The following is a 57,671-nucleotide window of genomic DNA, read 5'->3' on the forward strand; positions in this document are numbered from 1 at the left end:
CCCCCGCCGCCGTGGGGCCATGCGCAGGCGGGTGTCCCCTCCTGGCCGTGGCCCGGGGAGCGCCCGCCGCCGCTGCCTCCGCCGGAGGCCCGGACCGACGTGCTCGTCAGCGTCGCGCCGGTCGCCGAGCTCGGGTACCCGCTCGTCGAGTGGCTTCGCCTCAAGGCGACGCTGGGCGTGGATTTCCTCCTGAACCGGCCTGACGCCTCCGTGCACCCGGGCCTCGCGCTCGATCCCCACCGGGTGCGGATCCTCGCCGGCCTCGGGCTGGAGCTCGGCGTCGCCTTCGCAGGCTCGCCGGCCCCGCCGGCCCCGCCGGCCCCGCCGGCCCCGCCGGCCCCGCAGGCCGTCGTGGGCGTGGCCAGGGGAGGAGCGCCGGCGCCGCATGAGCCGACACCGAAAGAAAATTGACCCGGTGCGGGCCGCGCGCCGCACCAGGTCGCGGCAATGGACGCCGCGCATGCACGGGCTCTCCGCACGGGCCTCGGAGCCCTGCCCGAGCCGCGCCTGGCCAGCGCCATGACGCGCCCCGCCCCCGCCCCCGCCCCGTCCGCGGCTGCGGCCGCAGCCGCGCCGCTCGATCTCGAGCGGATGCGCCGCGCCGGCGCGGGGGACCCGGAGGCCCAGGCGTGGCTCATGACGCACGTCATGGCGCGGGTCCGCCGGATCGCGCGGGCGTTCCTCCGCAGCTCGGCCGACGCGGACGACGCCGCGCAGGTCGCCCTGCTCGCGATCCTCGAGAGCGCCTCGACCTACCGCGGCGAGGCCGCCGTCGAGGCCTGGGCCAGGCGCATCGCGGTCCGGACGATCCTCCGCTACGTCAAGCAGCAGCGCCGGGACGGCGCGCCGGTCGCCCCGGAGAGCGCGATCGACGAGGAGGTCGCCCAGGCGCCGCACCAACCCCCCTTCGAGGCCCTCCCGCGCGAGGCGCGCGTGTACCTCGACGCGCTACCGGAGGCGCAGCGCAACGCGATCCTCCTGCACCACGCGCTCGATTACTCCATCGAGGAGATCGCGGCGATGACGGAGGTCAGCCCGGACACGGTGAAGAGCCGGCTGCGCCTCGGGATCGGCGCGCTCCGCAAGCAGGTGCGCCAGGACATCGCCGTCGGCCGGAAGAGGGCATCATGACAGGCACGCCGAAGCTCGAGATCGATCTGGACCGCCTGCCAGCCCTCCTCGCCGCGGAGGCGCGCGGCGAGCCGCTCTGCCCGGAGGACGAGGTGCTCCTCCGCCGCGCCGAGCACGAGGATCCCGAGCTCCGCGGCGAGGCGCCGTTCTGGGCGGCGCTCGGCCGGCTCGGCGACGCGCGCGGCGACGGCCGCGAGCTCAGCGACGCGGCCATGCTGGAGCGGGTGCTCGCGCGCGCCCGCGGCGAGCCCGCGCCCGCGCCCGCGAGCGCGGCGAGGCCGTGCGCGACGCCGCGGCCGACGGTGCGGCGCGGGGTCGCGGGCGCGATCGCCGGCGCGGCCGCCGCGGCGACCCTGCTGGTCGCGCTCGCGGCGGAGCTGGTCGACGGACCTGCGCCGGCGCCCGCGCCGGCCGGGGGCGAGGCGGTTGATCCGAGCGGCGCGCCGCGGGCAGCCCCGGGCCTCGCCGCGCCGGCGCCGGCGGACGAGCCCCCGCCCGGCGCAGACGCAGGCGCGGCAGAGCCCCCGCCCGACGCAGGCGCAGGCGCGGCAGAACCTCCGCCCGGCGCCGCCGCCCCCGCGGCAGAGCCCCCGCCCGGCGCCGCCGCCCCCGCGGCAGAGCCCCCGCCCGGCGCCGCCGCCCCCGCCGCAGAGCCCCCTCCCGGCGCCGCCGCCCCCGCCGCAGAGCCCCCTCCCGGCGCCGCCGCCCCCGCGAGCGAGCCTGCGGCCACCGGCGCGGTCGACGCCCGGGATCGCGCCCCGCAGCCGCCCAGGCCGCGCCCGGAGGAGCCCGCGGCGACCGCCGAAGCGCTGCTCCTGCGCGCGCAGGCCCGGCTCGCGCAGGGCAAGGGCTCCGAGGCGAGCGCCGCGTACCGCGCCCTGATCGCGCAACACCCGTCCAGCCCCGAGGCGCGGGCGGCGCTGGTGTCGCTCGGGCAGATCGCGCTCCACCAGGGCAAACCGGCGGAAGCGCTCGGCTATTTCGAGCGCTACCTCGCCGGCGCCGGCGGCCCCCTCGGCGCCGAGGCCCGCGTCGGGCGCGTGCAGTGCCTGCGCCGGCTCGGGCGAACGGCCGACGAGCGCGCGGCCATCGCCGATTTCCTCGCGCGCCACCGCGAGAGCGTCCACGCGCCGCGGCTGCGCGCCCGCCTGTCCGAGCTCGACGGCAGGTGAGCGGCGCCGGCAAAAAAAATTGACCCACCATCTCGCCAGACCGCTACCTGGTCACCGAGATGTCTCAAAAACTTCACAATGATGTAAAATTCCTTCCCCGGCGCGGATTGCGCGCCAGCATCCTTTGCGGGGCCCTGAGCCTCCTGTCGCTCCACTGCTCGAGCTCGCCGACGGACGGCAACGACCCGCCGGACACCGGAGGTGCCGGCGGCTCCGGCGGTTCCAATGGAGCGACCGGCGACCCTTCGCGCCTCGTCGGCGCCTTCCAGGTGCGCTCGCTGCCCGCGGCAGACGGCGCCGAGGCGGCCGGCAGCACGTCGGTGCTCGGGAAGATCTATGACGGGCCCACGCCCGCCGCGATCGTCTGGGAGGTGCAGGCCGAGGAGGGGAGCTGTCAACTCCTCACGCCGCGTGTCCCCTTCTGCAACGAGCCCTGCGGGGGCAGCGCCGTCTGCGTGGAGGACGACACCTGCCAGGCTTACCCGACCGCGCACAGCGCCGGCTCGGTGACCGTGACGGGCCTGAACCTCGAGTCGGGCGAGGCGTCCGTCGTGATGACGCCCACGGCCAACAACTACCAGCCGCCCGCCGGCGTGAAGCTCCTCTACCCGCCCGCCGACGAGGGAGCGGTCGTGCGCTTCGAAGCGAGCGGCGATTACTTCGGCGCCTTCACGCTGGAGGCCAAGGGCGTGAGCCCTCTCGAGCTCCTGAACGACACGATCCCCCTCGACTCCGGCAAGCCCTTGCAGCTCGATTGGACCCCGCCGGGGCAGGCCGGCATCTCCACGGTCCACGTGAAGCTCGATATCAGCCACCACGGGGGCACGAAGGGGATGATCGAGTGCGCCGCCGACGACACCGGCTCGCTCGAAGTGCCGGCGTCGCTCGTCACGGAGCTCCTCAACCTCGGCGTCGCTGGCTTCCCGACGGTCATCGTCACGCGGAAATCCGTGGGCTCCACGACGATCGCGCCCGGCCGGGTCGAGGTGGTCGTCTCTTCCCAGGTCGAGCGATCGGTGGAGATCGCGGGCCTCACCTCGTGCAACGACACCTCCCAGTGCCCCGAGGGCCAGACCTGCCAGAGCGACCTCACGTGCAAGTGAGCCTCGCCGAGCCGGCGCAGTGAACAACCCAGCGTAGCTTAACAAGAAAAGGAAACGGAGATTATGACACGCACGCATCGCTCCTTGCTTCTCTCTCTGCCCCTCGCGCTGTCCTCGCTCGTGGTCGGCTGCTCCGGCTCGGATTCGAGCTCGGAAGCCCCGGAAGACGGGACGACCGGCGCGTCGTCGAGCTCGGGCGGCGGCACGACGACCTCGAGCGGCGGCACCACGGGCTCCAGCGGCCCCGCGACCTCGGGCGGCGGGACCACGACCTCCGGCGGCGGGACCACGACCTCCGGCGGCGCCACCACGACCGAGAAATTCAGCTTCTTCGTGACCAGCCTGGTCGCCATGCAGGAACTATCGGGCTCCCAAGATGGCTTCGGAGGCGACCTCCGCTTCGGCGAGACGGGCCCGGGCGCCGGGCTCCGCGGCGCGGACAAGATCTGCGCGGCGATCGCCGAAAAGAGCATGCCTGGCGCGGGGAGCAAGGGGTGGCGCGCCTTCCTGAGCGCCGTGGCAGGCGAGGATGGCAATCAGGTCAACGCGATCGACCGGATCGGCGAGGGGCCCTGGTACGACCGGCTCGGCCGGCTGGTCGCCAACAACAAGGGCGAGCTGCTCAACGACCGTCCCACCGCGGCCGATCCGGCGATCATCGATGATCTGCCGAACGAGGACGGCGTCCCCAACCACCAGCCCGACCCGAGCCAGGCCGAGGTGGACAACCACGACATCCTGACGGGGACCAACGAGGAAGGGAAGCTCTACAGCGCCACGGCGACGTGCAAGGACTGGACGAGCGCGCTGGGCGATAGGAACGCTGAGGGGAGGCCGCGCGTCGGGCACTCGTGGCCGAGGAACTTCGGGCCGGGCGGCGGCGGGCAGGGATGGCCCGGCGGCGAGGGAGGGCCCGGCGGCCCGGGCGGGCCCGGCGGCGACATCAACATGGCCAACTGGATGTCGTCCCTCGATGAGTCGGGGTGCGCGCCGGGCGTCAACCTGATCGAGATGGGCCCGCCACAGGAAAACGTGCCCACCGTCGGATCCGGCGGCGGTTACGGCGGGATCTATTGCTTCGCCCTGACGCCCTGACGCCCCGGCGCCGGCCCACCGGCGCACCCCGCCCCCCGATCAGCTCAATTGTCTCAGGAGGATTCATGCACCAACGCAATCGCATCACGTCGATCCTCGCGATCGCCCTGGCCTCGGCGGCGCTGCCGGCCGCGTGCGGCGGCGCGGGCGGCACCGGCCCGGCCGCAGAGGTCTGCGAGCGCAAGGGCGACGAAGCGTCGACGGAGTTCCTGGAGCGCGTGGGGTGCGCCGCGGACTTCGAGGCGCTCGCGTCGGCCCCGCTCGACGCCAACCTGCCCGGCGCGCGGTCGGTCAAGGTCGTCCTGGATCAGGCCGACCAGAACGCCCTGTATTTCCAGAACAGCGAGCTCTACCCGATCCACTACGACTTCGTCTCGACGCACCTCTCCGGCGACGGGCTGCCCTACGTCCCTCCCCTCGCCGATTTCAACGCGACCGAGTACTTCACGCCGGATCGTCGCTTCGTCCTCGGCGCGGTGACCCATTACGAGGGCCCGGGCACGTGGGCGGTCGAGATCTCCCCCTACGACACCGCGTCGGCCGACATGATCGCCGCCCTGTTCAAGGCGGTCCAGGGCGCCGCCTTCTTCGGGCCGGAGCTCGCCTTCCACCCCACGTCGGAGGCCGTCGCGGTAGAGGCCGAAAAGCTCCCCGCCGACATCCCCGTCGTCAGCACCGGCGATCTCTACGCCGAGATCGATTACCAGCCGCTCTCGCTGGGCACGGCGGTGGGGCGGCTCCGCTTCGTGAAGGCGGCGGATCTCGACGGGGAGTACCTGTCGCACCAGGACATCGTCGTGCTCGACGAGGCGCCGAACGATATCTCGGTCGTCCAGGGGATCATCACGGAGGAGTTCCAGACGCCGCTCTCGCACGTCAACGTGCTCTCCCAGAACCGGCGCACGCCCAACATGGGGTTGCGCGGCGCGATGAGCCACCCCGAGCTGCTCGCGCTGAAGGACAAGCTGGTCGAGCTCACCGCGGGCGCGTCGTCCTGGAGCGTGCGCGAGGTGAACGAGGCGGAGGCCGAGGCGTTCTGGGAGGCCCACAAACCCACGCCCGTCACGCTCCCCGAGCTGGATCTGACGGTCACCGAGCTGACCGACATCGAGGAGGTGACCCCCGAGCCGCCGAGCGGCGAGGCGCTCCGGGACGCGATCAAGAAGGCGGTCCTCGCCTTCGGCGGCAAGGCGGCCCACTACTCGGTCCTGGCCAGGACCCCTGATGTCCCGCTCCAGAAGGCGTTCGCGATCCCGGTCTATTACTACGACCTGTTCATGAAGCAGAACGGGTTCTACGACCAGATCGAGGCGCTGCTCGCCGACCCGAAGTTCACCACCGATCCGGCGGTCCGCGACGAGCAGCTGAAGGCGCTCCGCGACGCCATGAAGGCCGCGCCCGTCGACGCCGATTTCCAGGCGCTCCTCCAGGCGAAGATCGAGGCGGAGTACCCCGGGCACCCGATGCGCTTCCGCACCAGCACGAACAGCGAGGATCTCGAGGGGTTCCCGTGCGCCGGCTGCTACGACTCCAACACCGGCGATCCGACCGACTGGGAGGACGTGCTCGACGCGATCCGCAAGACGTACGCGAGCGCCTGGAAGCTCCGCACGTTCGACGAGCGCACCTATTACGGCATCGACCACCGGTCCATCGGGATGGCCTTGCTCGTCCACCACAACTTCCCGGACGAGGAGGCGAACGGCGTGGCCGTGACCAACAACCCGTTCGACCCGACCGGGGTCCAGCCTGCCTTCTACGTCAACGTGCAGACGGGCGGCGACGTGGAGGTCGTGGCGCCGCCCGCCGGCGTGACGAACGACGAGTTCCTCTACTTCTTCAGCCAGCCGAACCAGCCCGTCACCTACCTGACCCACTCGAGCCTCATGCCGGAGGGCCAGACGGTGCTCTCGGCCGCGCAGGTCCATCAGCTCGGCGTGGCGCTCGACGCCATCCACGCCCGGTTCTCCGCCGCTTACGGCCCCGCCGCGGGCAACAACGGCTGGTACGCGATGGACGTGGAGTTCAAGTTCGACGACGACGCGAGCCCGGGCGAGCCGCCGACGCTCTACATCAAGCAAGCGCGCCCCTACCCCGGCCGCGGAGCCGCCGCCCAGGCGCCGTGACGCGCCGCGCGGTGCCCGGGCGGACCGCCCCGCGCGGCCGCCTCGGGGCGGCACGCCGTGGTCGCGCTATCGCATCAGCATAATTTTCCAGCCTGCGCCCGTTCGTGAGCGCTCGATGATCGTCTTGATGAACAAGGCTGATCAATCCGCGCAGGAGCGGGAATAAGCCAAAAGGCAAAAGCCAAAAGCCAAGAATCCGACACGCTGACATACCACACACCGTCGACGCTTCAGCGCGACCAGCGCCCGCTGCGGCCGGACGTTGGAAACCTGCGCGCGCTGGGACTACCCACAAAGGGGCACATGTCAACCCGAGTGAGCAGGCGCGTCGCGTTGTATTCGCAGGCCCCTCCAGAGAAGAGTGTTGCCACAGGAGGGCCCGGCAGGATACGCTGTATGTTTATCATGAGCCGTCGGCGTGGCAGTGATCTGGATCATCAGTCCGACATGCGGCCGGGGCCCATGCGCCATGAGAGCGCGATCGTCGAGCGCCGCGACTCGGCCTCCCCGTCGCGGACCGTGCCGCCGCCAGCGCCTTCGCGTCCCGCCTCGCCCAGCGATGGCGTGCCTCAATCGCGGCCGCCCGCGTCGCGCAAGGTGCGGACGATCGACGTCCTCATCCAGGGAGCGACCGTGGAGCTCTTCCACTTCTACGGCGTCGCGATCGCGCCGGTCGACGCCGGAGAGGTCCGCGAGGAGGCGCGGGTCCACAGCGCGCCCACGAGCACGGTGAACTTCCACGCGCCGGGCTTCGCCGGCGTGCTGGCGCTGTCCGCGAACCCGGGCGTGTACCGCGCCATGGCGGACCTGCCGCCCACGCTCGATGGCATCGACGACTGGATGCGCGAGGTCGCCAACCAGCTCATGGGAAAGGTGAAGAGCCGCATCGCCCGGTTCCAGATATCGCTCCACACCGAGCTGCCGCAGCTCCGCCAGCCGGGCGACGTGGAGCGCCGGACCCGGAGCTGTAAGCAGCAGTTCGCCTATTCGTTCCGGACCTTGAAGGGCGAGGTGCTCGTCACGCTGAGCGGCGACTTCGATGAGGGCTCGCTCGTGTTCTCGAACGCATCCCCGCTCCCCCTCGACGGCAAAGTAATCCTGTTCTGAGCGGCGGTGGCCCGCTTCGGATACGGGCCCATCTCGGCGTTTTCGGTGCTCAGCGCACAGGAGTGCGCTTCCGCGCCGAAAACGCCGATCTGGGCCCGTCTCCTGTGCGGGCGACCGCCGCTCTGGGACGCATGAGGAAAACCGATTTAGGAGGCGCCGGAGCCGCCGCCGCCCGCGCCGCCTGCACCGGCGGCGCCAATGTCGCCGCCTGCACCGCCGGTGCCGGCTGCGCTGCCTGCGCCGCCTGCGCCGCCTGCGCCGCCTGCGCCGCCGGTGCCGCCGGTGCCGCCGGTGCCGGTGCCGAACCCGGTGCCGGTGGAGCCGGTCGGCGGGGGCAAAGGATACATGCACGAGTTCGCGAAGACTATCTGGCCCGGATCACAGGGGTCCGAATCCCAGCATCCCACGAGCATCGCGGCGCAGGCGGCGCCAAACGCGACGAACAGGGCCCTCGAGCGGGCGAGCGGCATGATGCGAGACGGGCGGGTGTCCATCGTTCGTTCCTCTCTCCAGGGGCTCACGGCGGCACGACCTGGCCGTCGCGGATGCGCGCGATCACCTTGACGGAAGGGTTGACGTCGCTGGCGGCGACGTACCCGATGCCGCCAGCCTCCTCGCCCACGATGCGGAGGACGGCGCTCGCACTCGATACCTTGCGCGGCGGGCGCTCGCCGCCGCGGATCTTGCGGTCGATCCAGTAACGGGCGACGCCCTCGGGCTCGAGGCCCAGCACCGCCATGTCGAAGCGCTGCCGCAGCGGGGAATCCTCGGGGAGGTTCAGCGGCACCGCCGACCTGCCGTACCACTCGGTCCGCGTCGTCTGGAAGATCGGGCGGAGCGTGTCGCGCCCCGCCGACCGGACAGGGTTGGCCTGGTTGACGACGACGACGATCTCTTCCTCCACCGCGAAGGACGAGGCGGACGGGGTCATGCCGAGCAGGGCCAGGAGGAGCAGAAGGGATAAACGCTTCATGGTTGCGTCGAACCTCTCTCAGAAGGCCAGGATCAGGCGAGCCAGCGCGCTCGTCGTGTGGAAGTCCGGAAAGGTGCTCTCTTCGCGCAGCGCGGTCGTGATCGTACGCAGCACCTGGGTCCGGAGCGTGACGTCCGGGGTGACGTAGAAGTTCAGACCGCCGCCGAGCTGGAACATCGTGTCGTGCGCGAAGAACGGCGCGTGCAGGACGGCGCCGATGACGAACGGCTCCATGTTCAGGAAGTCCATCCGGTGCGCCGCCACGGCGTACGTGGAGGTCTTCCAGGCGTCCGGCGCGTAGGTCCCGAACCCCTCGCGTTTCCCTTCGTCGTAGATCACGCGGACGACCGCCGCCTCCGCGCGCAGGCGCGTCGCCCCGACGTCAAGCGAGGCGTCCCCGGCCCAGGTGTACTCCCGGAACGACCACGTCGAATGGATGTCCGTGCTGCCCTCGAGGAACTTGTAATCCACGACCCAGTCGCGGGCCCTGCTCGCAATGAACGACGCCCCGAGCTTCAACGTCATCTTGCCGGGGTCCTCGTAACTGGCGTGCAGGCGGCCGCCGAAGCCGCGGTTGTCGTCGAAGGCGAACGGCGCGTTCTCGTTGCGCCCGTTGCTCACATAGGCGTTGTACCCGAGCTCCCACGCGCCCGTGAACGCGCTGCCATAGACCATGAGCCCGGTCTGCCGCGTGGGGAACAGGCGCGAGCTGATGAAATAGGGAATGGCGGCGGTGATGAGCACCGGGCTCCCATGGTCGACGTTGTAGATGCCGATCGGGGTGAAGAACTGCCCGACGCGCACCTTGAAGAGGTTGAAGCGCGTCCAGTCGACGTGGGCGCGCTCGATCGACACCAGCCCGCCATAGACGGTCGACGAGCCGAGCGCGGTCGCGGCCGAGTCGAAGCTCCCGTACGGCTCCGTGGTCACCCGGCCATCGACGCCGGGCGGCGGCGGCGTCACCGGGACCGGGGCGCCGCCGGGCGCGGTCGTGAACCGCAGCTCGCCGAGGAAGCGGAAGTGGTCGCTCGGCTGCGCGTCGAGGTAGAGGTTGAGATTCCCCACGACGAAGTTCAGGGCGTTCGCTTGCGGGAGGGCGGCCGCGAGGCCCGAGTTCTCCGGGACCCACATGCGCTGGACGCCGACGTCGATGAAGCCGTAGAGCCGGAGCAGCTCTCTGCCGTCGTCCTCCTGCGGCGCCACCTGCGCGTCCTCGAGCGCCGTGAGGCGCTTCTCGAGGTCCGCCGCGCGCTTCTCCGCCGCGGCGAGCCGCGCCTCCATGGCGGCCTCTCCGGTCGCGGCGGGCGCGGCGGCGGCCGCTCCGGTCGCAGCGCTCTCGGCAGGCGCGACGCCGGCAGGCGCGGCGGCGGCCGCTCCGGTCCCGGCGGGCGCGGCGCTCACGGCAGGCGCGGCGGGCGCCTCCGGGGCGGGGCCGGCGCCAGGGCTCTGCGCGTACGCGAGCGTCGCCGTGACGAACACTCCTCCGAACGCGGCGCTCGAAGCGCATCCGAGGCGCCATGCCGGCGCCCCCCGCCGTCCACTCCGAACCATCATCATCGCTTGCTCCCTGCTCGCAGAGCCTCGTTGCGCCGCTCGTTCGCCTCGCGCGCGCTCTTGCAGGCTCGCGAACTTCACGCGTAGCGTACACAGGAACGCGAGAACGTGGAGCCACGACGTGCTCCGCTACATCTCCGGTGCTCGCGGAAAGCGAAACGTCGCGACAGGGAAGAGCCTTGTTCAGAAGAACGCACATGGTACGCGATCAATGTCCGATGACGGCGCTTGAGAGAGGCGCCGTCGTGGTACCGTGCGGCGCTCCCTCGCCCCGTGATCGACGTGAGAGCGCGGCGCGGGTGCTCTAGCGTTCGCGGAGCCCGTCCTTGTGAAGCACACGAGAGACGAGCGACCTTCGGGCCGCAGCGGCCAACCCGAGGGGACGGGTGTGCATGCCGAGATTGCGTAAAGCCTCGATTCGGTTGAAGCTGTGGGCGCTCGCAGGGGTGCCTGTGGCGGGCGCGCTGCTCCTGGCGGCGATGATCGTCGGCGACGCGCGGCGCCAGGCGGCGAGGGCGGCGGCGATCGGCTCGCTCGAGGATCTCGCGCAGCTCTCGTCGATCATGGCGCAGCCGCTGCACGCGCTGCAGAAGGAGCGGGCGTGGACCGCGCTCGTCGAGGGGCTGGAGGTCCGGCCTCCGGACGCGCGGGACGCTGACGGCGCGCAGGGCGCGCAGGGCGCGATGCGGCGGTTCGAGCGCGCCGCGGCGCTCGCGCGCGCGAGCGGCCAGCTCAGGGACGCGCGGGCGGCGACCGACGAGAGCCTCGCCCGCCTCGACGCGTTCCTGGCCGAGCGCGACCTCGCCAGGCTGCCGCACCGGGTCGCCCGCGACCACGCCGAGGCGCACGCCCGGGTCGGCGAGCTCGGCGCCTTCCGGGACCGCGCCGACGCGAAGACGGTGCCGCTCGAGGACGTGCTGAAGGTCTACGGCGGCATCAACGCGAGCCTGATCCGGGCGAACGCCGGGCTCTCCGAGCTCACCGACGAGGGAGAGCTCCTGCGGAGCATCCAGTCGCTCGTCGCGGTGCAGGAGTTCGCCGAGCGCGCGAGCCGCCAGCACGCGCTGCTCGCGCACGCCTTCGCGTCCACGCAGTTCGAGCCCGGCGCCTTCAAGACGCTGGTCACGCTGATGACGGAGGAGCAGCTCTATCACGAGGAGTTCCTCGCCAACGCGTCGGAGTCGGCGCGGGCGCTCTACGAGGCCTCCCGCTCGGACGCGCGCGTGCGGCGCGCCGACGACCTGCGCGACGCCGCGATCGCGTCGACGGACGAGGCGCTGTCCACCGATCACGACGCGTGGCTCGAGGCGCAGCAGGCGCGCGTCGACCGGCTCGCCGCGATCGAGCACGAGGCGCTCTCCGGCATGCGGGGCGCGGCGGCGACCAAGGCCGCGGACACGCGGCGGACGATGCGCAACGGCGTCCTGGTCTCGACGTTCGTGCTCCTCATGTCGGTCGCGCTCGCGTTCGTGCTCGTGCGCGGGATCTCCCGGTCGCTCGAGGTCCTCGGCGAGGCCGCGGCCCGCGTCCGGCGGACGCGCGACTACACGACGCGCGCCCGCAAGACCGCCGACGACGAGTTCGGGGCGCTCACGGACGCCTTCAACGAGATGCTGGCGGGCATCCAGGCGCGCGACGAGGCCCTCGAGAGCCACCGGCAGAACCTCGAGGCCACCGTGGCCGAGCGGACCTGCGAGCTCGAGAAGCGCAACCAGGAGATGCGCCTCGTGCTCGACAACGTCGATCAGGCGCTCGTGACCATCCACCGGGACGGCACGATGGAGCCCGTGCACTCCGCCGCCTTCGCGCGCCTCTTCGGGGCGCCGACGCTCGAGGAGCACTTCGCCGACCGCATCGCCGACCACGATCCCCGGGCGCGCGCGTTCCTCAAGATGGGGTGGGAGGCCGCGATCGAGGACTTCCTCCCGCTCGAGGTCGTGCTCGACCAGCTCCCGAAGGCCCTCTACCGCGACGGCCGCCACCTCGCGCTCGGCTTCAAGCCGATCCTGTCCGGAGAGGGCGAGTTCGGCGGCGCGCTGATGGTGATCACCGACGTCACCGCCACGATGGACTCGCTGCGGGAGTACGAGCAGCAGCGCGAGTACATCCAGGTGTTCGAGCGCGCCGTGAAGGATCGGTCCGGCCTGCTCGGGTTCGTGAACGACACAAGCACGCTCGTCGACGCGGTGAGCGCGCGGACCATCTCCGAGGTGGACCACGTGATGCGCCTCGTGCACACGATCAAGGGGAACGCCGGGCTCTGGGGCGTGACGAGCGTGGCGAAGGTGGCGCACGAGATCGAGAGCTTCGTCGTCGAGGAGCGCTCGCTGCCGTCCGACGAGCAGATCGGGGCGCTCCGGGACGCGTGGAGCGCGTTCGTGTCGCGCGTGAGCGGGCTGCTCGCCGGGGCGGCGCACGCGTCGCGCGCCGACGTCGGCCACGAGGAGATCGAGGCCTTGCTCGAGCTCGTGCGCCAGCGCCGAGAGTACGCCGAGCTGGAGCGGGCCGTCGGCGCGCTCCGCGACGAGCGGACCGAGGTGCGGTTCAACCGGATGAAGGACCAGGCCGAGACGCTGGCGCGGAAGCTCGGCAAGCCGCGGCCCGAGGTGCGCATCGACGCCGGGGGCGTCCGGCTCCCCGTGGCGCGCTTCGCCGCGATGTGGCAGGCGCTGGGCCACGTCGTGCGCAACGTGATGGACCACGGGATCGAGCGGCCCGAGGTGCGCGAGGCGGCCGGCAAGCCGCCGAGGGGCACGCTCACGCTCCGCTCGCGCGCGACGGCGGACGAGATCGTGATCGAGATCGGCGACGACGGCGCGGGCGTCGACTGGGAGCGCGTGCGCGAGAAGGCCGAGGCGATCGGGCTGCCGAGCGCCACGCGGCGGGATCTCGAGGCCGCGCTGTTCTCGCCCGGCTTCAGCACCGCCGAGCAGGTCACGGACGTCTCCGGCCGCGGCGTCGGCCTCGGCGTCGCGCTCCACGAGTGCCGGCGGCTCGCCGGCCGGGTGGAGACTGACACGGAGCTCGGCAAGGGGACGACCTTCCGCTTCCGGTTCCCCCGGGAGCTTCAGGAGCCCGCCGGCCCGCCCGCGGGCGGGGCGCCCTCCAGCCCGCCGCCGTCGAGCGCGCGGGGCGCGCTCCTCTCCACCTCGCCGCGCGGCGGATCGAGCCCGAGCCTCTCGCCGGGCGGCGCCGGCGGGGCGCCGGTCGCGAGCCAGCCAGGTCGGGTGACGCAGTGAGCGCATCGGCGATTCAGAGCGAGATTCCGAGGAGATCGAGATGAATTCGGAGAGCTGGCACCGCATCCATGACGAGCTTGCGGCGTCGTGCGTCCACCTGTTCGGCGACAACGGCGTCGAGATCCGGCTGCTGGAGAGCGCGGAGCCGGAGGCCACGCCGGGCAACGCGGTGGTCTCCTTCATCGGCTTCACCGGGGATCACCTCCGCGGGAGCCTGACGATCGTCGCCCCGGTGGCGCTCATCACGCGCAGCCACCCGCTGCGAGAGCAGCGCGCGCTCGACGAGGACATGGTGTGCGACTGGGCGAGCGAGCTCGCGAACCAGCTCCTCGGGCGGGTGAAGAACCGCCTGCGCCACCTCGGGCTGATCATCGTGCTCTCGACGCCGAGCGCGGCGATCGGCGATCACCTGCGCGCGAGGGAGGAGCAGAGCGAGGGCTTCCGGCGGCTCCTGTTCGACGCGGGTACCGACCGGCTCACCGTGCTCTTCGACGCGATCGCCCCGGACACGGCGCTCGAGCTCGAGGAAGTGGACATGCCCGATCCGCAGCGCGAGGGCGAGGTGCTGCTGTTCTGAGCCGCGGGGCCGCACGCGCCCAAGGAGATACGACAGATGCCCAAGAAGATTCTTCTCGTCGAGGATTCGAGCACGGTCCGCCAGCAGGTCGGCATCCTGCTGTCGGAGGCGGGCTACAGCACCGTGGAGGCGGACAACGGCCGGGACGCGGTCGCGGCGGTGACCGCCCACGCGGGGGATCTGGCCATGATCATCGCGGACGTGAACATGCCGGTGATGAACGGCATCGAGATGCTCCACAGCCTGCGGGAGAAGAACCTCGCGCCCGGCGTGCCGATCCTCATGCTCACCACCGAGGGGCAGCCCGAGCTCATCGAGAAGGCCCGGAAGGCCGGCGCGAAGGGCTGGATCATCAAGCCGTTCAAGCCCGACCTCCTGCTCGCCGCGGTGAAGAAGCTCGCCGGCGAGCCCTGAGCCTCCGGCGCGGGCGCGGCGGGCGCCGCGCTGGGCGAGATCGTCGAGCACTGGGATTCGCGGCGCGTGGTGCTCGCCTCGACGCAGAGCGGGCTCGAGATCTTCTAGTTCCGCAGACGTCTTGGCAGGGATCACGGCGAGAGAAGAGAGATTTCAACGCAAAGGCGCAAAGGCGCAAAGACGCAAAGACGCAAGGACGCAAAAATACAAAGAAAATTCTGGTTTGCGCCTTTGCGCCTTTGCGCCTTTGCGTTAAAAATCTCTCGGGCTTCCTGGCCAGACTTGTGACGCTCGGAATTAGGCGCGGACCGGACCGCAGCCTGTGAACCGGCTCGACGCCGCGCGCTCGCGTGAAAGGGCCTGCTGATCCGCTCGCCGCCGCGGGGTTTCACCTCGGGCAGCCGGATGTGGCAGCATGCGGGCCGGAGGAAACCTGACCGTGCGTCTCGGAATCGACTTTGGAACCACGCGGACCGTGGTCGCGTGCTGCGACCGCGGGAACTACCCCGTCATCAGCTTCCAGGACGCGGCGGGGGACACCGTGGACTTCTACCCCTCGGTCGCCGCCGAGCGGGGCGGCGAGCTCAGGTTCGGCTTCGACGCCCTCGCGGTCGCCTCGGACCCGGAGTGGACCGTGCTCCGGTCGTTCAAGCGCGTGCTCTCGGGCCCGCGCGCGTCGCCGGACTTCGAGGTCGAGATCGGCAGCACCAAGCTCCGCGTCCTCGACCTCCTGACGCTGTTCCTGAGGTCGCTCCGCGACGCCGTGCTCCACCGGTCGAACCGGCCGAAGAAGAAGCACGACGACGGGCGCCTCATCTCGGTCGTCGCCACCCCGGCGAACGCCCACGGGACGCAGCGCTTCGTGACGCTCGACGCCTTCCGCCGCGCCGGCTTCGAGGTCATCGCGCTCCTGAACGAGCCCTCGGCCGCGGGCTTCGAGTACACGCACCGGCACCGGAGCACGATCACCTCGAAGCGCGAGCACATCATCGTCTACGACCTCGGGGGCGGGACGTTCGACGCGTCGCTCGTGCACATGACCGGGCGCAGCCACGACGCCGTGGCCACCGCGGGGCTCAACCACCTCGGCGGCGACGACTTCGACGCGGCGCTGGCCTCGATGGCGCTCGAGGCGGCAAAGGTCGCGCCCGAGGCGCTGCCGGCGCGCGCGCTCGCGGCGCTCGCGGACCAGTGCCGCGAGGCGAAGGAGCGCCTCAACCCGAACTCCCGGCGCATCGTGATCGACCTCGAGAGCTGCCTCGGCGACCTCGCGCCCGCGAGCGAGGTCACGATCGCCGCCTCCGACTTCTACGACCGCTGCGCGCCGCTCGTGGAGGCGACGATCACCGCGATGCAGCCGGTGATGGCGCGCCTCGACGCCGGCGCGGGCGACGCGCTCGCCGAGATCGCGGGGATCTACGTGGTCGGCGGGGCGAGCTCGCTGCCGATCGTCGCCCGGGCGCTGCGCGACCGCTTCGGGCGGCGCGTCCACCGGTCCCCCTATCCCTCGGCGGCGATCGCGATGGGCCTCGCGATCGCCGTCGACGAGGACGCTGGCTTCGAGCTCTCCGACCGGCTCTCGCGCCACTTCGGGGTGTTCCGTGAGAGCTGCGGCGGGGACGAGGTGGTCTTCGATCCGATCTTCGACCGGGAGGCGCGCATCCCCTCGAGCCACGAGGCGCCGGTCGTCTCGCGGCGCGTCTACCGCGCGGCCCACAACGTCGGTCGCTACCGCTTCGTCGAGTGCGCCGCGCTCGACCGGCTCGGCGTGCCCCACGGCGACATCACGGCGTTCAACGAGGTGGTGTTCCCCTTCGACCGCGGGCTGCGCGACCGCGCCGGCGAGCTCGCCGCCGAGCCCGTCCAGCGCCTGAGCGGCGAGGGCCCGCTGATCGAGGAGCAGTACGCGATCACGCCGCACGGGATCGTCGAGGTCACCATCACGGACGTGGAGGCGGGGTACCGGCGCATCTACCAGGTCGGGGCCTGACGGCGCGGGCCGCCGGCGAGGTCACCCGAGCAGCCGGCGCACCACCTCGAGCACGACGGGCAGGCTGAGCACCGCCCCGAGCGTCGTCACGACCGCCGTCCCGGCGGCGAGCTGCCCGTCGCAGCCGTACCGGGCGGCGACGATCACCGAGACCATCGACGTCGGCATGGCGGACTGGAGGACCGCCACCTCGGCGTTGGTCCTCTCCAGGCCGAGCGCGAGCGCCGCCCCGAGCGCGACCGCGGGCGACACGAGCAGCTTCACGGCGGCGAAGGCCGCGAGCGGCCGCACCCGGCCGTGGAGCGAGCGCAGATCGAGGCTGAGGCCGAGCGCCAGGAACACGAGGGTCGGGGTCGCGCTCCCGAGCGCGTCGAGCGCCCGCTCCAGCCAGACCGGCAGCGGGATGGGCAGCGCGTGCAGCGCGAGGCCGATCGGGATCGAGGCCACGGCGGGCTGCCGGAGCAGCTGGAGCAGGCTGCGCGCGTCCACGGCGCCGCCCGAGCCCATCCGGGCGGCGAGCGCGACGCCGAAGGTCCAGAGCAGCACCATCGTGACGATGGTGTCGATGAGGATCGCCGTCCCTGCCGCGCCGCCCGCGCCGCCGTAGAGGGCCAGCACGACGGGCACGCCGAGGAAGCCGGTGTTGGAGAAGCTGCCGACGAGGCCGGCCGCGCCCTGCGCGGCGCGCGGCAGCCCGAGCGCCCGCGCGACCGCGACGCCCGAGACGGCGCACGCGAAGAGCGCGACCGCCGAGGCGGCGACCGCGCCCCAGGCGCCGGCGCCGATGCCCGCGCGGCGCAGCACGGTGATGACCAGCGCGGGCGTGGTGACGTCGATGACCAGCCGGTGAAGCACGGCCGCGTCCGTCTGGCCGGCCCGGCCCGCGGCGCGCAGGAGCACGCCGACGCCGAGCACCGCGAACAGCGCCAGGAGCTGCGAGATCAGATCGCCCGTCGGCACGCGCGGCCTTGTAGCTCCGCCAGGGGCGACGTCCAGCGCTCTCGTCGCTGACGAGGTCCGCTGGCGCGCGGGTCACCGCACGCGTCTCGCCGGCGAGTCGGCCGGCGGCCGCGTCGCTGCGCCGCTTTCGGCGGCGGCAGGGCAGCTCTCCGCGGTCTCGCCGGTGCAGCACTCGGCCTGGTTGGCGCCGAACAGCGGGCAACGGCCGTTCACGCAGGCGGCGTGACCGTGGACGTAGGCGAGCGGGCACGTGCAAAGCGGGCAACGCATGGGGACACCGGGTGGGGGCGCGATCTTCCTGCTCCTGAGTACATCGATCCGCCGCCTGCGCGCTCGTCTTTCGTCGCCCGCCGGACCGTGGCTCGGCGGAGCGAGCCACCCGGGGACCGCCCTCCGGCCCCGATGAGCCCACGGACGGACCCGAGCTCAGGCTCGGTATTGCGCCCGCCACATAGCGATTCCAAATCGCTCTTACTCTGACATGTCGTGTCGGTTGCGCGCAGCGGCCCCAGCTGGTAGATTGGAATCGAGCATAACGCATACTATCTTGGCGAGCGACCAGAACGAAGATCGCTGTCCGGTAGATGGCATGCGGGCTGGATTCCCGGCGCCATGAGAGGTGCACCTCCCGCCGAGGAGTGACCGGCGGCCGACGGCGCACGCCCCGTACGTCCACGCTCGCCTGCGTGCAGTTGCCGGCGTCGAGCGGGTCGATCGGATAGACACGAAGCTCGAGCTCGCCGTGATTGGTTGATCCACGCCTCTCGATCCTCCCGTGGCCCTACGTCCCGATGACCATCAGGACGGCGTTGTCTGCGATGGTCATCCTCGAGGACTCGATTCAAAGGAGCCTGACATTGAGCTGTTCAGCCGCGAGATGGGTGCCCGTCTCTTTCGTCGTCGCAGCCACCTGCCTGCTCGGAAGTCGAGCGTACGCGCACGCGCCGGAGCGGCGGGGAGACCCGCCGCACAGAGACGCGGTCCTCTACTGGAACGCCGTCGCCCTCGACGCGGTCGCAGAAGACTACAGCGACCCCACCGCGCCGCCGGAACAGCGCGGGCCGACGCGCGTATCACGGGCCCTCGCGATCGTTCACGCGGCGATCTTCGACGCCGTGAACTCGATCGTCCACAAGTATGAGCCGTACTCCGTCGACCTCGACGCGCCGGGCGCGTCCATCGACGCGGCCGTGGCCACCGCAGCCCACGGCACGCTGACGGCGCTTTACCCGCGTCAGACGGACGCGCTCGACGCAACGCTGCTGGTGTACCTGGCGGAGATCCCCGCGAGCTCTGCCAAGGAAGACGGCGTCGCGCTGGGCATCGTCGTCGCCGACGAAACCCTCGCGGAGCGGGCGGACGACGGGTCAGACGCCCCGATGCCTTACGTCCCGCGTTATGCGCCCGGCCAGCACCGCGAAGATCCTCTCTACCCCGATCAGGGGTTCTTGACCCCCGGCTGGGGGAACGTGCGGCCGTTCGCCATCGACAGCGGCGACGAGTTCCAGCAGCCGCCGCCGCCGCCGCTCTCGAGCGCCGAGTATACTGTCAGCTTCTACGAGGTCTTCGCGCTGGGCGGCGACGGCGCGATCACCCCGACGCTGCGCACGCCCGAGCAGACCGTCATCGGGATCTTCTGGTCGTATGACGGCGAACCGCGCATCGGGGAGCCGCCGCGGCTCTACAACCAGGTCGCGCGGGTGCTCGCGGTCCAGAAGCGCAACTCGGAGGTCGAGAACGCCCGTTACTTCGCGCTGGTCAACATGGCGCTGGCCGACGCCGCCATCGCCACATGGGACACGAAATACCATTACAACTTCTGGCGGCCGATCGTCGCGATTCGCCTGGCCGACATAGACAGGAATCCGTTGACGGTGGTCGACAGGAACTGGACGCCCCTCGCATCCCCCGGCAGCAACGGGGGCCCGCTGCACATGACCCCAGCGTTCCCGTCGTACGTCTCTGCGCACGCGAGCCTCGGGTCTGCCCTGTTCCGGGTGTTGACCCGTTATTACGGCAAGGATCGCATCCCCTTCTGCTTCATGTCCGACGAGTTCAACGGGAGGACGACGGATGCGCAGGGCAATGTCCGCCCCGAGATCACGCGCTGTTACTCCGGCTTCCGTCAGGCGGCTCAGGAGAACGCGGTGAGCCGCATCTACTTGGGCGTCCACTGGAGGTACGATTCAGTGTACGGGCTCCGTCAGGGGAGCGACGTCGGAGACGCCGTCTTTGACGGTGTCCTCCGGCCGCTCCATTGACGGCTCCGCCAAGGAGCCGCCGCAGCGCGGCGAGCGGCGCCGAGCAGCACGGCGCCGCGGGCGGAGCGTGGGAGGGAGGCGAGGACCGACGAGGGCATCCCCGACCCATCGCAGTGACCGCACTGCAGGACGGCCGGCCGCTCGATGCAGGCCGGCCGCCCGCGGAGGGGCCCCCTCCTCGACCCCTCAGGGCACGAGGTCCTGTACGGCCTGGATGATGGCCTGGGGATTCATGCCGAGGCGATCCATCACGATGTCGCCTGGCGCGCTCGTCCCGTAACGGTCGATCCCGAGCGCGATGCCCTTCGAGCCGACCCACTGGTGCCAGCCGAAGGTGACGCCGGCCTCGAGGGACACCCGCCGCGTGCACGCCGCCGGTAGCACGGCCTCGCGGTAGGTGCGGTCCTGGCGCGCGAACCGCTCGACGCAGGGCATCGAGACGACGCGGACGCCGGCCCCGAGCCTCTTCGCGGCCTCGACGGCGTGCTGCACCTCGCTGCCGGTCGCGATCAGGATGGTCTCCAGCGCCGCCGTCTCCTTCACGAGGACGTAGGCCCCGCGCCGGACGCCCTCGCGCTTCGTCGCGGCGTCGCCCGGCAAGAGCGGGACCGCCTGACGCGTGAGCGCGAGGACCGTCGGATGATCCGTGCGCTCCAGGGCGGCGATCCAGGCGCCGGCGGTCTCCTCGGCGTCGGCCGGCCGGATCACGTCCAGATCCACGATGGCGCGCAGCCCGGCCACCGTCTCGACCGGCTGGTGGGTCGGCCCGTCCTCGCCCACGCCCACCGAGTCGTGCGTGAAGATGTAGATGACCGGCAGGTGCGACAGCGCGGCGAGGCGGATGCTCGGCCGCAGGTAGTCGGCGAACACGAGGAACGTCGCGCCGCTCGGGCGCAGGCCGCCGTGGTAGGCGACGCCGTTCATGATCGCCCCCATGCCGTGCTCGCGGATGCCCGCGCGGATGTTCCGGCCGGCGGGGTGCTCCGGATCGAAATCGGTGCTCGACGCGATGTAGTTGAACGTCGATCCGTACAGGTCGGCGCTCGCGCCGATGAGCGAGGGCACGGCCTCGGCCACGGCCTGCAGCACGGTCTCGCCCGCCTTGCGGGTCGCGACCTTGGTGCCGGCGGCGAAGGCCGGGACGCGCGCGTCGAGGTCCGCGGGCACCTTCTTCGCGAGGGCGTCGTCGAGCTGCTGCGCGAGCTCGGGGTTCTTCTCCCGCCAGGCCGCGAACGTCGACTCCCAGGCCGCACGCGCCTTGCCGAGCACCTCCTTGCGGCTGGCGAAGAACTGCTTCACCTCCTCGCTCACGTAGAAGTGCTCCGGGGGCAGCCCGAGGCTCTTGCGCGCGGCGTCCACGAACTTGGCGCCGCCCTCGCCATGGGCCTTCTGCGTGCCGGCGACCTCGGGGATCCCCTTGCCGATCAGGGTGTGGGCGATGACGAACTTGGGCTTGCCGCTCTTCGACGCCCGCGCCTGGCTGAGCACCCGGTGCACGGCCTCCAGATCGTTGCCCTGCTCGACGCGGAGCACCTCGAAGCCGTAGGCCTCGAAGCGCTTGCCCGTGTCCTCGCTCTGCGTCTTCGCGGCCATCGCGTCGAGCGTGACGTCGTTCGCGTCGTAGATGAGGATCAGGTTGTCGAGCTTGAAGTGCCCGGCGAAGGCGGCCGCCTCGGCGGCCACGCCCTCCTGGAGACACCCGTCGCCGGCGAGGCAGTAGACGGTGTGGTCGAAGATCGTGTGCTCCTTCGTGTTGTAGCGGGCGGCCAGCATCTTGGCGGCCACCGCGTGCCCCACCGCGTTGCCCACGCCCTGACCGAGCGGGCCCGTCGTCGCCTCGACGCCCTCGGTGTAGTGGTACTCGGGGTGGCCGGGCGTCTTCGACTCCCACTGGCGGAAGCGGCGGATGTCGTCGATGGACAGCGGGTACCCCGACAGGTGCAGCCATCCGTAAAGGAACATGCTGCCGTGGCCGGCGGACAGGACGAAGCGGTCGCGGTTCAGCCAGTGCGGTTCGCTCGGGTCGTGGCGGAGGAGGTCGCCATACAGGACGGCGCCGATCTCGGCGGCGCCGAGCGGGAGGCCGAGGTGACCGGACGAGCAGGCGTGGACGGCGTCCATGGCGAGGCCGCGGGCCATCGTGCACGCGGCGGCGAGCTTGGCGAATTCAGGCATGGCGCGCACTGTAACCTACTTCGCCGCGAAACGCGCCCTCTCGCGCACCCTCCCCGCTCCCGCCCCCTCGCCCCCTGCCCGCTTTCGCCCGGCCTCGCCGTCCGGCGGAAGGCCGCCGGCGTCGCGGCCGAGCCGGCGTGGCGGGAATGGACGCTGGCGTCCCGGGTTGCCATCATGCGGCGGCATGGCGCGCATCCTCCTCGCCGACGACGATGCGTCGCTGCTCGACGTGCTCAGCCTCGCGTTCGAGGAGGCCGGGCACGCGACGTTGACCGCGCGTGATGGAACCACGGCGCTCTCCCTCATCCGCAAGGAGCGGCCCGACGCCGCGGTGTGCGACGTGAACATGCCCGGCGTGGACGGGTTCTCCCTGTGCCGGCGCCTGCGCGAGCAGGGCGACCTCGTGCCGCTCATCCTGCTCACGTCGCGCGACAGCGAGATCGACGAGACGCTCGGGCTCGACCTCGGCGCCGACGACTACATCACGAAGCCGTTCAGCATGCGCGTCCTGCTCGCGCGCGTGAGCTCGCTGCTGCGCCGGGAGGCCGCGCGCCGAAAGACGGAGGCGGCGCCCGCGTCGGTCGGGAGCGGCCCGCTCGAGCTGTCGCCCGAGCGGCTCGAGGTCCTCTTCCACGGCCGGGCCATCGTCACGACCGTGACCGAGTTCCGGCTGCTCGAGGCGCTGGTCCGCCGCCCCGGCGTCGTGCTCTCGCGCGCGCGGCTGCTCGCGATCGTCCGCGGGGACGAGGCCGTGGTCATCGATCGCATCGTCGACACGTACGTGCGGCGGCTGCGCCGGAAGCTCGAGCAGGTGGACCCCGCGTTCGATCGCATCGAGACCGTCGTCGGCGCCGGCTACCGCTTCCGCGCCTATGGCAGCTGATCCGGGCGCGCGCGGCGGCCCGCCCCCCTTCTTCCGCTCCCTGCGCCTCCGGACGACGGCGCTCGTCGTCGCCGTGCTGCTCGCGCCGATGCTCTTCGTCTTCGCCTTCCTGCTCGTCGAGCGCCGCGCCTGGTCGCGCGTGCTCGGCAACGCCGATTTCGCCGCGCGCGAGGCGGCCGCGGCGCTCGACGCGCTGGGCGGCGCCTCGCCCGCCGACCCTCGCGTCCACGAGCGCCTCGACGCCCTGGCGAGGACACACCTGCTCCGGCTCCGGCTGGTCGACGCCGCGGGCGAGGTCGCCGCCGACGCCGACCACGATCGGGGCACCGACCTCGGCCAGCGCGTCGGCGACCTCCTCCTCGGCGCGATCGAGGCCGAGGCGCTCGACGCGTTCGACGCCGCCCTCGGGCCCCTCGGGCAGCGCGCGGAGCTCGCCGAGGCGCGGCGCGGGCTCGCCGCGCGCGGCTGCGAGTTCTCGAGGAGCGCCACGCTGCTCGTGTGCCACGCGGTGAGCGCGACCCGGAGCGGCTACGTCCACGCGCAGGACAGCTCGCGCAGGCCCGCCGCGCACCTCCTCTACCTGCGCGGCGCCCTGCCGCGGCTCGTCGCCATCACCCTGCCGCTGTCGCTGCTGCTCGCGCTCTTATTGACGCGCAGCTTCGTGCGCCCGCTCGAGGCGCTCCGGCGGCGCGCGCTCGCCAAGGTCCACGAGCCGACCCCGCGGGCCGATCTCCCGCTGCAGGGGCCGGCCGAGCTCCAGGACCTCGCCGCGGCGTTCAACGCCCTCCTGGCGACGCTCGAGGAGCGCCGCGGGGCGAACGAGGCGTTCGTCGCCGACCTGGTGCACGAGCTCAAGAACCCGGTCGCCGCCATCCGCGGCTGCGCGGACGCGCTCGCCGACGCCCCTGCCGAGCGGGAGCGGGCCGCCCGGCTATCGCGGCTCCTCAAGGAGTCGAGCCACCGGCTCGACGCGCTCGTCAGCCAGTTCCTCGAGCTCGCCCGCGCCGAGGCCGGGATGCCGCACGAGGAGCGGTCGCGCGTCGATCTCGCCGCGCTCGCCCGGGGGATCGTGGACGCCATGGCCGACGACGGGCGCTTCCCCGGGGTCCACTTCGCCGTGTCCGGCGCCGCGCGCGCCGAGGTCGTCGGCGTCGCGTACCGCCTCGAGTCCGTGCTCCGCAACCTGCTCGAGAACGCGGCGTCGTTCTCGGGGCCCGGCGGCGAGGTGCACGTCGCGATCGCCGCGCGCGACGACCGGCGCGTCGAGGTTACCGTCTCCGACACCGGGCCCGGCATCGCGGAGGAGGCCCTCCCGCGGGTCTTCCAGCGCTTCTTCACGACGCGCGGCGGCGAGCGCGGCAGCGGCCTCGGGCTCGCGCTCGTCCGCGCCGTCGTCGAGGCGCACGGCGGGAGCGTGAGCGCCTCGTCGACCCCCGGCCGGGGCGCCACCTTCCGCGTCGAGCTGCCCCTCGCGCCGCCCTGAGGGGGCTCGCGCCTCGAGCCGCCGCCTGAGCGGGCTCGTTCACACCGTTTTGACACCGGGAGCGCGATCCTTTCATGGGGGGTTCGCGGGGCGCTCGAGGCCGCTCGGTACACCTCCCGGGTGTTACCACTCCTGCCGCTCCCCCCCACCCTACAGCTCTTCCTCATCGTCCTCGCGCTCGGCGCGGCCTCGGCCGCGCTGCTCGCTCGAGAGCTCTTCCGGACCCGCGCCGCGCGCGCCCTGCTCGCCGTCGCGTACGCGATCCCGGCGATCGGCCTCGCGCTCTGGGAGGCCGGGCGCGAGCCCTGGGCCGGCCTTGGCGTCCGCCTCGCGTGGACCGGGCTCGTCGTCCTCGCGCCCGCCACGGCGCTCCTCTTCGCCGCGGCGCTGATCTTCCGCTTGTTCGCCGCGCTCCGCCGCGGACTCGCCGCGCTCCGCCGCCCGCGCCCCGCCGCCCGCGCCCCCTCGGCGCCCGACGGCTCGCGCCGGGCCCTGGTCCAGGCCTCCCTCTCGGTCCTGCCCGCCGCCGCCGCGACCGCGAGCCTCCGCGGCCTCGCGGACGCGCCGGACGAGCCGCGCGTCCGGCTCGTCCGGATGCGCTTCCGCGGCCTGCACCCCGACCTCGAGGGCCTCAAGATCCTTCAGCTGAGCGATCTCCACCTCGGGGTGGCGAAGCGCGTCGAGCACCTCGAGGCCTCGCTCCGGCGCGTCGCGCCGCTCGAGCCCGACCTCATCGTCCTGACCGGCGACGTGGCCGACGACCTCGGAGAGCTCCGGGCCGCGCTCGACGCCGTGCACCGGCACCGGCCTCGGCTGGGCGCCTTCGCCGCCCTCGGCAACCACGAGTACCTGCACGACATCCGGCGCACGCGCCCCATCTACGAGCAAAGCCCGGTGCCCCTCCTCGTCGACCGCGGGGTCACGCTCGACGTCGGCCGCGCCGCGCTGCACATCGCCGGCGCGGACGACCCCGTGGCGCTGGGCGGCGAGGGGCTCTGGAGCGCGCTCGAGCGCTCCGTCGCGCGCTGCCGCGACGGCGCCCCCGACGACGCGTTCCGGCTGCTCCTGTGCCACCGCCCCGAGGGGTTCCGCGCCGCGGAGGAGCGAGGCTTTCACCTGACGCTGGCCGGGCACACGCACGGCGGGCAGATAGGCCTCCTCGGCCGCAGCGTGTTCCAGTCCCTCTGGCCCGAAGAGTACCTCTGGGGCACGTACACCCGCGGGGAGAGCCGACTGTACACGACCTCCGGCTTCGGCCACTGGTTCCCGTTCCGGCTCGGCTGCCCTACCGAGGCGCCGCTCATCGTGCTCGAGCGCGCGTGAGCGCCGGGGCGTCCCCGTGAAGAATCCTTGTCGGCGATCGACTCCGGACATGGCGCACACGGCACCACCCGCCGTTCTGCCGATCAACACAGGCAGAGCCCACGGGCTCACTCGCTCGCACGAGATGGTCCACGCCCCGCCGGAACAGGCACACGATAACCGTGCAGCGTCGCCGCCCCCCGCGTCCGCCCATCCGCGGCGAAGCACGGCGATGCACGCGCGTCGGGGCGTGATGGACTGAGGCGCTTTTGCGCCGCGCAGCGCTCACTGAGGCACTTTTGCTCCAGGCGACGATTGTGGTCCAACCGCGCCGAGGGAAAAGAGCGGTGGTACGCCGGCTGCACGCGCGAAAACGCGATCATTCTTCTGGCCGACGGGAATGTCCAGGCACGAGACCGCCAGATTCTCCGAAAATTCTCGCCCTGTCGCAAACGATTGATAATGGAAGTCATTCAGTCATTTCATTGACGCGCTGAACAGGCGATCGGCCGGGAGCGCTCGGCAGCTCGGCGCGGAGAGCCGCAGCCTCCTCGCGAGGGGATGCTCGTTCGGACGAGGTCGTTGCGCGCCTGGTCGAGTATGATAGGAGAAGCAGGCTTCCTCGGCGTAGCCGCGATCACTTCGATTGCCAGAATTCGTCGCGGGCCAGGCCAGGCGAGATCGTACGAGGTGGATGCCGAGGCGTCGCATCAGCGTCGTCTAGGGCTGCCCATTCGGTGAGCATAACGGACTGCCAACTTAGATGGGACGATCATGAAGATACGTACGCGATCACGGTATTGGATGACCGCAATGACCGCGCTGGCGCTCCTCCCCGCCGGCTGCATCGAGGGCTCCGGCGAGGTCACGGAGGAGATCGCCGCCGACGGGGCGCCGGTCGTGACGAGCTCCCCCTTGATCAGCGTCGAGTCCGGGCGCTGCCTCGACGTCAGCGGGAGGAGCACGTCGCCGGGGGCTCGTCTGCAGATCTACGACTGCCATGGAGGGGACAACCAAGGCTTCAACTTCACGGCCGCCGGCGAGCTCCAGGTCTACGGTGGGACCTTGTGCGTCGAGGCGCCGTCGACCGCCGGGTCCAGGGTGGTGACTGCCAGTTGCAACGGCCAGGCCCGCCAGAAATGGACGATGAACACGGACGGCTCCATCGTCAACCAGCAGTCCAGGTTGTGCATGGATGTCGAGGGACGGCGGACGGCCAACACCACGCCCGTCATCGTGTGGAGCTGCAGCGGCCAGCCGAACCAGCGGTGGTCGATGCCCGCGTCGTCGGACACCCAGCCGCCGACGCCCCCCTCCGGCCTGCGCACGAGCAACGTGACGTGCACCTCGGCGACGCTCTCCTGGTCTGCGTCGACCGATGACGTCGGCGTCGCGGGCTACGACATCTACCACGACGGCCAGCAGATGACGTCGGTGTCCGGCTCCACGCTGTCGACGACCATCACCCTGGTGCCGGGCGCGCAGTGGGGGCTCTACGTCAACGCGCGCGACGCCGCGGGGAACGTCTCCCAGGCAAGCCCCACGCTGACGCTCAGCGTGCCGCACTGCGAGGCCGACACGCAGCCCCCGACGGCCCCGAGCGGCCTGACCGGCAGCGCCTCCGGGACCAGCGTGACGCTCCGGTGGAACGCGTCGACCGACAACATCGCGGTCACGGCATACGACGTTTACCGCAATGGCACGAAGGTCGGCACGGCCGCTGGCACGGCCTCGAGCCCCCCGGCGACGACGTTCGTCGACAGCGGGCTCTCGGCGACGACGGCCTACACGTACCACGTGATCGCGCGCGACGCGCAGAGCAACGCTTCGCCCGCGAGCGGCTCCATCTCGGTGACCACGGGGGGAGGCTGCAGCACGGCGATCTGTGAGGTCGTCCAGGTCGCCACGGACAACGATGTCCCGTGGGGCCTCGCCCCGCTGCCGGACGGCAAGATCGTCTACAGCCGCAGGGACGCCGACGACATCATCCGCCTCGACCCGAGCACCGGCGCGAAGACGACGCTCGGCACGGTGCCGAACGTCTCGGGCACGGACGGCGAGGGCGGCCTGATGGGGCTGGCCATCGCGCCGACGTTCGCGACCGACGGCTGGTTGTACATCATGCACACGTCGCCCTCCGACAACCGGATCGTGCGGATCAAGGTCGTCGGCGACAGGCTCGACACGGCCACGCTGCAGGTGCTGGTCTCCGGCCTGCCGCGCAACAAGTACCACAACGGCGGCCGGCTGCGGTGGGGGCCGGACGGCAAGCTCTACGCCTCGACGGGCGACGCGCAGAACGCGAACCTGGCGCAGGACACCAGCAGCCTCGCCGGGAAGATCCTGCGGATCGAGCCCGACGGCCGCGTCCCGTCGGACAACCCCTTCGCGAACTACGTATGGAGTTATGGCCATCGGAACCCGCAGGGGCTGGCGTTCGACTCCGAGGGCCGGCTCTGGGAGCAGGAGTTCGGCAACAGCAGGATGGATGAGACCAACCTCATCCAGAGAGGCGGCAACTACGGCTGGCCGAACTGCGAGGGGACCTTCTCGGCGGGCGGCAGCGGCTGCAGCACGCCGGGCTACATCGCGCCCAAGCGCACTTACCCCACCTCCGAGGGCTCGTGCAGCGGGATCGCGATCGTGGACGACGTCCTCTACGTCGCCTGCCAGCGGGGGGCCCGGCTGTACCGCGCCGTCATCAGCGGGACCAGCCTCACCGACGTGCAGCAGTTCTTCAACGGCACCTACGGTCGCCTCCGCACCGTCGAGCCGAGCATCGACGGCAACCTCTGGCTGACCACCACCAACACCGGGGACAAGGACAGCGTCCCCAACAACAGCAACGAGCGGATCTTCCGCGTCATCCTGGGCGGCTGAGGACGTCTGCCCAAGAGGCGTTCGCTCGAGCGCGCGCGAGGAGCAGCCCGCCGCGCGCGAGCGAGCGCCCGGTCGTGACGAAGGCGCAAACGCGGCTCGGCGGCCCCGCCGCGCGCGTCAGGGCCACGGCGCGCGGGGCCACACCATGACCGCCGCACCGGCGAGGCAGATCGCGGCCCCGATCCAGTCCCGGAGGTCGGGGAGCTTCCGGTCGACGCCCCACCCCCACAGCATCGAGAGCGCGATGAACACGGCGCCATACGCGGCGTAGATGCGGCCGAACGGGTGCTCCGCCGCCTGCATCGCGGGGACGACGCCGTAGGCCGAGAGCGCGGCGAACCCGGCGACGCCGAGGAGCGCGCTGCGGTGGTCGCGCAGCCAGAGCCACACGAGGTACCCGCCGCCGATCTCCAGCAGACCCGCGGCGAGGAACAGGAGCGCGGCGCGCATGCGCCGAGCCTATCAGAAAGGGCGACCGGAGGCGGCACCGGCGGAGACGATCTTCGGATCGGGGTTGCACTTCAGGCACTGCGACTCGGGTGGCCCGTGCTCGGCGCACCAGTCGCCGGTCGCCTGCCGCGAGACGAACTGAGCTGCGGGGCTGGACGGACGCAGCGCGCTCGATGGGGGCTCGGTCGGATTTTGCAGCGAAACGCCGCCCGGATCCGCGACCCGAACGGGCGCTCGGCGAGGCGTCGGCGGGCTTGCGACCCCCGGGATCCTCCGGCAATCTGGAGGCATGACGTCCCTGGCCTTCGGGATGCCGGCGGAGATCGTCGACCCGAGCGTCGTCGCTCCGCCGGGCAACCTGGACAGCAACGAGCCGCCGATGGAGAGCTACCTGCACCTCATCCAGATGCTCCTGCTGCTCGAGAGCCTGGAGCTCTTCTGGAAGGACCGGAGCGACTTCTTCGCCGCGGGCGGCCTGACGATCTACTTCAGCCCCCGGCAGCTCAAGTCCGAGCACTTCCGGGGTCCCGATTTCTTCGTCGTTCTCGGCACCGAGCGGAGACCGCGCAAGAGCTGGACTGTCTGGGAGGAGGACGGCCGGTACCCGAACGTGATCGTGGAGGTGCTCTCGGCGAGCACCGAGAGCATCGATCGCGGCCTCAAGAAGCAGGTCTATCAGGACGTCTTCCGGACGCCTGACTACTTCTGGTTCCACCCCGAGACGCTGGAGCTCTCGGGCTTCCATCTGGTTGACGGGCAGTACGAGCCGCTCTCCCCCGACGCATCTGGCCGCCTCTGGAGCGCGCAGCTCGATCTTTTCCTGGGCGTCGAGGGCGGGCAGCTCCGCTTCTTCACCCCCGACGGGGAGCTCGTGCCGGCGGGCAAGGAGCTCGCGCAGCGGGCCGAGTCCGCCGCGCAGCGGGCCGAGTCCGCCGCGCAGCGGGCCGAGTCCGCCGAGCAGCGGGCCCAGACCGCCGAGCAGCGGGCGGCGCGGCTGGCAGAGAAGCTCCGCGAGCTCGGCGTCGATCCCGACACGCTGAAATAGCGGCTCGAGTCCCACGCGCCTCTCGCTCGCGTCGATCAAGGCGCCTGGCGCGAGTCGCTCACAAGGCGCCTGGCGCGAGGCTCTCACAAGGCGTCTGGCGCGAGTCGCTCATGCATACCACGCCCCTCTCGGTCGATAGCGGAGCAACCTCGCGACGTCGTGCGCGCCTCCGCGCTGGCCCTCCTCTTGCTGTTCCGCCGCCCGGCACCCGGGCGCTTCCCTGAAAGGGTGGACGCCGCCGCCTCGGCGACGCGGGCGAACGCGCGGACCCCTGACATGCCTGTCCGGGCTCGTGCCAGAAAAGGAACAGAATACCATGTCGCTTCGATTCGGTTCGCTTGCTGTCTCGGCTGCGGCCGCGCTCTCCGCGGTCGCCCTTTACCCCGGCCACGCCGAGGCGTGCGGGGGGTGCTTCGTAGGGGATCAGGAGACCACCGTCGTCTCCGCGCACCGGATGGCGCTCGCCATCTCGCCCACCCAGACGGTGCTCTGGGACCAGATCCAGTATGCCGGCTCGCCCTCGGAGTTCGCGTGGGTGCTGCCGGTCAAGCCGGGCGCGCGCCTTGAGCTCTCGAGCGACGCCTGGTTCGAGGCGCTCGACGCCGCGACGTCCACCCGGGTGCTGCCGGCGCAGTCGTCGTGCGGCTTCGGGGACGGCGACTACGGCGGCTGCGGCTGCGACGACTTCGCCCTGGGAGGCATGTCCTCCGAGGCGGACTCGGGGGGGTTCATCGTGCCGCCGCCGGTGACCGTCGTGCACCAGGAGACCGTCGGCCCGTACGCCACGGTGACCCTCCGCTCCGAGGACCCGGAGGCGCTCACCCGCTGGCTCTGGGACCACGGCTACGCGATCCCCGAGGACATCCAGCCGATCATCGACGGCTACACGGACGAGGGCTTCGACTTCATCGCCCTGCGGCTCGTGCCGGGCAACGGCGTGCAGCAGATGAAGCCCGTCCGCGTGGTCTCGCCCGGCGCCTCGCCGGTGCTGCCCTTGCGCATGGTGGCGGGCGGCACCGGGGCCAACGTGGCGATCACCCTCTTCGTGATCGGCGAGGGGCGCTGGGAAGCGGAGAACTTCGGGAACGCGCAGATCACGGCGGCGGACGTCACCTGGGATTTCAAGACGGAATCGTCGGATTACGCCTCGCGACGCGAGGAGGCGCTCGCGAAGGACGACGGGCGGACCTGGCTGACGAGCTTCGCCAAGCAGGGCGCGCTGCTCTCGGAGCAGTTCAGCAATGCGCTGATGCAGACCGTCCCGTACACCGCCGACAACGGGCGGAGCGTCTTCACGATCGCCGATCTCTACGCGGCGCAGGGCCTGACCGAAGTCGACCCGCGGGAGAGGCCGCTCTTCTCCGTGTGCCAGAACATGTTCGCTCGGCACGCGAACGCCGAAAGCCTCGTCGAGGATACGTGCGAAAGGGTGCCGGGCGGCGGCGGGGAGACCGGCGGCGGGGCCGGCGGCAGCGGCGCTGGCGGCAGCGGCGCCGGGGCCGGCGGCAGCGGCGCCGGGGCCGGCGACGGCGGCGGCGGGGCCGGCGGCAGCGGCGCCGGGGCCGGCGACGGCGGCGGCGGGGCCGGCGGCGGCGGCGAAGCTGGCGGCGACGGCGGCGGCGGGGCGAGCGGCGGCGGCGACGCCGAGGTGTGCGGCCTCGTGACCCCCGGAAATCTCCATGCGCAGGAGTTCGTCTGCGGGCCGCTCGATGACGTCGGGGTAGCGCTCACGGGCATGCACCCGAAGGACGTGTGGGTGACGCGGCTCGAGGCGTTCCTGCCGCGGGAGGCGCTCGCGGAGGATCTGCAGATCGCCCCGGTCGCCTCGCAGTCCGCGGTCGACAACTGGAAGCAGGCCGGCAAGGCGACGAACGATCCCTGCGCGGACAGCGCCGTCGCTCCGCTCCTCGACAAGCTCCCTCCGCGGGACGGGGGCGGACCTGCTTCCCGCGAGCGCACGCGCCAGATGATGATCGCGTTCGGCGCGGCGATCGCGCTGGCGGCCGTGGCGCGGCGCGCGCTGCGGCCCGTCGTCTCGGCCGCAGGCGCCCGCGCGCTGCGGTAGGAGGCTGGCTAATCCGGACCTCTCGACGAGCGGGCGGCGGCTCGCCGCGGGGTCCTGAGGACTGCGGGCCGGCGGGCGCGATGAGCTCACCACTTCATCGAAGCCCGCCGGCCCAGCAGCGATGGACCTGACACGCGGGTCACCCTGCAGATCGCTCGCGTCGAGCGCAGGTGTCGAACGATGCCGCGCTTGACAGGGCAACGACGGCTATGAGAGGCGACCTGCTGCGCGCGGCCCGCGCGCGGCGACGACATCGATGACGCAAAGCCGGCCGGGCCGGCGGCGCCTTCAGGAGGACCCATGGCCGACATGCTCGTGAATCTGCTCCACCTGCCGCCGCTCGATCCGCTGCTCGAGGGCGTGCGGCGCGCCGGCGTCGTCGTGCGCCGGGCGGCGCCGTACGAGATCACCCGCGTCCGGCGGTTCGTGGAGGAGAATTTCTCGACGGCCTGGGCCGACGAGATCAGCGTCGGATACGCGAACAAGCCGGTCAGCGTGATCCTCGCGATCCGCGACGGCGACGTCATCGGCTTCTCGGCGTACGAGTGTACCCGCCGCGGCTTCTTCGGCCCTACCGGCGTCGCCGAGCGCGAGCGCGGCAAGGGGATCGGCCTCGCGCTGCTCGTCGCCGCGCTGCACGGGCTCGCGCAGACGGGTTACGCGTACGGCATCATCGGCGGCGTCGGTCCGGCCGAGTTCTACGCGCGCGCCGTCGGCGCGACGCTCATCCCCGACTCCACGCCGGGGATCTACGCCGATCCGCTCAGCGACACGGCGTCACACGGCAGCGCGAAGCCGCCGCGCTGACGGCGTTCTACCCGCTCGCGGCGCACCAGCCCGCGCTGCACCGCCCGCTGCCGGCAGGCGACCTGATCGGCGGCGCGCCCGCCGCGAGCGGCGCGGCCCCTTGACGGACGTCGACCGCGCGATGAAGCATGGCGTCCCCGCGCTCCCCGGAGGTCAAGATGAAGCTCTATTTCAGCCCTGGTGCCTGCTCCCTCTCCCCCCATATCACCCTGCGCGAGGCTGGCCTCGAGTTCGACCTCGAGCAGGTCCACCTCGGCACGAAGAAGACGAAGACGGGCGCTGATTTCACCCAGATCAACCCGAAGGGCTACGTGCCCGCGCTCGAGCTCGACAGCGGCGAGGTGCTCACGGAGGGGCCGGCGATCGTCCAGTACATCGCGGATCAGAGGCCCGAGTCCGGCCTCGCGCCGCCCGCTGGCACCCTGCAGCGCTATCGGCTCCAGGAGTGGCTGAACTTCATCAGCACCGAGCTGCACAAGCAGTTCGGCCCCCTGTTCGGCCCGAAGACGGAAGCGCAGCAGAAGGACGCCGCGAGGGCGACCATCGGCCGCCGCTTCGACTTCGTGGCGCAGCGCCTCGAGGGCAATTCCTACCTCATGGGCGAGCAGTTCACGGTGGCGGACGCCTACCTCTTCACCGTGCTCACCTGGACGAACTTCGCCGGGATCGACCTGAGCCGCTGGCCTGCCCTCGCCCGGTTCGCCGAGCGCGTCGGCGCCCGCCCCGCCGTGCAGGCCGCGTTGAAGGCCGAGAAGGCCAGGTAGACGCCCGGCGGCACGCCTCAGGCGGTCAGCTGCGCCTGCGCCCGGCGCAGCCCGATGACCTGCGCCTCCGCGAACGCCGCCACCACGAGCGCCTGCGCCGCGACGAAGGCGATCCCGAGCGCCGTCGGATCGAACCAGCCGAGGGCGAGCAGCAGCACGCTGTCGATCACCCAGAGCGCATTGGTGACGACGACCGCCAGGACCGCGGTCCGGCCCGGCCGCGCGCGCGTGCTGAGCCAGGCGACGAGCGCCGCGAACGGCAGCAGGCTCGCGCCGGCCCCGCGGAGCAGCGCCTCGGGCAGGCCGACGAGGCCGGCGAGCGGCGCCGCGCCAGCGAGCATCGAGAGGCCGGTCGCGCCGCTGACGACGGCATCGGCGAGGAGCGCGCGGCGGAGGAAACGAGGAGAGTTCGTGAAGGACATGGTGGGCTCCTTTCGTGGCGATCCGGGGCGCAGCCGCCCCGCTGCGGACGCGATCTCCCTTCGGCTGGGAGCGCGGCGCCCGCGGTGCGGACGCGCGACCACTATGGAGTCCTCCGCGGCGCCGGGTCGATTACCTCGGAGGTAATGGGCCGTGCTCGCGCGCGTGATAGGGTCATGGCGTGATCACGAACGCACAGCGGCAGGTCGGGGAGCTTCTGCGCGCGTGGCGGCAGCGCCGGCGCATGAGCCAGCTCGACCTCGCGTGCGAGGCCGACATCTCCACGCGCCACCTCAGCTTCCTCGAGACGGGCCGCGCGCAGCCGAGCCGCGACATGGTGGTCCTCCTCGCGGAGCGGCTCGACGTGCCCCTGCGCGATCGCAACCAGCTCCTGATCGCGGCGGGGTACGCGCCGCTCTACCCCGAGCGCAGCCTCGACGATCCCGCGCTCGCGGCGGCGCGCAGGGCGGTCGAGCTCGTGCTCGCCGGGCACGAGCCGTACCCGGCGCTCGCCATCGACCGGCACTGGAACCTCGTCTCGGCGAACGGCGCGCTCGGCCCGTTCCTGGCCGGCGCCGCCCCGGATCTCCTCCGCCCGCCGCTCAACGTGCTGCGCCTGAGCCTGCACCCGGCGGGGATCGCGCCGCGCATCGAGAACCTGCCGGAGTGGCGCGGGCACCTCCTGGGCCGCCTGCGCCGGCAGGTCGAGATCAGCGGGGATCCCGGGCTCGAGAAGCTGCTGGCGGAGCTCGAGGCGTACCCCGTGGCGGACGGGGCGCGGCGGGCGGAGGCGGCGCGCGGGCACGACCCCACGTCCATCGCGGTGCCGCTCCGGTTCCGCACCGAGGCGGGGACGCTGAGCTTCCTCAGCACGACGATGGTCTTCGGGACGCCGGTGGACGTCACGTTGTCCGAGCTCGCGGTCGAGTCGTTCTTCCCTGCGGACCAGGCGACCGCGGAGGCGCTGCGCGGCCCCGGTTACCTGTGCAAGGCGATGTCGTAACGCGGCTTGGAGGCCCCGCGGTACGGCGGCCTCCGCGGGGGTGTCGGCGCGGTCTTCTGCCGAACGGGCCGCTTCCAGCGGCTCTTCTGGGTCGGCCGCGCCGGCTTGCTCTCCGGCGCGGGCTGGGCCGGCGTCACCTGGACCGGCTGCGCGGGCTCCGGGCTCGGGAGCAGCGTCGCCGGCGCCGCGACATGCGCGACGAGCGTCGCGCTGCCGACGTCCGGCGAGCTCTCGTCGCGGCGGGGCGCGGCGGCGAGCGCGGTGCCGTCCGCCACGGGGGCGACTTGCCGGAGGGCCATGAACATGCCGGAGCCGACGAGCAGCGCGACGCAGGCGGCGACCGTGGCCAGCCGCGCCGGCGTCGCCCGCCGGCGCCCCTTGCGGCTGCACGGCGTCGTCATCACCGTCGTCGTGCGCTCGACCTCGTCGTCGCAGCGCGGTGTCCCGACCAGCGCGCTCGGCGCCCCCGCCGGCGCCGGCGGGCGCCCGTCGTGCGCCGCGCCTCCCTGCGGGCCCGCGGGCCGCGTCTGGACCAGGCTGGCCCCGACCGCGTCCGACACCGCCGCGACCACGCCCGAAGCCGCCGCCGCGACCCGCGCCAGGGCGGGCGCCTCGACGGCCGGCTCGCGCGTCGCGATCGCCCGCTCCAGCGCGTCGGCCATCTCCTTCGCGGATCCGAAGCGCGCGTCCGGGTCGCTCTGAAGGGCGCGCTTCATCCAGTCGTCCACGGCGGGCGGCACGTCGGGCCGGAGCGCGCTCGGCGGCGGGTAGTTGCCCGCGTGCACCGAGAGGGTGAGCGCCGCGAGCGTCTCCCCGGTGAACGGCACCCGCCCGGTGATCGCGTGGTAGGCGACGATGCCGAGGGACCAGAGATCCGCGCGGAAGTCGGCGTCTCTGGAGCTGATGAGCTGCTCCGGGCTCATGTAGAGCGGCGTCCCCACGACGTTGTCCGGCGAGGTCACGCGCAGGTCCCGCGCCCGCCGGGCGATGCCGAAGTCGAGCACCTTGACGAAGGTCTCCCCGTCGACCTTCGTGAGGAACAGGTTGTCCGGCTTGATGTCGCGGTGGACGATGCCCATCCGGTGCGCCTGGCCGAGGGCCTTGGCCGTCTGCGAGACGATGCGCGCGACCTCGTCGAGCGGCAGCTTGCCCTGGCGGCGAATGCTGGCCCTGAGGTCCTCGCCGCGGAGGAGCTCCATCGCGATGTACGGCGTGCCGTCCGCCGTCAGCCCGTGCTCGAGGACCCGCGCGACATGGGGGCTGCTGAGCTGCGCCGCCGCCACCGCCTCGCGCCGGAACCGCTCCACATAGCCGGCGTCCGCCGCGAACTCGGGGGACATGAACTTGACGGCGACCCGCGCCCGCAACGGCAGGCGATCGGCGACCCAGATGCTCCCCATCCCGCCGCGCCGGAGCACGCTGACGAGACGCAGCGAGGGGGTCACCATCTGTCCGGTGTGCAGGGCCATACCTCTGCGACTCCTTCCGCTAAGAGGCCCGAGCCGGTGTGTATCCGTCAGCTCTAGCCGGCAATGCGCGTGAATAGATCACTACGTCGTCTCCAGTAGTTCTGCAAGACAAACAAATTCCATCGCACATCTCGCACGCCGTCTTTCCGGTTCGTACGGCCTCGCCTTCGCAACGCCACCGCCAACGCGCTCCAGCGAGGGTTCCGCGCGAGGGCGCCGCCTCGCGCGCCGCACGATTCGGCGCGTGAGATTACATGGGCACGGAGGCACGCCGAGCGTGCGCCGATGTCGGTGCATGGACGCATGAGCGACGGCGTCGTCGCGGCCGGGGAGCGCGACGAGCAGGGCGGGCTCGCCGGCGTCGCCGCGTCCCTCCTCTGCAGGCGAGGACCGTCGAGTGTTGCCTCGTGCTCGGCGTCGACTCGCACCTCAGCCGCGGCCGGCTCGAGCTGCTCGACGGCGCCTACCGCCTCCGGACGACCCGCAACGAGACGAGAGACCAGAGACGATGCGCCGTCCCGGTTGGTGACGGCCTCAGATCGCGCGGCGAACCTCCGCTTTTGCCTGCTCCTGCGGGATCGCCACCCCCTCCCGCTCATCATCCCAAGCGATCGAGCATATCTTCCACCCCTCCGGCGTCCTGACCAGCTGCATGCTCTTCATCCCCCTCGTCTCGAACCGCTCGCCTCGCAGGACCCCCGACTTCCGGTACAAACAAAACCGCTGCGCGACATTCCCGAACAGCTCCGTCCTCTCCCAGAGCTCCTCCTCGACAAAGTCCGTCAGAATCCCGTCGCTGAGGAGCTTCTCACGAGGCTCGATGAACTGCCGCAAGCTGTACGCCGTCGGCACATCGCTGCACGTCTTCACGATCAGCCCCACCGGGATGAACAAGGCGCGCACCAGCTGAAGATCCGGCCTCTCGCCCCCTTTGTTGGTGAACGCCTGGAAGAACGCCCTCACGACCGCATCGATGGCCCGCTTGTCGTCGACCGCCCTCGGGTTGCCTGCATCCATGAGCTCTCTCCTCCCCTGAGAAATCCAGCGCGGTAAAGAGGCGCGCTCGCGGCGCCAGGCGGAACCTCAGCGGCCGTCGTCCGCGCACGGCGCGCCCAGAGGCCACTCGATCGGGTCCGCCGCGTAGGCCGCCAGCCGCGCGCGCATGTGGGCCGCCGTCCCGCCCGCCGACGAGCCGCTCGGCGGCACGGCGCCGAGCCGCCCGGCAGCCCGGAACGTGCTGGGATCGCCGCTCCCGAGCAGCTCGAACATCACGCCGCCGAGCCCCGCGGCCACGAAGCGCTCGAGCGTCGCCTTGCTCCCGCCGAACAGGTGGAAATCCGTGGTCCCGATCGGCTCCTGCCACGTGAGCAGAGGGAGCTTCGTGCGCGACGTGACCGTGCGGAGCCAGCTCAGGTTCGCCTCCACGAGCCTCGCGTCGAGCGGCTCCCACCACGTCGACTCGTTGGCGTTCATGTGGAAATTCTCGCTCACCAGCACGTCCCAGTCCCCCATCGACGAGTAAAAGCCCGTCACGACCTCGGGGCGCTGGCCCACGCGGAAGTTCGACGCGTGCCACCCCAGGCGCACCGACGGCGCATACTGATCCCGGAGCTTCACGAGCGCCTGCCCGAGCCCTCCCGCGTGGTTCGGGAACCCGGCGACGTCCCGGTGCCCCGAGGTCGCGACGGCGACGGGCACCGACTTCGCGTCGGCGTTCCCCTCGACCCCCATGGCCCACATCATGAATCCCCAGGAGTCCGGCTCGACGTGCAGGAGCACGGGCACGTCGGCCCTGGCCGCGGTCTGGAGCACGAAGATGAAGCTGTCGAAGTAGGCGCGCATCAGGCTCCGGTCCTGCAGCACCCTCCGCACGACCTCCGGCTCGGTCCCGGTGATGCCCGCGCGCTGGCCGATCTGGAGCAGCTGATAGAACGTGAAGACGGGCATGGCCCCCACGGACTTCGCGACGTCGATCTTCGAGAGCAGCCAGCTCTGCACCGCTGACTTCGAGTCGTTCGTCGGGAGGACGTAGAGATACATGAACCTCCAGTCGACGCCGAAATCCCGCGCGGCGGTCACGGACCAGTCGCGGCCGGCGGAAAAGTTCGATATACCCACACCCAGCGTCGTGCCGAGATCCTCGCAGATATCGTGCGCAGGAGCGGCGTTCGCGACCTCGGCACACAGCGACGCAGCGGCAAGGAATGAAGCGATGGATGTGATCTTCATTAAGACCAAGATTCATGAAGATCACATGAACCGTCAACACGAAACAAGCCTCTTGGGAAAATCGATAGGACATGAGCCGGGCCGGTGCGGTCACCTGCCATGAGTATCACACGCTCATCCGACGACCCGACATGGCGGAGCTGGTTCTCCGCATCACATCGGGTGTCACGCCTGCGCGCGCACGCCACGGTAGATTTCCCGGCGGATCGCCCTGAAAACCCCGCCGGACTCCTGGTGGAAGCCACGCGCTCATGAGCGGGCGAGCCCACCGGACACGCGCTGCCTCGGCGCCTTACGTGATGAACGAAAGTAGCTGTGTCAGGTCGCCCACCGCTCGACGGGGTGCCGTCTGGACGCGATTTGTGCATCTCGGCCGGAGAGGCACCTCGCCGCGAGCTTGGATTAATATGATGTCATTGAGAGCCGGCGCGGGCCGCGGTGTTGCCGCTCGTCGATGCCGTCAACGCTACGGCACGAGCACCACGCGCCCTCGCACCGCGCGTTGCTCGAGGAGCGCGTGGGCGCGCGCCGCCTCGGCGAGCGGGAGCACCTTCGTCGGCGGCGGCGGGAGCTTCAGGCGAAGCAGCTCGCGCGTGGCGGCGCGCAGCGCGTCGCCGTCGAGATCCTCGGTCGAGTAGCCGGTGAGGGCGCGCCCGTCGAGCAGGCTCCAGGCATCGAAGGCGACCTCGCCGCCGGCCGCCGCGCCGACGATGCAGTAACGACCGCCCGGGCGGAGCGCGGCGACGAGCGTCGGGAAGAGCGCCCCGGCGACGCCGTCGAGCACCACATCGGCGCTCCCGGGCTGCGGCGGGGGGGAGCTGCGCTCAAGCGCCACCACGGTCGCCCCGAGAGCGCGCCCGATCTCGACCGCAACGGCGCCCACGCCGCCCGTCGCCCCCGAGACGACGAGGGTCCTGCCGTCGAGCGGCCCGAGCCTTCGCATGGCCTCGATCGCCGTCACGCCGGCGAGCCCGACGGCAGCGAACTCCACGGCGTCGACGTCCGCCGGCAGCGGCGCGAGCACGCCGGCCGCGACGGTGACGTGCTCGGCGTAGCCGCCGTCGCGCTCCGCCCGCACGCCGCCGAGACCCTGCATCGTCGTCCAGGCGCGATCCCCGACGGCGAGCTCGCTCACGTCGGGCGCCACCTCGACGACCTCGCCGACGACCTCCAGGCCCGGCACGTAGGGGAAGCGCTGCTCCCGTTTGATCGGCCAGCTGCCGGCGCGAATCTGGAGGTCCGAGTAGTTGATCGCCGACGCCAACGCGCGCAGCCGCACCTCGCCGCGGGCGAGCGGCGCGAGCGCGATTTCCTCGACGGCGAGGACCTCGGGCGGACCGGTCCGCCGCATCACGATTGCGCGCGATTTCGTTTCCATGGCGACCAGCATCTACCCCTGGGCCGGTGTGGTCAACGGGCAGCAGCGGCGATACGCGGAGCGCCCCGGGTGGAACCCCTGGTCGCTCGTCATGAGGGGACTGGGCGTCTCGTCGAGCCCGCCGCTCGCGCGACCACGGATCCATCACGGCTCCCTGAGCGCGCGCGAAAAAAAAACCGCGGCCCGGTGCATTCGCGCGAAGGACGACCGGGGCGTCTGACATCCATCAGGCGACAGTCGAGCGGAGGCGCAGGATCCGGCCGACCCTCGAGGATCGAGGCCGCCGGAGCTGAGGGCAGATGTCCGTCGCCGGCCCGCGGCGGCCGGCGGCGCTGGCCTTCACCATCCTGGATTGTTTCACGAAGCTTAACATTCAACGGAGATTCCCATGAAGAAATACATCGTTGTTGTGGCGGCAGCGTGCCTTTCCGCGTGCACGGGGGGCGTGGAGGACCTGCCCTCGAGCGAGACGGACGCGGCTTCCGCAGGCATTATCGGAGGCACGATCGACGAGGGTGATCCGGCCGTGGCGAGGCTGAACATTTACAAAGCCTTGGGCGACTCGGCCAGCGACTGCACCGCTGCGCTCATCGCTCCGAAGGTGCTCCTCACTGCGGCCCACTGCATGAACTTCACGCACAGGTCCAGCGGGCCGGTCGGCAGGGCCTTCTTCGGCACCGACGACATGGGTGAAGGGCTCTGGGTGAACGTTACAGAGGCCCACTATGACCCCGCCTTCAACCGTTCAAATCTGAACGCAGGGCACGACATCGCGGTGGCCATCCTCGAGGAGCCGGTCTCCATCGAGCCGCTGCCCTACAACCGCACGCCGATGACCGGGGCCATGGTCGGCGACCCGGTCCGGCTGATCGGCTTCGGCCTGGATGAAGAATGGTTCAGCGGCGTCAAGCGCCACGTGACCACCACCGTCAACACCGTCACGCCGCTGCTGCTCGGTTTCGGCGACGCGACCCACCACACGTGCACGGGTGACTCGGGCGGTCCCGCGCTGATGGATGTGAACGGCGTCCCCACCATCGTCGGCGTGACGTCGTTCGGCAACGCGGTCAACGGCAACCCCTGCACGGACGGCTGGCATACGCGGGTCGACCTGTACCTCGACTTCATCGATTCGTTCGTCGACGCGCCGTAAGCTCGCCCGCGATGGTGTCACTCGTCGACGGCGTTGACGATCCGCGCGGCTCCTCGGCGCCTCCTGCGAGGAGAACCCGCGGAACTTCCGCTCAGAAGGCCAAGGAGAGTGCGCTCGGGTCGACGAACGAGAAGCGCGTTTTCCCCGCGCTCATCAGGTGGATGCCCCCGATCAGCATGGCGGTTCCAGCGGCGAGCACCGCTGCGCCCGCGGCCGTAAAAGAGATAGCTTTGGCCTGTACATCATCGCTACCCGTCGCGAGAGCCCGGATCCCTGGATACAGCATGATGCCGCCGAACGCCATGACCCCCGCGCCCCCGGCTGTCAGCCACATGCCCCCGACGACCTTGCCAGGGGTGCCCGCTGACACCTGGATGCTCTTGGGGTCTCTGGTGACCGCACCGCACCGCACCGCGCCGCGCAGCGCAGCGCGGCCGCGCCGGCCTGCCGCGGCCACCGCGAGGCGCCCTGTCACTCGTCGACGACGGCGTTGACGATCCCGTCGAAGAACTCCGCGGTGCCGACCGCGTCGAGCATCCGGTTCCACCCGATCTCGTCGAGCGGGGTCGGCAGACCGTGGTTGGTCAAGAGCACCCCGAACAGCTCGCGACGGCGGTCGATCCACACGAACGTCCCCGCGCCGCCGGCCTTCCCGTAAGCGTCGCGCGCGAGGCGCATCCCGCCGGTGGAGAAGCGGCGGGTCGCTAGCTCCCAGCCATACCCCTTCGGCGTGAGCAGGAGGTTCGCCATCGGCGAGACGTCGGTGTCCTCCGCCCTGACCTCGGGCGTCTGGTTGCTCACCATCGCGGCGGCGAGCTGGCGGCTCAGGACCCGCACGCCGCCGTACCTGCCGCCGTTCAGGAGCATCTGGCAGAAGATCGCGAGATCCCGCGCCGTCGAGAAGACGCCGTCGCAGCCCACGATCCCGCCGAGCGCGTAGTCCTGCTCGTCCTGCACCTCGCCGCGGACCACGCGGCCCCGGATCTCCGAGTAGCCCGTGGCCGCGGTCCGCGGGATCAGCGCCGCCGACGGGTTGTACGTCGTGTCGCGCATGCCGAGCGGGCCCCAGATGCGCGCCTTCGCGAACGTGTCGAGATCCACGCCCGCGGCGACCTCGACCACCTGCCCGAGCAGGCGGTACGTGAGATCGCTGTACAGCACCTGGGCGCCGGGCGTGTACTCGAGCGGCTCCTCGGCCATGCGCCGCCAGGGGTCATCACAGCCGGGCTCGCCCAGGAAATGGACGTCGATCGGCAGCCCGGCCGTGTACCGGAGCATGTCGCGCACCGTGACGGCGTTCTTGCCGCTCCCCGCGAACCCCGGCACGAAGTCGGCGACCCGATCATTCAGCCGCAGCACACCGTCCTGGACGAGGACCAGCGCCGCCGTCGCGGTCGCGACGACCTTCGTGATCGAGAGCACGTCGAACAGCGTGTCGAGCGTGACCGGCTCGTCCTCGCCGCGGACCCGGGTGCCGAACGCCCGGTGACCGACGATCCTGCCCCGCCGCGCGATCAGCGCGACCGCGCCCGGGAACAGGCCGTCGCTCACCCGGCGCTGGACGCGCGAGAACACGTCCTCGACGCGATCGGCGCTCAGGCCGACGCTCTCGGGGTGGCCAGGGAGGAGCTCCTCGCAGGCCGTCACGTGCGCCTCGGCCACCCGCGTCGTAAGGACCGCCGGCGCCACGGCGGCCATCGCCGCCGCGCGGCCCAGTCCTTGAAGAAGATGGCGACGGTTCAAAGATCCATGGTCAGTGCACATGTTCGCTCCTGAGGGGTGAAGGGCGAGCCGCGCCGCGGCGAGCACACGCGCGGGCGCCACGCGCGCCGTCCTCGGGATCGGCGGCGCTGCCCGCGCGCGGCGACCGGCGCGTCGATGGCGACGGCCGGTCAGCGGAGCACGAGCAGGACGTGTGCCGAGGGGCGAGCCCAGCCTTTCGCGCCGCCGCCGCGCCTCCGTCCAGGCGGCCGCGGGGCCGATCGCGCAACCGCTTGCACGATCGGCGTCGCCCTGCACGATTCGTGCAGATTCGTGCAGATTCGTGCAGATCGTCGCGCGGCGCCGCGTAGGATGTGCTCGTGGACGAAGGCTTTCCCGGCGGCCAGGCGCGGGGCTCGGGCGCGGCGCTCCAGCTCGCGATCGTGGCGGGCAGCACGATCGCCTTCGCGCCCCTGCCGCCCCGGGGCGCCGTCGTGCTCGGCCGCGACGAGGGGTGCGACGTGCGCATCGACGACCGCTCGGTCTCGCGGCGGCACGCCGTGCTCCACGTCGGCCCGACGCTCCGGATCGAGGACCTCGGGAGCGCCAACGGCACCTTCGTCGGCGAGCAGCAGCTCCCGGCGGTGACCGCGCGGACCCACCGCCTGCGGCGCCTCTCGGGGGACAGCGCCGAGGTCGGCCTCGGCGAGCGCGTCAACCTCGGCGCGACGACGATCGTGGTCTGCCACGCGCCGGCGGGGGCGGCCGAGGAGCAAGGCCGCGCCGCCGCGCCCGCGGACGTCGTGGTGCAGGCCCCGCCGATGCAGGCGCTCTACGAGCAGGCCGCCCGCGCCGCGCGGAGCCCCATCAGCGTGCTCATCCTCGGCGAGACGGGGGTCGGCAAGGAGGTGCTCGCCCGGACGCTGCACGCGCTCTCGCCGCGCGCCGGCGGGCCCTACGTCGAGCTGAACTGCGCCGCGCTGCCGCCGTCGCTGCTCGAGGGCGAGCTCTTCGGGCACGAGAAGAGCGCCTTCACGGGCGCGAGCCAGGCGCGCCCGGGCCTCATCGAGTCGGCCGACGGCGGCACGCTCTTCCTGGACGAGATCGGCGAGCTTCCGCTCGCCTTCCAGGTGAAGCTGCTCCGCGTGCTCGAGGACCGGAAGGTGCTCCGCCTCGGCGGCCGCACGCCCCGCCGGATCGACCTCCGCTTCGTGGCGGCGACCAACCGCGACCTCGAGGCGGAGGTCGCGCGCGGCGCCTTCCGCCAGGACCTCTACTTCCGCCTGAACGGCATCTCGCTGGTCGTCCCGCCGCTGCGCGAGCGGGTTCCCGAGATCGCCCCGCTCGCCGGCAGGTTCCTCGCGGAGGCGTGCCGCCAGCTCGGCCAGCTCCGGGCGCCCAGCCTCTCGGCGGAGGCGCTCGGCGTGCTCGAGGCGTACACGTGGCCGGGGAACGTGCGCGAGCTGCGCAACGTGATCGAGCGCGCGGCCGTCCTGTGCGCCGGGGACGTGGTCCTGCCGACCGACCTGCCGCCGCATCTGCTGTGCGTCTCCAGGCTGTCTTCAGCCGGCGACGCCGCGGGCGCGCGCCCGGGGCCCGGGGGTGACGCGCGCGGCTCCCGGCCGCCGCCGCCGCCCGACGAGGCCCGCGGCTCCCGGCCGCCGCCGCCGCCCGACGAGGCCCGCGGCTCCCGGCCGCCGCCGCCGCCCGACGAGACACGCGGCTCCAGGCCGCCGCCGCCGTCCGACGAGGCCCGCGGCTCCCGGCCGCCGCCCCCGCCGGGCGGCGAGGGCGCCGAGGGCCCCGGGGCGCTCGCGGCGGCCGCCGCGCCGCCGCCGGGCGTCGACGCCATGGCGAGGCTGCGGCTCGAGATGAAGGCGCTCGACCGCCAGCGCGTCCTCGAGGCGCTCGAGCAGTCCGCGGGCAACCAGACGCGCGCCGCGAAGCTGCTCGGCATCTCGCTCCGCACCCTGATCAACCGCATCGACGAGTACGGCATCCCGCGGCCGCGGAAGCGGCCCTCGTGAGCGATCGCGCGCGCGACGCGGGCGCCACGCCCTCGGGGCCCTGATCACCCGCGCGCGCGACGCGGGCGCCACGCCCTCGGCGCCCTGATCGCTCACGCGCTCGACGCGAGCGCGACGCCCTCGGCGTCCAGCATGCCGGACGCCCGCGCGTGGATCTCCCGGAGCGCCGCGTCGACGTCCCGCTCCGCGCCGAGGGCGAGCCCGCGCTCCGCGAGCGCGATCGCGGCGGCCGGGTCGCTCCCGGCGAGCGCATGCTCGGCCGCGTGCAGGTAGAGCTCCACCGCGAGCCGCGGCTCGCCGCCCCGCTCGAAGTGCTCCGCGAGCACCTTGGCGTCGTGCTCCCCCGCCTGGAGGAGCCACTCGGCCGCGAGCCGGTGGCCGAGCGCGCGGTCGTGGTCCGGGAGCATCGCGTAGCAGCCGTCGCGGATCAGCGCGTGCCGGAACGCGTACTCCTCCTGGTCCGAGAAGCGGCCCTGCTCGCGCCGCTCGAGCAGCTCGCGCTGGAGCATCCAGGGCAGCCAGTCCACCGCCAGGGTCGAGCCCTCCGAGTCGCCGAGCAGCGCCAGCGCCCCCCGCTTCCAGAACGTCTCGCCGAAGACGCTCGCCGCCCGGAGCAGCCGCCGCGCCTCCGAGGGGATGGCGTCGAGCCGCGCCTCGACCATGCCCAGGATCGTCTCCGGCAGCCGGTCCGCGCGCCCCTCCGCGACCGCCCGGATGAGCTCCTCCAGGTAGAAGGCGTTGCCGCTCGCGCGCTCGACCAGGCGCGCGACCTCCGCGGGCGAAAGGCCGTCGCCGAGCATCTGCCGCACGAGCTCCTCGGCGGCGCGGCGCGGCAGCGCGCCGAGCGTGATCTCGTGGATCTCGCTGCCCTCCCAGAGCACGGGGAACGCCTTGCGCACCTCGACGCGCGCCAGGTAGAGCACCGCGAACGGCCGGTCGCGCAGCTCCCGGAGGACGCGGGAGATGAGCTTGAGCGACGCCGCGTCGCCCCACTGGATGTCCTCGAGCACGAGCAGGTAGGGCCCCGCCGCGCACGCCGCCTCCATGAAGGCGAGGTACGCGAGCGGGATCTGGTCGGCCATCAGCGCCGGGCGCTGCCGCGCCTCGTGGAACCGCGGGTCGGCCTCGCTCGGGAAGGGCGTGCCCACGATCTCGCCGAGGAAGGCGGCGATCCGCGTCCGGTCGCCCGGCGCGAGCGACGGGGCGCGCGCGACGAGCGAGAGGAGCCGCTCGCGCTGCGCCGCGGCGGGCTCGCCGCCGGTGATCCCGGCCGCGCTCCGGAGCGCGGAGCCGAGCAGGGAGAACGGCGAGCCCGCGCTCAGCGAGTCGCCGCGGCCGACCGCGATGGTGAGCTCGGGGTGCCGCTCGCGCAGGATCTCGACGAGCTCGTAGCGCAGGCGGGACTTGCCGATGCCGGGCGGCCCGGTGATCAGGATGGCGCGCGGCTCGGGGCCGCCGAAGCTGTCCTCCAGGAGCTCGCGCAGGTTCCGTAGCTCGCGGTCGCGGCCGACGTAGGGGCTCGGCTTGCCGAGCAGCGTGCGCGCCGCGCGGCCGACCTCGCGCTCCTGGAGCAGGAGGAAGGTGCCGGACCGCGCGGCCTCGATCTCGAACCGCGCGTCGAGCAGCGCGCGGGTCACGTCGTCGATCCGCACGGGCGCGGGCGTCCGCTCGGCGCACGGCTCGCGCTCCGCGAGGGCGAGCAGCGCGGCCGCGCGGTCCATGACGGGCCCGACCGGGAGGCTGCCGGTCTGCTCGGCGCGTCCGGTCGCGAGCACGACGGAGGCCCCGGGCAGGAGCTCGCCGAGCTTGAGGGCGCACCGCGCCGCGCGCGCGGCCTGCTCGATGGCGTCGCCCTCGCCCGCGACCGAGAGGAGGAGCGTGCCGTCGGCGAGCGTGTCGACCCGCGCCCGGAACGGCTGCGCGCTCGAGTGGAGCCGCGTCGTGAGCTCGGGCGGCTGCGCGGCGACGAGCGTGCTGGCCGAGCCGTCCGCGGGCCCGCGCCGCACGTCCTTCGCGGCCACCATGGAGAGCAGCCGGAGCTCGCCCGTCGTGATCGCCTCGTAGAGGACGGGCATCGCGGAGAGGCCGCTGCTCGGATCGCGCGCGAGGGCGTCGAGCGCCTCGAGCACGGCCGAGCCGTCGCGCGGCCGCCGCTCCGGGTCCTTCGCGAGCATGCGGGCGACGAAGTCGTCGAGCTCCTGCGGCAGCTCGGGCCGGAGGTGCCGCACGCGCGGCGGGTCCTCCATGAGGAGCTTCGCGAGCAGGGCCATCACGTGCTGGCCCTGGAACGCCGGCCTGCCCGTGAGGCACTCGAAGAGCACCGCGCCGAGCGAGAAGATGTCCGCGCGCGCGTCGAGGCGTTCCCGTTCGCCCGTGGCCTGCTCCGGCGCCATGTAGCCCGGGGTGCCCATGACGGAGCCGGTGCGCGTGAGCGGCCCGATGGTGCGCTTCATCAGGGCGATGCCGAAGTCGAGCACCTTGAGGCCGGCGACCTCGCCGCCCACGAGCAGGAGGTTGCCCGGCTTGACGTCGCGGTGGACGACGCCGCGCGCGTGCGCCGCCGCGAGCGCCTCGGCGGCGGCGCGCAGCAGGGCGAGGCACTCGTCGAGGTCGAGCCGCTGCCGGGCGAGGCGCTGGGCGAGGCTCTCGCCGTCGAGCCACTCCATGGCGAGGTAGGGCGCGCCGTCCGGGGTGATGCCGTGGGCGACGTGCCGGACGATCCTCGGGTGGTCGAGCTCGGCGAGGATCCGGGCCTCGTGCTCGAAGCGGTGCACGGCGCTCCGGTCCGGCTGCCCGATGAGCTTGAGCGCGACGGGCGCGCCCGTGGCCCGGTCGAGGGCGCGGTACACCGTACCCATCCCGCCGGAGGCTGCGACGCGCTCGAGCTCGAAGCGGCCGTTGATGACCTCACCCGGGCGCATGGGGCGGAGGATGCACCGACGTCGAGCCGTCTTCAACGGTCCGTCACGGTCGCGTCGGCGGGGTCGTCCGGTCGATCTTCCCGCGCCGCTCGCGCGCCACGCCGCGCGCGCCGAGCCGGCGAGCGCACCGAGCCGGCGAGCGCGCACGGCAGCAGCGGGGGATCACCCGGGCGGCGAGCCCACGCGGCGCCCACAGGGGATCACGGTCTGCGACGCCGGGATCGTGCGCCGCTCACGGGAGGACCGGGCGCGGCAGGGCGCGCGCGCCGCGCGCCGCTCGGCTCACCGTCCCAGGCGTCCAGCGCGCCGCGCGATCAAGCGGAAGACGCTCGCGTGCAGTAGCTTCCGATACCGGATCGGAGCAGCGCGAATCCGCGCTCGCCGATCTGCGACAGCGCTGCGCGGATCTGCGGGTCGGAGTCGCCGCGGAGCACGCGCGTCTGGAGCTCCTCGACGAGCACCCGCTCCAGCCCGATCACCATCGCGGCGACCACGCGCGCGGTGGGGTCGTCGGCCGGCGCGCCGCTCTCTTCGATCAACGTCTGCGCGAGCCGATGCTCGCTCTTCGCGAGCATCAGCCCCCCGCGGGTCCTGAGCGCCGGGCTCGCGTCGACGGTCGCCAGGAACGGCCTGAGCCGCGCCGCCAGCCAGGGCTCCTTCCTGTTCTTGCCGTTCACCACGTCGAGGAAGCCGCGATGGAGCGCGTCGATGGCCGACTCCCCTTCCCGCCGCTCCCGCACGATCCGGCTCGGCGCGTCCTCCACCTCCTCCGCCCGATCGAAGAAGAGCTCCTCCTTCGTGGCGAAGTAGTTGAAGACCGTGTTCACCGACACCTGCGCCGCCTGCGCCACCTCGGCGACGGTGACGTGGTCGAACCCCCGCTCGATGAACATCCGCGTCGCCACCTGGGAGATCGCCAGGCGGGTCTGCTGCTTTTTCCGCTCCCGCAACCCCGGTCGCCCGCTCATTGAGGCCCTCTCACTCCGCTCGGTCGTCGGCCGCTCGACGCGCGGCCGCCAGATTTTTGGATTGACACCAAGTTTGCGTTTACTACATTTTCATTCGTCTCGGGGGCGAGGCGCGCCCTTCTGGAGCGCTCGCGGAATTTCGACTTCTACGGAGGCGCATCCATGCCGGATGACCGGTTTCCCGTGGTGATCGTCGGTGGCGGCGTGGTTGGCCTGACGGCCTCCCTGTTCCTGGCGCAGCATGGCGTGCGGGCGCTCCTGGTCGAGCGGCACCCGGGCACGAGCATCCACCCCCGGGCTCGCGGGGTGAACGGTCGCACGATGGAGCTGATGCGCGAGCTCGGGCTGGAGGAGGCGGTCCGCCGCGTGGGGGCGAAGCTCGCGCCGGCCGTGGGCATCCACGCCGGGACCACGCTGGTGCAGGTGCTCGAGGAGCGCGGCGAGGGGGGTTGGCTGCTGAAGAGGATCCGCCGCAGAGGGGTCAGCGGGCAGGGCTCGAAGAAGAGCCCGACCGGCCCTTGCCGCGCCACGCAGGACGAGCTCGAGCCGGTGCTGCTCGACGCGGCGCGCGAGCGCGGCGTCGACGCGCGTTTCTTCACGGAGATGGTCGGCTTCGAGCAGGACGCGGACGGGGTCACCGCCGCGATCGTCGACCGGAAGACCGGGGAGCGTCGCGCGGTTCGCGCGGATTACCTGATCGCCGCCGACGGCGCCCGCAGCCCGATCCGCGAGCGGCTCGGCGTCCGTCAGACCGGCGCGGGCGTGCTCGCCCATCAGCTCAACCTCTACTTCCGCGCGGACCTCACCGCGCTGGTGAAGGGGCGCGAGTTCAGCATGTGCCTGGTGGAGAACCCCGAGGTTCGTGGGCTCCTGGTCTCGATCAACAACGCGGATCTCTGGGTGTTTCACGTATCCTATCATCCGGAGCGCGGAGAGCGGCCCGAGGATTTCCCGGCGGAGCGTTGCGCCGCGTTGATCCGGAAGGGGGTCGGGATACCGGATCTGGAGGTCGAGCTCAAGGGTGCTTTGCCGTGGCAGTCCGCGGTGCGGGTGGCGGAGCGTTACCAGCATGGGCGGGTGTTCCTCGCGGGCGACGCCGCGCACGTGATGCCCCCCTGGGGCGGGTTCGGGGCGAACACCGGGATCCAGGACGCGCACAACCTGGCGTGGAAGCTCGCGGCGGTGCTGCGCGGCGACGCGGGGCCGGAGCTCCTCGCGACCTACGATGAGGAGCGGCGGCCCGTGGGGCGCGCGGTGGCGGAGATCGCCGGGAGCATGAACGACGAACGGGGGCTGTTCGCGGTGAAGCCGGGGCTCGGCATGTTGTGGACGATGCGAAAGGTGTTTCCGTACCTGACGATGGGGTACGGGTATACGTCGGCCGCGGTGGTCCTGGAGCGCGGCCCGGCTCCCGGGCCAGGGACGACCGACCTGCGGGGACGCCCGGGGACGAGGGCGCCGCATGTATGGCTCCGGCGGGGAGGAGAGCGGCTGTCGACGCTGGATCTGTTCGGCCGCGGCTATGTGCTGCTGGCGGGGAAGGACGGGGCCGCGTGGGTCGAGGCCGCGCGGGCGGCGGCGAGGCGATTGGGGCTTCCGGTGGAGGCGCTCCGGCTCGGGACCGAGGTAGAGGATGTCGAGCGGCGCTGGGCAAGGGCGTTCGGGGTGAAGGCAGACGGCGCGGTGCTGGTGCGTCCGGATGGGATCGTTGCGTGGCGGGGAAGACAAGGAAGCGCGGCGGCCGAGGGCACGATGGTGAGTGTATTGGCCCAGCTCTCTGCGCGCGCCGCGGCGTGACCCCGAGGGGTCGTCCTCCCAGCATCCCAGAGCGGCGGTCACCCGCACAGGAGACGGGCCCAGATCGGCGTTTTCGGCGCGGAAGCGCACTCCTGTGCGCTGAGCACCGAAAACGTCGAGATGGGCCCGTATCCGAAGCGGGTGACCGCCGCTCTAAGAGAGGAGCTTTAGATAGGCGTAGCCCTCGTCGGCGAGGTCCAGCGAGGAGAGCCCGTCCTCGTCGGTGCCCGGGACGAGGTAGACCGCGTCGGCCTTGACCGTGGCGAAGCTCAGCGCCGGGATGGCGGCGAGCAGCTTACCGAAGGTCTGGCGCGTGAAGTACTCGCGTTCGGGCATGTCGCAGCGCTCGCCCAGGAGTTCGTCGCTGGCGCTCCCCTCTCCGAGGAGGAAGATCAGCGAGGCGATCACGAACTGCTTCTCGCTGGAGATGCGGTGCAGATCGTCCGCGACCGCGTCGATCTCTTCTGGCTCGGTGGCCATGCTGCCCTCGATCTCGCTGCACCAGGTCTCGAACTGGCGCTCGGCGTCCCGGCCGCGGATGAGGTCCCAGAAGCCCCGCTCGAAGGAGGCCATGCCCTCGTTCAGGACGCTGGTCAGGTTCTTGTAAAAGGCCCGCTTCTCGACGAGCGAGACCTCGGAGGGCGACGCCGTGATGATCCGGTGCAGCCGGGCCCGCAGGGTGTCCCCCGGATAGGTCTTGAGCACCACCTGGATGGCAAAGAAGGTGTATCCCATGATGACTCCTGTGAGGCCCGGGGGTCCTCGAGAGCGCGGCGCGCGCCCTCCCCTAGCCGCCGAACGAGACCCCGCGCCCGAAGGAGCCGCTCCGCCCCCCCGTGTACGAGGGGGCGCTCGGGTGGTAGCTGGAGCTCAAAGAAACGCGCCCGAAGCCGCTGGGCTTCTGCTTGCCGACCCCGCTCACGGCTCCGCCCACCGCGCGGCTGGAGAAGACCGTGGGCCGGAGCTTGGGGGCGAAGTCCGCGCCCCGCGACACCGGGCGCGCCGGGGGCATCGCGGACGCGCTGCGCGGGGTGCTGTACCAGCCGTAGTTACCCCAGAAGGCCGGGTGCGAGAGGTACGAGCCGCCGTAGAAGAAGATCAGCGGCGTGCCCGTATGCACCGGGGGCGCGACCGCGGAGCTCTGGATCGGCGCAGCGCGGGGCCCGCTCGCCAGGGCCGCCAGGTCCTCGTCCTCGGAGGAGGCACGGCTGAAGTCGCGCAAGGACAAGAGCTTGGTGTCCACGCCCGCCGCCTGGTACGCGACGATGTCCTCGTTGAGGTCGTCGGCCTCCTGGAGCTCGGGCCCGGCCTGGTCGTTGATGTAGAGGACGTGCTTGACGCCCAGGGCCTTCAGGCGCTCGGCGCTCGGCAGCTTGGCGACGTAGCGGTTGTCGAAGGTGTTCGGATCGTCGGTGTAGGGGTTGAGACGCTGGCTGTCCACGACGAAGAGCGGGGGCGCGGGGCGCTGACGCACGGAGGCCGACTCCGCCAGCAGCGGGGCATAGAAGAGGGCCGCGCCGAGGACCAGGTGCGAGGGGACCACGCCGGCCGGGTGGGGCCAGTTGTCGAACAGGAAGACCGGCTCGAAGAGCTCGGCGAGCCCGGCCGTGAACGCGACCGCCTGAGGTCCGGGCAGGTCGACGACCAGGGCGATATCGCGCGGCGAAGAGGCCTCCTGGAAGAGGGAGAGCAGGGCGCGGGCCTTGTCGAAGGCCGTCTCCATCTCGGGCGTGTCGACGGGGCGCACCTGGGTGAGCAGGGCGGCGTTGTTCGGGTCGGTGATCGCCTGGAACAAGGTCGGCACGTAATATGGCGTCAGCTCGGCCTGGGTGGGGGCGAGCCCGGACGAGAGCGACCGCAGCGCCATCCCGTCGGGGGGCTGGCCGCGCGCGTCGTGGCTCACCGCGCCCGGGAAGTGGAGGACCTTGCCCATGGCGCCCACGTCCCAGCCCTCCTCGCGCTGGAGCTCGAGGGCGTCGACGGCGCTCTGCATCTCGAGGTCGTCGCGGCCTCCGACGCTGCAGACGAGGCTGGCCAGGAGCCCGGCGCTCAGCACGCCTCCGCCGATCCAGAGCATGGACTTGAGGGCGTTGCGCCGGCTGAAGGGGTCGGGATCGGCCTCCAGCTCGTCCTGCCACCAGCGAGCCCCGGTCAGGGCCGGCGTGTTGATGAAGGCCTTGCGCGAGAAGGGCTTACCTTGGCTCATGGTCCCCCGGGAGCAGCAGGGCGGGAGCGCACTGCGCATGGGTGTCGGTGCGGCCCGCCTGCTGCCGGACGAAGAGGCCGCTGGCCTGGCCCGCGATGAGGTAGACGCCGTAGTTCGTGGACTCGCCGGGGCGCTCGCCCTGGGCCTCGAAGTAGTGCTGGGCCACCCAGCGCGTCGGGATGGCCAGGCGCAGCGCCGCCTCCCAGTCGCTCGGGGAGGTGTCCCTGCCGATCACCACCTCCTCGCCCTCGCAGCCATAGTCGGATTTCAACACCCAACGATCCTTCTCGCGCCGCAATTCGTCCAGGGGGGCCGCCTCCAGGCGCGCCGTGTACGGGAGGTAGCGGGCGAGGTTGGCCTGGGTGTGAGCGGGGAGGCGGTCTCTCTCCTCCCAGAGGAGGGCGAGGGCGCGCTTGTTCTGGGTGAGCACGGCGCCGAAGGGGTTCACGACCGCGGCTTGGCCGCGCAGGCTGGCGCTGAGGAGCACGTCGAGCGCGCGGGCCAGCGGGGCCTCGTCGGGGTAGCCCGGGTCGGAGGCCCAGATTGGCAGGCGTTCGCCCCACCAGTCGGTCTTGTAGTGACGGACGAAGACGTCGCAGGGCTCCCCGAAGAGCCCGGCGCGCCCGCCAGGCAAGGCCTGGAGGTTGTAGGGCGAGCCGGTGCTCACCTCCCAGCCCTGGTCCACGAACCAGCGCTGATAGAGCGAGACGAGGGAGAGATCCTCGGTCATCTCGGTGGGGTACAGGATACCCACGCGGCGCGGGGCGTGTCCGGTGTCGCGCTCCGTGAGCTGCGCGACGAGCTGACAGAAGCGGGTTCCGAGGTCCTCGTTGAGGTCCACGTGGCCGGGGTGGTCCGCGTGGGCGAGCGCCCCGCCGAGGACCGCCTCGGCCTGGCCGCTCGGGGTGTCGCTGTTGAGCTCACAGACCTGGGGGCCCTGGGCGGTGAGGAAGACGTCGGCGCGGGCGATGCCGTGCCAGCGGGGCGCGGCGCTGATCCACATGAGCCGCTGGAAAGGGCTGAGGGCGAGGCGGTCGAGGAGGGCTGGCTCCACGGCGCAGCGCATGGCGAGCTGGTGGTGGGCCTCGGTGACGGCCTCCGCCGCAGCGTACAGGGCGTCGCGCTGGGCCGGCGAGAGCAGCACCGGGGCCTGGCGAAAGCGCGGTGCGCCGTCGACCCAGGGGTCGGTGAGGATGCCGGTCCCGGTGAGGCGGCGCGCGTAGTCTTCGTAGCCGCTCACGTCCCGCTCCGGGGGGCGATGCGGCGCGGGTGCAAGAGGTTCATGAGATCCCCGTCCTTCGCCGAACGCTGCGCCCTGAGACTAACGCGCCTCGGGGCGAAACATGGCGTGCCAGCGGCACCGGACACGGTCTGCCGGGGTAGTTGAGCTTACCTCCGGCATCGGACACGGTCTGCCGGGGTAGCTGAGCTTGCCTCCGGCACCGGTCACGGTCTGGTCGGGGTAGCTGAGCTTGCCTCCGGCACCGGTCACGGTCTGGTCGGGGTAGCTGAGCTTGCCTCCGGCACCGGTCACGGTCTGGTCGGGGTAGCTGAGCTTGCCTCCGGCACCGGTCACGGTCTGGCCGGAGTAGCTGAGCTTGCCCCGGGCACCGGAAACGGTCTGGTCGGGGTAGTTGAGCTTGCCCCGGGCACCGGAAACGGTCTGGTCGGGGTAGTTGAGCTTGCCCCGGGCACCGGAAACGGTCTGGTCGGGGTAGTTGAGCTTGCCTCCGGCACCGGACACGGTCCACCCGGGCAGTGGAGGTCCTCTGCCCGGCTGGCGCTGAGCCCGTCCTACCCTCGCCGGCGGCCGCGCCGCGCGAGCGCGAGGCCGGCGATCGCCCCGGCCAGCGCGGCGACGCCGCTCCCCGGCGGGGCCGCGCCGCCGGCGCTGCACCCGAGCGCCGCCGGCGCCCCGTCGTTCGACACGTCACCGGCAACGTCGGAGGCGGGCTCCTCGCCCGACAGCACCGGCAGGGCGTCGGGCTCGTGGAGGCTCCCCAGCGCCACATCGAGCGCCTCGTCGGCAGCCAGCCCGGCGGCGAGCTCCTCGCGGCCGCCGGGCTCCACCACCTCAGCATCATGCCACGCCTCGCCCGGCGCCGCGATGCGCGAGCCGCCGCCCGCCGCGCTCGCCACCTGGAACAGCGTGTTGCCGAGGATCACGTGGAAGCTGCCGTCGAGCCAGCGCCCGTGCCCGAGATCGCTGCTGATCGCCTCGGGCTCCGCGCCCGGGCGGCCGATGTACCGCTTCCCCCCGTTGAGGAACAGCACCTCTCCGGCGTCGCTGATGCCGTCATGGCCGATCCGGAGCTTCTGCTGGTCGAACAGGCTCGACGTCGCGAACGCGCTGAGCTGGTGCTGCCCGCCGTCCGGGGTCCGCAGCCACACCTGGTTCACGGCCCCGTCGCTCCGCAGGAAGCCCGCGTACCCCGCGTGCAGGAGCAGCCCCGCGGACGTCGCGGTGATCGAGTTGCCCAGGAACACCTCCTGTCCACCCGCCGTGTAGAGGTAACTCGAGCTCACGTTCCCGTTCCACCATCGGCCGGCCACGTTCGTCCCGTCGGTGATCGGCCGCTGCAGGTTGCCCGCGTGGTTCCCGATACGACCCACGCCCAGCCGGCGGATCCAGGGCTCCTCGTACGAGCCGTAATAGACATCGCCGGACGCCGAGATGTCGGCCTGGAACGGCGACGTGCTCCCCGGCCGGTTCCAGATGGAGGTGTTGATGCCCGTCGACACCCGGTGCACGTACCCGTTGTCCTCGCTGTTCTTGGTCCACACGAGCAGGTCGCCGTTCACCGCGTCCAGCCTGCCGTCCGCCACGATCCTGCGCCATGTCCCGTCATGCCACGTGAAGATGCGGCCCGTCCCCGACTGGATCACGGCGCCCGACGGCGTGAGCGCTCCGTAGGTCGGGACGCTCCCGGGGGGATCCGGCAGGATCGTCGAGACCCACGTGATCTGCTGTGTGGCGCGGTCGGCCACGCCGATCCGCTGAAAGCGATCGTGGAACAGGATCCGGGTCGCGTCGACGTCGAGGATGAGGCCCGGCACGGTCGCCACGGCGGTGAGCTTCGGGCTCGACTCGGCGTAGAGGGGTCCGACCCGTTCACTGAACTCGGGACCCACGCTGAGCCTGCCATAGATGAGGGCGTTGAGCACCTCACCTGGCTGGACCGCGCGATTGAGGGGGATCCTGAGGTAGAGCGTCCCTGAGGTGGCGTCCGCCGGGCGAGTGAAGCATCCGTCCCCCAGGGAACGCGTCTGGCTGTAGACGGTGGCGCAAGCGCGCTCGCACGGGTAAGGCGCTGTCCCGACGCACTCCAGGTAGATGTCCGCGGTCCCGGAGACGACGCTGTGCGGGCGCGGGCTCGTCATCCGCAAGAGCGGAGGCGCGTACCGGTGCACGGTCCTCTCCACCGTCGCCACGTCGCCGAGCAGGTTGTACGCGCGCATCGTCAGAAGATGGGGGCCATCGGCGAGGCCGCTGATGTCGAAGCTCCCCTCGAAGTGGCCGATGTCCACTGGCGCGAGCTCGGCCGTCACGCCCCCGATCTCCGCCTCGACCAGGTAGATCCCGTCAGGCGAGGCTGCGCCGACGCGCAGGAGGAACGTGTCGTGGGTGGTGGACACCTCGGAGTCGCCTTCGGGGTAGCTGTTCGTCATCGTGATGTCGCCGATGGATACCTGGGCCCAAGCAGCCTCGGCCGCGAGCAGCACGACGGATCCGAGGGCGAAGCGGATCAAGTTACGAAGATCTTTCATGGAGTCCTCCTGCTGGTTGCCGCTTGGATGCGCGCCCATTCCGCCGCATTCACGGCGCTGGCAGGGGGCGCCGCGCGCTCCGCGAGAGACCGCCTTCCGCCTGGTGTTCCTCGGCTCGCTCGACGCCGTGACGCCCTCCGGCTGGACCGCGGTGCTCTTCCGCCGCGATCCGGCGACCTCCTTGACGGTGCGCGGCGCTGCATGGGAGCGTCCGGTATGCAATCCGAAGCGCCTCTTCCCGGGGCGCGCTGCGCGCAGCGCGCCCCCGAGCCCGGGCGATCCTGCTGCGATGGATCACCTCGACGGGCTTCGAGGAGCGTTCATGCCGGCGCCGGCCGATAGCCACCCTTCTTCCGCCTCGCCCCCCTCGAGGTCCAACGCCGGGTGCCTAGGCGCCGTGGGCGGCGTCTGCGTCGCGTTCGCGGTGGTCGTGCACCGGCATGCCGAGCTCCGCGCGTCCGTGCTCGAGGCGGGCCTGATCCTCGCCCTCCTCTGCGTCGCCGCCGCGGCCCGCAACCCGGGGCTGCGCGGCGTCCTCCCGCTCGGCGCCTTCCCCCTCGCGTACCTCCTGGTCAAGGGGACCCAGTCTGCGCTGAAACGTCCCGTCATCGACTACATCGAGTCCGGACGGGGTGATTGGATCGTGCTCCTCCTCCTCGGGGTCATCGTGCTGTCCGCCCTCCCCGGCGCCGTCGGTGCGTTGCTGTTCATGGCCCTCGGGAGGCCCATGGCCCGCGTGCCGTGGCGTGCCCTCCACCCGGTGAGCCTGGCCGTCCTCGCGCTGACCACGGCGCTCGTCGCCGTCTCGACCCGTCGCGCCCTGCACAAGACCGATCCGGAGCGGTACGTCGCGTCTCTTCCGAGCATCGGCGTCATCCCGCCCGTCGCAGGGGAGCCCTCGATGATCGAGGAGGGCTCGCCGATCCCGCCTGGACCGCCCTTCGAGACGCGCATCTACGACATGACCGTCGGCCCGCTCGGCATACGCCGGTTGTGCCCCGGCATCGTCGGCAGGTGCCTCCTCGAGGTGAAACATGCCGGGCAGCCCTTCGACGTCGGCCTCGTACAGTGGCTC

At 72.0% G+C, this 57,671-nt stretch carries 45 protein-coding genes (2 of these 45 running past the window's edge); 25 read left to right on the plus strand and 20 right to left on the minus strand.

The annotated features are described in order from the left end of the window. From WMF43_RS23730 to WMF43_RS23760, 7 genes are all read left to right on the plus strand, one after another. On the plus strand, positions 1-411 hold the final stretch of the coding sequence (locus tag WMF43_RS23730; protein WP_437683407.1) for a hypothetical protein. 1,041 nt of this gene lie to the left of the window's left edge; 411 of the gene's 1,452 nt are visible here — the last part of the coding sequence; its start codon lies off the left edge, out of view; its stop codon occupies positions 409-411. 108 nt (positions 412-519) lie between these two features. Continuing rightward, the gene (locus WMF43_RS23735) at positions 520-1,131 is read left to right on the plus strand and encodes an RNA polymerase sigma factor (protein WP_437683408.1); all 612 of its coding nucleotides are present in this window, start codon (positions 520-522) and stop codon (positions 1,129-1,131) included. Beyond that, complete coding sequence (locus tag WMF43_RS23740; protein ID WP_437683409.1) at positions 1,128-2,303, plus strand: tetratricopeptide repeat protein; 1,176 nt, start codon at positions 1,128-1,130, stop codon at positions 2,301-2,303. Before WMF43_RS23735 ends, WMF43_RS23740 begins: the two co-directional genes overlap by 4 nt. 107 nt (positions 2,304-2,410) lie before the next feature. Beyond that, positions 2,411-3,406: a hypothetical protein gene (locus WMF43_RS23745; protein WP_437683410.1), complete on the plus strand. Its 996-nt coding sequence runs from the start codon at positions 2,411-2,413 to the stop codon at positions 3,404-3,406. 63 nt (positions 3,407-3,469) lie between these two features. Next, positions 3,470-4,501, plus strand: a complete 1,032-nt coding sequence (locus tag WMF43_RS23750; protein ID WP_437683411.1) for a hypothetical protein — start codon at positions 3,470-3,472, stop codon at positions 4,499-4,501. A 65-nt stretch (positions 4,502-4,566) separates the two neighbouring features. Continuing rightward, a complete protein-coding gene (locus WMF43_RS23755; RefSeq protein ID WP_437683412.1) occupies positions 4,567-6,627 on the plus strand; it encodes a PEP/pyruvate-binding domain-containing protein in 2,061 nt (686 codons plus the stop codon). Between the two features lie 564 nt (positions 6,628-7,191). After that, positions 7,192-7,734, plus strand: a complete 543-nt coding sequence (locus tag WMF43_RS23760; RefSeq protein ID WP_437683413.1) for a chemotaxis protein CheX — start codon at positions 7,192-7,194, stop codon at positions 7,732-7,734. Positions 7,735-7,880: 146 nt separating this feature from the next. Here the strand turns inward: WMF43_RS23760 and WMF43_RS23765 are convergent, their stop codons facing one another. From WMF43_RS23765 to WMF43_RS23775, 3 genes are read right to left on the minus strand one after another with little or no spacing between them, the layout of a single operon-like run. Continuing rightward, positions 7,881-8,228, minus strand: coding sequence for a hypothetical protein (locus tag WMF43_RS23765; RefSeq protein WP_437683414.1), 348 nt, complete (start codon positions 8,226-8,228; stop codon positions 7,881-7,883). A gap of 23 nt (positions 8,229-8,251) precedes the next feature. Next, the gene (locus WMF43_RS23770; protein ID WP_437683415.1) at positions 8,252-8,707 is read right to left on the minus strand and encodes a hypothetical protein; all 456 of its coding nucleotides are present in this window, start codon (positions 8,705-8,707) and stop codon (positions 8,252-8,254) included. Between the two features lie 18 nt (positions 8,708-8,725). Then, positions 8,726-10,186 carry a hypothetical protein gene (locus tag WMF43_RS23775; RefSeq protein WP_437683416.1) on the minus strand — a complete coding sequence of 487 codons (1,461 nt, stop codon included), beginning with the start codon at positions 10,184-10,186 and terminating at the stop codon, positions 8,726-8,728. A 497-nt stretch (positions 10,187-10,683) separates the two neighbouring features. On the opposite strand from WMF43_RS23775, the gene WMF43_RS23780 reads away from it, so the two are divergent. The 4 genes from WMF43_RS23780 (at position 10,684) to WMF43_RS23795 (ending at position 16,481) form a co-directional block, all read left to right on the plus strand. After that, positions 10,684-13,500: a nitrate- and nitrite sensing domain-containing protein gene (locus WMF43_RS23780; RefSeq protein ID WP_437683417.1), complete on the plus strand. Its 2,817-nt coding sequence runs from the start codon at positions 10,684-10,686 to the stop codon at positions 13,498-13,500. Between the two features lie 40 nt (positions 13,501-13,540). Continuing rightward, entirely contained in the window at positions 13,541-14,077 is a 537-nt protein-coding gene (locus WMF43_RS23785) for a chemotaxis protein CheX (RefSeq protein WP_437683418.1), read from the plus strand. A gap of 36 nt (positions 14,078-14,113) precedes the next feature. Then, on the plus strand, positions 14,114-14,491 hold the full coding sequence (locus tag WMF43_RS23790; RefSeq protein WP_437683419.1) for a response regulator: 378 nt from the start codon (positions 14,114-14,116) through the stop codon (positions 14,489-14,491). A 439-nt stretch (positions 14,492-14,930) separates the two neighbouring features. Beyond that, complete coding sequence (locus WMF43_RS23795; protein ID WP_437683420.1) at positions 14,931-16,481, plus strand: Hsp70 family protein; 1,551 nt, start codon at positions 14,931-14,933, stop codon at positions 16,479-16,481. A 21-nt stretch (positions 16,482-16,502) separates the two neighbouring features. Here WMF43_RS23795 and WMF43_RS23800 read toward each other — a convergent pair whose 3' ends face one another. Next, on the minus strand, positions 16,503-17,441 hold the full coding sequence (locus WMF43_RS23800; RefSeq protein WP_437683421.1) for an AEC family transporter: 939 nt from the start codon (positions 17,439-17,441) through the stop codon (positions 16,503-16,505). An 881-nt stretch (positions 17,442-18,322) separates the two neighbouring features. Between WMF43_RS23800 and WMF43_RS23805 the strand changes: the two genes are divergently transcribed. Next, positions 18,323-19,702: a phosphatase PAP2 family protein gene (locus WMF43_RS23805; RefSeq protein WP_437683422.1), complete on the plus strand. Its 1,380-nt coding sequence runs from the start codon at positions 18,323-18,325 to the stop codon at positions 19,700-19,702. 186 nt (positions 19,703-19,888) lie between these two features. On the opposite strand, the gene tkt is transcribed toward WMF43_RS23805, so the two are convergent. Beyond that, the gene (tkt, locus tag WMF43_RS23810) at positions 19,889-21,877 is read right to left on the minus strand and encodes a transketolase (protein WP_437683423.1); all 1,989 of its coding nucleotides are present in this window, start codon (positions 21,875-21,877) and stop codon (positions 19,889-19,891) included. Positions 21,878-22,061: 184 nt separating this feature from the next. Between tkt and WMF43_RS23815 the strand changes: the two genes are divergently transcribed. The 4 genes from WMF43_RS23815 to WMF43_RS23830 all read left to right on the plus strand — a co-directional run bounded on the left by WMF43_RS23815 (position 22,062) and on the right by WMF43_RS23830 (position 28,425). Continuing rightward, entirely contained in the window at positions 22,062-22,760 is a 699-nt protein-coding gene (locus WMF43_RS23815) for a response regulator transcription factor (RefSeq protein WP_437683424.1), read from the plus strand. Next, positions 22,750-24,243 carry a sensor histidine kinase gene (locus tag WMF43_RS23820; protein WP_437683425.1) on the plus strand — a complete coding sequence of 498 codons (1,494 nt, stop codon included), beginning with the start codon at positions 22,750-22,752 and terminating at the stop codon, positions 24,241-24,243. The genes WMF43_RS23815 and WMF43_RS23820 overlap by 11 nt, the downstream gene beginning before the upstream one ends. A gap of 120 nt (positions 24,244-24,363) precedes the next feature. Next, complete coding sequence (locus tag WMF43_RS23825) at positions 24,364-25,566, plus strand: metallophosphoesterase (RefSeq protein WP_437683426.1); 1,203 nt, start codon at positions 24,364-24,366, stop codon at positions 25,564-25,566. Between the two features lie 792 nt (positions 25,567-26,358). After that, complete coding sequence (locus WMF43_RS23830; RefSeq protein ID WP_437683427.1) at positions 26,359-28,425, plus strand: lectin; 2,067 nt, start codon at positions 26,359-26,361, stop codon at positions 28,423-28,425. A gap of 117 nt (positions 28,426-28,542) precedes the next feature. On the opposite strand, the gene WMF43_RS23835 is transcribed toward WMF43_RS23830, so the two are convergent. Next, a complete protein-coding gene (locus WMF43_RS23835; protein WP_437683428.1) occupies positions 28,543-28,875 on the minus strand; it encodes a YnfA family protein in 333 nt (110 codons plus the stop codon). A gap of 289 nt (positions 28,876-29,164) precedes the next feature. On the opposite strand from WMF43_RS23835, the gene WMF43_RS23840 reads away from it, so the two are divergent. The 4 genes from WMF43_RS23840 (at position 29,165) to gstA (ending at position 33,556) form a co-directional block, all read left to right on the plus strand. After that, positions 29,165-29,920: a Uma2 family endonuclease gene (locus tag WMF43_RS23840; RefSeq protein ID WP_437683429.1), complete on the plus strand. Its 756-nt coding sequence runs from the start codon at positions 29,165-29,167 to the stop codon at positions 29,918-29,920. 316 nt (positions 29,921-30,236) lie between these two features. Next, positions 30,237-31,985 carry a DUF2330 domain-containing protein gene (locus WMF43_RS23845; protein WP_437683430.1) on the plus strand — a complete coding sequence of 583 codons (1,749 nt, stop codon included), beginning with the start codon at positions 30,237-30,239 and terminating at the stop codon, positions 31,983-31,985. A 300-nt stretch (positions 31,986-32,285) separates the two neighbouring features. Then, the gene (locus WMF43_RS23850; protein ID WP_437683431.1) at positions 32,286-32,792 is read left to right on the plus strand and encodes a GNAT family N-acetyltransferase; all 507 of its coding nucleotides are present in this window, start codon (positions 32,286-32,288) and stop codon (positions 32,790-32,792) included. A gap of 158 nt (positions 32,793-32,950) precedes the next feature. After that, entirely contained in the window at positions 32,951-33,556 is a 606-nt protein-coding gene (gene gstA / locus WMF43_RS23855; protein ID WP_437684065.1) for a glutathione transferase GstA, read from the plus strand. Positions 33,557-33,573: 17 nt separating this feature from the next. Here gstA and WMF43_RS23860 read toward each other — a convergent pair whose 3' ends face one another. Continuing rightward, a complete protein-coding gene (locus WMF43_RS23860; protein ID WP_437683432.1) occupies positions 33,574-33,978 on the minus strand; it encodes a hypothetical protein in 405 nt (134 codons plus the stop codon). A 182-nt stretch (positions 33,979-34,160) separates the two neighbouring features. Here WMF43_RS23860 and WMF43_RS23865 point away from each other — a divergent pair, with 182 nt between their 5' ends. Further along, positions 34,161-34,979, plus strand: coding sequence for a helix-turn-helix domain-containing protein (locus WMF43_RS23865; protein ID WP_437684067.1), 819 nt, complete (start codon positions 34,161-34,163; stop codon positions 34,977-34,979). On the opposite strand, the gene WMF43_RS23870 is transcribed toward WMF43_RS23865, so the two are convergent. From WMF43_RS23870 to WMF43_RS23885, 4 genes are all read right to left on the minus strand, one after another. Continuing rightward, positions 34,955-36,448 (minus strand): serine/threonine-protein kinase, encoded by a 1,494-nt coding sequence (locus tag WMF43_RS23870; RefSeq protein WP_437683433.1) that lies wholly within the window; start codon positions 36,446-36,448, stop codon positions 34,955-34,957. The two genes, WMF43_RS23865 and WMF43_RS23870, sit on opposite strands and share 25 nt — an antisense overlap. Before the next feature lie 534 nt (positions 36,449-36,982). Then, positions 36,983-37,465, minus strand: a complete 483-nt coding sequence (locus WMF43_RS23875) for a DUF4440 domain-containing protein (RefSeq protein ID WP_437683434.1) — start codon at positions 37,463-37,465, stop codon at positions 36,983-36,985. A gap of 66 nt (positions 37,466-37,531) precedes the next feature. Then, positions 37,532-38,566: a hypothetical protein gene (locus tag WMF43_RS23880; protein ID WP_437683435.1), complete on the minus strand. Its 1,035-nt coding sequence runs from the start codon at positions 38,564-38,566 to the stop codon at positions 37,532-37,534. 577 nt (positions 38,567-39,143) lie between these two features. After that, the gene (locus WMF43_RS23885; protein WP_437683436.1) at positions 39,144-40,055 is read right to left on the minus strand and encodes a quinone oxidoreductase family protein; all 912 of its coding nucleotides are present in this window, start codon (positions 40,053-40,055) and stop codon (positions 39,144-39,146) included. Between the two features lie 388 nt (positions 40,056-40,443). On the opposite strand from WMF43_RS23885, the gene WMF43_RS23890 reads away from it, so the two are divergent. Further along, positions 40,444-41,208 carry a S1 family peptidase gene (locus tag WMF43_RS23890; protein WP_437683437.1) on the plus strand — a complete coding sequence of 255 codons (765 nt, stop codon included), beginning with the start codon at positions 40,444-40,446 and terminating at the stop codon, positions 41,206-41,208. 91 nt (positions 41,209-41,299) lie between these two features. Here WMF43_RS23890 and WMF43_RS23895 read toward each other — a convergent pair whose 3' ends face one another. Together WMF43_RS23895 and WMF43_RS23900 are read right to left on the minus strand one after the other, a co-directional pair. Then, on the minus strand, positions 41,300-41,542 hold the full coding sequence (locus tag WMF43_RS23895) for a hypothetical protein (protein WP_437683438.1): 243 nt from the start codon (positions 41,540-41,542) through the stop codon (positions 41,300-41,302). Positions 41,543-41,679: 137 nt separating this feature from the next. Then, positions 41,680-42,951: a serine hydrolase domain-containing protein gene (locus WMF43_RS23900; RefSeq protein WP_437683439.1), complete on the minus strand. Its 1,272-nt coding sequence runs from the start codon at positions 42,949-42,951 to the stop codon at positions 41,680-41,682. A 338-nt stretch (positions 42,952-43,289) separates the two neighbouring features. Between WMF43_RS23900 and WMF43_RS23905 the strand changes: the two genes are divergently transcribed. Beyond that, positions 43,290-44,936, plus strand: coding sequence for a sigma 54-interacting transcriptional regulator (locus tag WMF43_RS23905; RefSeq protein ID WP_437683440.1), 1,647 nt, complete (start codon positions 43,290-43,292; stop codon positions 44,934-44,936). A 92-nt stretch (positions 44,937-45,028) separates the two neighbouring features. On the opposite strand, the gene WMF43_RS23910 is transcribed toward WMF43_RS23905, so the two are convergent. Together WMF43_RS23910 and WMF43_RS23915 are read right to left on the minus strand one after the other, a co-directional pair. Beyond that, positions 45,029-47,857, minus strand: coding sequence for a serine/threonine-protein kinase (locus WMF43_RS23910; protein ID WP_437683441.1), 2,829 nt, complete (start codon positions 47,855-47,857; stop codon positions 45,029-45,031). 314 nt (positions 47,858-48,171) lie between these two features. Next, positions 48,172-48,825: a TetR/AcrR family transcriptional regulator gene (locus WMF43_RS23915; protein ID WP_437683442.1), complete on the minus strand. Its 654-nt coding sequence runs from the start codon at positions 48,823-48,825 to the stop codon at positions 48,172-48,174. A gap of 162 nt (positions 48,826-48,987) precedes the next feature. Here WMF43_RS23915 and WMF43_RS23920 point away from each other — a divergent pair, with 162 nt between their 5' ends. After that, positions 48,988-50,622: an FAD-dependent monooxygenase gene (locus WMF43_RS23920; RefSeq protein ID WP_437683443.1), complete on the plus strand. Its 1,635-nt coding sequence runs from the start codon at positions 48,988-48,990 to the stop codon at positions 50,620-50,622. Between the two features lie 153 nt (positions 50,623-50,775). On the opposite strand, the gene WMF43_RS23925 is transcribed toward WMF43_RS23920, so the two are convergent. The 5 genes from WMF43_RS23925 to WMF43_RS23945 all read right to left on the minus strand — a co-directional run bounded on the left by WMF43_RS23925 (position 50,776) and on the right by WMF43_RS23945 (position 56,596). Continuing rightward, positions 50,776-51,357 (minus strand): hypothetical protein, encoded by a 582-nt coding sequence (locus WMF43_RS23925; protein WP_437683444.1) that lies wholly within the window; start codon positions 51,355-51,357, stop codon positions 50,776-50,778. Between the two features lie 52 nt (positions 51,358-51,409). Beyond that, positions 51,410-52,828 carry a hypothetical protein gene (locus WMF43_RS23930; protein ID WP_437683445.1) on the minus strand — a complete coding sequence of 473 codons (1,419 nt, stop codon included), beginning with the start codon at positions 52,826-52,828 and terminating at the stop codon, positions 51,410-51,412. After that, the gene (locus WMF43_RS23935; RefSeq protein ID WP_437683446.1) at positions 52,815-54,068 is read right to left on the minus strand and encodes a glutathionylspermidine synthase family protein; all 1,254 of its coding nucleotides are present in this window, start codon (positions 54,066-54,068) and stop codon (positions 52,815-52,817) included. The genes WMF43_RS23930 and WMF43_RS23935 overlap by 14 nt, the downstream gene beginning before the upstream one ends. 81 nt (positions 54,069-54,149) lie before the next feature. Then, positions 54,150-54,572 carry a hypothetical protein gene (locus tag WMF43_RS23940; RefSeq protein WP_437683447.1) on the minus strand — a complete coding sequence of 141 codons (423 nt, stop codon included), beginning with the start codon at positions 54,570-54,572 and terminating at the stop codon, positions 54,150-54,152. Between the two features lie 50 nt (positions 54,573-54,622). Then, entirely contained in the window at positions 54,623-56,596 is a 1,974-nt protein-coding gene (locus WMF43_RS23945; protein ID WP_437683448.1) for a hypothetical protein, read from the minus strand. A gap of 103 nt (positions 56,597-56,699) precedes the next feature. Between WMF43_RS23945 and WMF43_RS23950 the strand changes: the two genes are divergently transcribed. Beyond that, a protein-coding gene (locus WMF43_RS23950; protein WP_437683449.1) for a hypothetical protein crosses the window boundary here: on the plus strand, positions 56,700-57,671 show its 5' portion. It continues 690 nt past the right edge of the window; only the first 972 of its 1,662 coding nucleotides appear in the window; the start codon lies at positions 56,700-56,702; its stop codon lies beyond the right edge, outside the window.

The organism is Sorangium sp. So ce131, assembly GCF_051519095.1.
Classification (GTDB): domain Bacteria; phylum Myxococcota_A; class Polyangia; order Polyangiales; family Polyangiaceae; genus Sorangium.

Excerpts from the sequence above, each read along its gene's own strand:
- WMF43_RS23735 (WP_437683408.1), top strand. The coding sequence starts at position 520 with ATGACGCGCCCCGCCCCCGCCCCCGCCCCGTCCGCGGCTGCGGCCGCA.
- WMF43_RS23740 (WP_437683409.1), top strand. The coding sequence starts at position 1,128 with ATGACAGGCACGCCGAAGCTCGAGATCGATCTGGACCGCCTGCCAGCC.
- WMF43_RS23750 (WP_437683411.1), top strand. The coding sequence starts at position 3,470 with ATGACACGCACGCATCGCTCCTTGCTTCTCTCTCTGCCCCTCGCGCTG.
- WMF43_RS23755 (WP_437683412.1), top strand. The coding sequence starts at position 4,567 with ATGCACCAACGCAATCGCATCACGTCGATCCTCGCGATCGCCCTGGCC.
- WMF43_RS23765 (WP_437683414.1), bottom strand. The coding sequence starts at position 8,228 with ATGGACACCCGCCCGTCTCGCATCATGCCGCTCGCCCGCTCGAGGGCC.
- WMF43_RS23770 (WP_437683415.1), bottom strand. The coding sequence starts at position 8,707 with ATGAAGCGTTTATCCCTTCTGCTCCTCCTGGCCCTGCTCGGCATGACC.
- WMF43_RS23785 (WP_437683418.1), top strand. The coding sequence starts at position 13,541 with ATGAATTCGGAGAGCTGGCACCGCATCCATGACGAGCTTGCGGCGTCG.
- WMF43_RS23790 (WP_437683419.1), top strand. The coding sequence starts at position 14,114 with ATGCCCAAGAAGATTCTTCTCGTCGAGGATTCGAGCACGGTCCGCCAG.
- tkt (WP_437683423.1), bottom strand. The coding sequence starts at position 21,877 with ATGCCTGAATTCGCCAAGCTCGCCGCCGCGTGCACGATGGCCCGCGGC.
- WMF43_RS23815 (WP_437683424.1), top strand. The coding sequence starts at position 22,062 with ATGGCGCGCATCCTCCTCGCCGACGACGATGCGTCGCTGCTCGACGTG.
- WMF43_RS23820 (WP_437683425.1), top strand. The coding sequence starts at position 22,750 with ATGGCAGCTGATCCGGGCGCGCGCGGCGGCCCGCCCCCCTTCTTCCGC.
- WMF43_RS23830 (WP_437683427.1), top strand. The coding sequence starts at position 26,359 with ATGACCGCGCTGGCGCTCCTCCCCGCCGGCTGCATCGAGGGCTCCGGC.
- WMF43_RS23835 (WP_437683428.1), bottom strand. The coding sequence starts at position 28,875 with ATGCGCGCCGCGCTCCTGTTCCTCGCCGCGGGTCTGCTGGAGATCGGC.
- WMF43_RS23840 (WP_437683429.1), top strand. The coding sequence starts at position 29,165 with ATGACGTCCCTGGCCTTCGGGATGCCGGCGGAGATCGTCGACCCGAGC.
- WMF43_RS23845 (WP_437683430.1), top strand. The coding sequence starts at position 30,237 with ATGTCGCTTCGATTCGGTTCGCTTGCTGTCTCGGCTGCGGCCGCGCTC.
- WMF43_RS23850 (WP_437683431.1), top strand. The coding sequence starts at position 32,286 with ATGGCCGACATGCTCGTGAATCTGCTCCACCTGCCGCCGCTCGATCCG.
- gstA (WP_437684065.1), top strand. The coding sequence starts at position 32,951 with ATGAAGCTCTATTTCAGCCCTGGTGCCTGCTCCCTCTCCCCCCATATC.
- WMF43_RS23860 (WP_437683432.1), bottom strand. The coding sequence starts at position 33,978 with ATGTCCTTCACGAACTCTCCTCGTTTCCTCCGCCGCGCGCTCCTCGCC.
- WMF43_RS23870 (WP_437683433.1), bottom strand. The coding sequence starts at position 36,448 with ATGGCCCTGCACACCGGACAGATGGTGACCCCCTCGCTGCGTCTCGTC.
- WMF43_RS23875 (WP_437683434.1), bottom strand. The coding sequence starts at position 37,465 with ATGGATGCAGGCAACCCGAGGGCGGTCGACGACAAGCGGGCCATCGAT.
- WMF43_RS23885 (WP_437683436.1), bottom strand. The coding sequence starts at position 40,055 with ATGGAAACGAAATCGCGCGCAATCGTGATGCGGCGGACCGGTCCGCCC.
- WMF43_RS23890 (WP_437683437.1), top strand. The coding sequence starts at position 40,444 with ATGAAGAAATACATCGTTGTTGTGGCGGCAGCGTGCCTTTCCGCGTGC.
- WMF43_RS23895 (WP_437683438.1), bottom strand. The coding sequence starts at position 41,542 with ATGTGGCTGACAGCCGGGGGCGCGGGGGTCATGGCGTTCGGCGGCATC.
- WMF43_RS23910 (WP_437683441.1), bottom strand. The coding sequence starts at position 47,857 with ATGCGCCCGGGTGAGGTCATCAACGGCCGCTTCGAGCTCGAGCGCGTC.
- WMF43_RS23915 (WP_437683442.1), bottom strand. The coding sequence starts at position 48,825 with ATGAGCGGGCGACCGGGGTTGCGGGAGCGGAAAAAGCAGCAGACCCGC.
- WMF43_RS23920 (WP_437683443.1), top strand. The coding sequence starts at position 48,988 with ATGCCGGATGACCGGTTTCCCGTGGTGATCGTCGGTGGCGGCGTGGTT.
- WMF43_RS23925 (WP_437683444.1), bottom strand. The coding sequence starts at position 51,357 with ATGGGATACACCTTCTTTGCCATCCAGGTGGTGCTCAAGACCTATCCG.
- WMF43_RS23930 (WP_437683445.1), bottom strand. The coding sequence starts at position 52,828 with ATGAGCCAAGGTAAGCCCTTCTCGCGCAAGGCCTTCATCAACACGCCG.
- WMF43_RS23945 (WP_437683448.1), bottom strand. The coding sequence starts at position 56,596 with ATGAAAGATCTTCGTAACTTGATCCGCTTCGCCCTCGGATCCGTCGTG.